This window comes from Romboutsia sp., assembly GCF_051659545.1.
GTDB lineage: Bacteria > Bacillota > Clostridia > Peptostreptococcales > Peptostreptococcaceae > JBOFOR01.
The window spans coordinates 1-50687 of the sequence record NZ_JBOFOR010000236.1 but is presented as its reverse complement, the minus strand read 5'-3'; the positions used below and the strand labels follow the sequence as shown (position 1 = coordinate 50687).

Annotated in this window: 51 protein-coding genes and 1 pseudogene; 13 read left to right on the top strand and 39 right to left on the bottom strand. The window is 27.9% G+C overall.

Annotation, left to right across the window (positions count from 1 at the left end; all coding sequences use genetic code 11):
• Positions 1–141: 141 nt before the first annotated feature.
• Both ACRC03_RS13435 and ACRC03_RS13430 read right to left on the bottom strand, forming a co-directional pair.
• Positions 142–462 carry a PadR family transcriptional regulator gene (locus ACRC03_RS13435; RefSeq protein ID WP_438653089.1) on the bottom strand — a complete coding sequence of 107 codons (321 nt, stop codon included), beginning with the start codon at positions 460–462 and terminating at the stop codon, positions 142–144.
• Positions 463–660: 198 nt separating this feature from the next.
• On the bottom strand, positions 661–1629 hold the full coding sequence (locus ACRC03_RS13430) for an SPFH domain-containing protein (RefSeq protein ID WP_438653088.1): 969 nt from the start codon (positions 1627–1629) through the stop codon (positions 661–663).
• A 237-nt stretch (positions 1630–1866) separates the two neighbouring features.
• Here ACRC03_RS13430 and ACRC03_RS13425 point away from each other — a divergent pair, with 237 nt between their 5' ends.
• Both ACRC03_RS13425 and ACRC03_RS13420 read left to right on the top strand, forming a co-directional pair.
• On the top strand, positions 1867–2121 hold the full coding sequence (locus ACRC03_RS13425; RefSeq protein WP_438653087.1) for a hypothetical protein: 255 nt from the start codon (positions 1867–1869) through the stop codon (positions 2119–2121).
• 282 nt (positions 2122–2403) lie between these two features.
• A complete protein-coding gene (locus tag ACRC03_RS13420) occupies positions 2404–2598 on the top strand; it encodes a hypothetical protein (RefSeq protein ID WP_438653086.1) in 195 nt (64 codons plus the stop codon).
• A 113-nt stretch (positions 2599–2711) separates the two neighbouring features.
• On the opposite strand, the gene ACRC03_RS13415 is transcribed toward ACRC03_RS13420, so the two are convergent.
• The 3 genes from ACRC03_RS13415 to ACRC03_RS13405 all read right to left on the bottom strand — a co-directional run bounded on the left by ACRC03_RS13415 (position 2712) and on the right by ACRC03_RS13405 (position 4616).
• The gene (locus ACRC03_RS13415) at positions 2712–3569 is read right to left on the bottom strand and encodes a tetrahydrofolate dehydrogenase/cyclohydrolase catalytic domain-containing protein (RefSeq protein WP_438653085.1); all 858 of its coding nucleotides are present in this window, start codon (positions 3567–3569) and stop codon (positions 2712–2714) included.
• Between the two features lie 239 nt (positions 3570–3808).
• Positions 3809–4087, bottom strand: a complete 279-nt coding sequence (locus tag ACRC03_RS13410) for a hypothetical protein (protein WP_438653084.1) — start codon at positions 4085–4087, stop codon at positions 3809–3811.
• Between the two features lie 67 nt (positions 4088–4154).
• Positions 4155–4616 (bottom strand): metal-dependent transcriptional regulator, encoded by a 462-nt coding sequence (locus tag ACRC03_RS13405; RefSeq protein WP_438653083.1) that lies wholly within the window; start codon positions 4614–4616, stop codon positions 4155–4157.
• Between the two features lie 128 nt (positions 4617–4744).
• On the opposite strand from ACRC03_RS13405, the gene ACRC03_RS13400 reads away from it, so the two are divergent.
• Positions 4745–4972, top strand: a complete 228-nt coding sequence (locus ACRC03_RS13400) for a FeoA family protein (protein ID WP_438653082.1) — start codon at positions 4745–4747, stop codon at positions 4970–4972.
• 21 nt (positions 4973–4993) lie between these two features.
• Positions 4994–7117, top strand: coding sequence for a ferrous iron transport protein B (gene feoB / locus ACRC03_RS13395; protein WP_438653081.1), 2124 nt, complete (start codon positions 4994–4996; stop codon positions 7115–7117).
• Positions 7118–7150: 33 nt separating this feature from the next.
• On the opposite strand, the gene ACRC03_RS13390 is transcribed toward feoB, so the two are convergent.
• Positions 7151–7759 (bottom strand): DUF3786 domain-containing protein, encoded by a 609-nt coding sequence (locus ACRC03_RS13390; RefSeq protein ID WP_438653080.1) that lies wholly within the window; start codon positions 7757–7759, stop codon positions 7151–7153.
• Between the two features lie 286 nt (positions 7760–8045).
• On the opposite strand from ACRC03_RS13390, the gene ACRC03_RS13385 reads away from it, so the two are divergent.
• Positions 8046–8741, top strand: coding sequence for a hypothetical protein (locus ACRC03_RS13385; RefSeq protein WP_438653079.1), 696 nt, complete (start codon positions 8046–8048; stop codon positions 8739–8741).
• A 141-nt stretch (positions 8742–8882) separates the two neighbouring features.
• On the opposite strand, the gene ACRC03_RS13380 is transcribed toward ACRC03_RS13385, so the two are convergent.
• The 7 genes and pseudogenes from ACRC03_RS13380 to ACRC03_RS13350 form a co-directional block, all read right to left on the bottom strand.
• Positions 8883–9938: an ABC transporter substrate-binding protein gene (locus ACRC03_RS13380; RefSeq protein WP_438653078.1), complete on the bottom strand. Its 1056-nt coding sequence runs from the start codon at positions 9936–9938 to the stop codon at positions 8883–8885.
• A gap of 181 nt (positions 9939–10119) precedes the next feature.
• On the bottom strand, positions 10120–11439 hold the full coding sequence (locus ACRC03_RS13375) for an MATE family efflux transporter (protein ID WP_438653077.1): 1320 nt from the start codon (positions 11437–11439) through the stop codon (positions 10120–10122).
• A 75-nt stretch (positions 11440–11514) separates the two neighbouring features.
• The gene (locus ACRC03_RS13370) at positions 11515–12354 is read right to left on the bottom strand and encodes a MerR family transcriptional regulator (protein WP_438653076.1); all 840 of its coding nucleotides are present in this window, start codon (positions 12352–12354) and stop codon (positions 11515–11517) included.
• 631 nt (positions 12355–12985) lie between these two features.
• Entirely contained in the window at positions 12986–13507 is a 522-nt protein-coding gene (locus tag ACRC03_RS13365; RefSeq protein WP_438653091.1) for a sodium ion-translocating decarboxylase subunit beta, read from the bottom strand.
• 136 nt (positions 13508–13643) lie between these two features.
• Positions 13644–14024, bottom strand: a complete 381-nt coding sequence (locus ACRC03_RS13360) for a biotin/lipoyl-containing protein (protein ID WP_438653075.1) — start codon at positions 14022–14024, stop codon at positions 13644–13646.
• 12 nt (positions 14025–14036) lie between these two features.
• Positions 14037–14405 carry an OadG family protein gene (locus ACRC03_RS13355; protein WP_438653074.1) on the bottom strand — a complete coding sequence of 123 codons (369 nt, stop codon included), beginning with the start codon at positions 14403–14405 and terminating at the stop codon, positions 14037–14039.
• 14 nt (positions 14406–14419) lie between these two features.
• Positions 14420–15316 (bottom strand): annotated as a pseudogene (locus ACRC03_RS13350) (acyl-CoA carboxylase subunit beta); the annotation flags it as partial.
• A 149-nt stretch (positions 15317–15465) separates the two neighbouring features.
• On the opposite strand from ACRC03_RS13350, the gene ACRC03_RS13345 reads away from it, so the two are divergent.
• A protein-coding gene (locus ACRC03_RS13345; RefSeq protein WP_438653073.1) for an IS630 family transposase occupies positions 15466–16525 on the top strand; the annotation gives its coding sequence in 2 pieces (ribosomal slippage) (positions 15466–15996 and positions 15998–16525; 1059 coding nt in all).
• Between the two features lie 37 nt (positions 16526–16562).
• On the opposite strand, the gene meaB is transcribed toward ACRC03_RS13345, so the two are convergent.
• From meaB to ACRC03_RS13300, 9 genes are all read right to left on the bottom strand, one after another.
• A complete protein-coding gene (gene meaB / locus ACRC03_RS13340) occupies positions 16563–17504 on the bottom strand; it encodes a methylmalonyl Co-A mutase-associated GTPase MeaB (RefSeq protein ID WP_438653072.1) in 942 nt (313 codons plus the stop codon).
• Between the two features lie 11 nt (positions 17505–17515).
• Positions 17516–17926 (bottom strand): cobalamin B12-binding domain-containing protein, encoded by a 411-nt coding sequence (locus ACRC03_RS13335; protein WP_438653071.1) that lies wholly within the window; start codon positions 17924–17926, stop codon positions 17516–17518.
• A 17-nt stretch (positions 17927–17943) separates the two neighbouring features.
• Entirely contained in the window at positions 17944–19197 is a 1254-nt protein-coding gene (locus tag ACRC03_RS13330) for an acyl-CoA mutase large subunit family protein (protein ID WP_438653090.1), read from the bottom strand.
• A 21-nt stretch (positions 19198–19218) separates the two neighbouring features.
• Positions 19219–19758 carry a 2-oxoacid:acceptor oxidoreductase family protein gene (locus ACRC03_RS13325; RefSeq protein ID WP_438653070.1) on the bottom strand — a complete coding sequence of 180 codons (540 nt, stop codon included), beginning with the start codon at positions 19756–19758 and terminating at the stop codon, positions 19219–19221.
• A 23-nt stretch (positions 19759–19781) separates the two neighbouring features.
• Positions 19782–20582: a 2-oxoacid:ferredoxin oxidoreductase subunit beta gene (locus ACRC03_RS13320; protein ID WP_438653069.1), complete on the bottom strand. Its 801-nt coding sequence runs from the start codon at positions 20580–20582 to the stop codon at positions 19782–19784.
• Entirely contained in the window at positions 20572–21717 is a 1146-nt protein-coding gene (locus tag ACRC03_RS13315; RefSeq protein ID WP_438653068.1) for a 2-oxoacid:acceptor oxidoreductase subunit alpha, read from the bottom strand. Before ACRC03_RS13315 ends, ACRC03_RS13320 begins: the two co-directional genes overlap by 11 nt.
• 17 nt (positions 21718–21734) lie before the next feature.
• On the bottom strand, positions 21735–21926 hold the full coding sequence (locus tag ACRC03_RS13310; protein ID WP_438653067.1) for a 4Fe-4S dicluster domain-containing protein: 192 nt from the start codon (positions 21924–21926) through the stop codon (positions 21735–21737).
• Positions 21927–22294: 368 nt separating this feature from the next.
• The gene (locus ACRC03_RS13305) at positions 22295–22471 is read right to left on the bottom strand and encodes a hypothetical protein (protein WP_438653066.1); all 177 of its coding nucleotides are present in this window, start codon (positions 22469–22471) and stop codon (positions 22295–22297) included.
• A 189-nt stretch (positions 22472–22660) separates the two neighbouring features.
• Entirely contained in the window at positions 22661–23974 is a 1314-nt protein-coding gene (locus ACRC03_RS13300) for a DEAD/DEAH box helicase (protein WP_438653065.1), read from the bottom strand.
• 298 nt (positions 23975–24272) lie between these two features.
• Here ACRC03_RS13300 and ACRC03_RS13295 point away from each other — a divergent pair, with 298 nt between their 5' ends.
• Together ACRC03_RS13295 and ACRC03_RS13290 are read left to right on the top strand one after the other, a co-directional pair.
• A complete protein-coding gene (locus ACRC03_RS13295; protein WP_438653064.1) occupies positions 24273–25106 on the top strand; it encodes a DegV family protein in 834 nt (277 codons plus the stop codon).
• 28 nt (positions 25107–25134) lie between these two features.
• Positions 25135–25968 (top strand): DegV family protein, encoded by an 834-nt coding sequence (locus ACRC03_RS13290; protein WP_438653063.1) that lies wholly within the window; start codon positions 25135–25137, stop codon positions 25966–25968.
• A 127-nt stretch (positions 25969–26095) separates the two neighbouring features.
• On the opposite strand, the gene ACRC03_RS13285 is transcribed toward ACRC03_RS13290, so the two are convergent.
• The 9 genes from ACRC03_RS13285 to ACRC03_RS13245 all read right to left on the bottom strand — a co-directional run bounded on the left by ACRC03_RS13285 (position 26096) and on the right by ACRC03_RS13245 (position 38837).
• Entirely contained in the window at positions 26096–27850 is a 1755-nt protein-coding gene (locus ACRC03_RS13285) for an HD domain-containing phosphohydrolase (RefSeq protein WP_438653062.1), read from the bottom strand.
• Positions 27851–28032: 182 nt separating this feature from the next.
• Entirely contained in the window at positions 28033–31401 is a 3369-nt protein-coding gene (locus tag ACRC03_RS13280) for an AAA family ATPase (protein WP_438653061.1), read from the bottom strand.
• A 71-nt stretch (positions 31402–31472) separates the two neighbouring features.
• Positions 31473–31949, bottom strand: coding sequence for a glutathione peroxidase (locus tag ACRC03_RS13275; RefSeq protein WP_438653060.1), 477 nt, complete (start codon positions 31947–31949; stop codon positions 31473–31475).
• A gap of 108 nt (positions 31950–32057) precedes the next feature.
• Complete coding sequence (locus tag ACRC03_RS13270; RefSeq protein WP_438653059.1) at positions 32058–32768, bottom strand: hypothetical protein; 711 nt, start codon at positions 32766–32768, stop codon at positions 32058–32060.
• An 89-nt stretch (positions 32769–32857) separates the two neighbouring features.
• Positions 32858–34300, bottom strand: a complete 1443-nt coding sequence (locus ACRC03_RS13265; RefSeq protein WP_438653058.1) for a DEAD/DEAH box helicase — start codon at positions 34298–34300, stop codon at positions 32858–32860.
• A gap of 37 nt (positions 34301–34337) precedes the next feature.
• Complete coding sequence (locus ACRC03_RS13260; protein WP_438653057.1) at positions 34338–34553, bottom strand: hypothetical protein; 216 nt, start codon at positions 34551–34553, stop codon at positions 34338–34340.
• 212 nt (positions 34554–34765) lie between these two features.
• Positions 34766–36685, bottom strand: a complete 1920-nt coding sequence (bilR, locus tag ACRC03_RS13255; protein ID WP_438653056.1) for a bilirubin reductase, long form — start codon at positions 36683–36685, stop codon at positions 34766–34768.
• A gap of 26 nt (positions 36686–36711) precedes the next feature.
• Positions 36712–37467, bottom strand: coding sequence for an alpha/beta hydrolase family protein (locus ACRC03_RS13250; protein ID WP_438653055.1), 756 nt, complete (start codon positions 37465–37467; stop codon positions 36712–36714).
• 8 nt (positions 37468–37475) lie between these two features.
• Positions 37476–38837 (bottom strand): MFS transporter, encoded by a 1362-nt coding sequence (locus ACRC03_RS13245; protein WP_438653054.1) that lies wholly within the window; start codon positions 38835–38837, stop codon positions 37476–37478.
• 187 nt (positions 38838–39024) lie between these two features.
• Here ACRC03_RS13245 and ACRC03_RS13240 point away from each other — a divergent pair, with 187 nt between their 5' ends.
• Both ACRC03_RS13240 and ACRC03_RS13235 read left to right on the top strand, forming a co-directional pair.
• A complete protein-coding gene (locus tag ACRC03_RS13240) occupies positions 39025–39864 on the top strand; it encodes a helix-turn-helix transcriptional regulator (RefSeq protein ID WP_438653053.1) in 840 nt (279 codons plus the stop codon).
• Between the two features lie 200 nt (positions 39865–40064).
• Positions 40065–40397, top strand: a complete 333-nt coding sequence (locus tag ACRC03_RS13235) for a helix-turn-helix domain-containing protein (RefSeq protein WP_438653052.1) — start codon at positions 40065–40067, stop codon at positions 40395–40397.
• Between the two features lie 82 nt (positions 40398–40479).
• Here the strand turns inward: ACRC03_RS13235 and ACRC03_RS13230 are convergent, their stop codons facing one another.
• Entirely contained in the window at positions 40480–41184 is a 705-nt protein-coding gene (locus tag ACRC03_RS13230) for a glucosaminidase domain-containing protein (protein ID WP_438653051.1), read from the bottom strand.
• 479 nt (positions 41185–41663) lie between these two features.
• Between ACRC03_RS13230 and ACRC03_RS13225 the strand changes: the two genes are divergently transcribed.
• Positions 41664–42335 carry a response regulator transcription factor gene (locus ACRC03_RS13225; RefSeq protein ID WP_438653050.1) on the top strand — a complete coding sequence of 224 codons (672 nt, stop codon included), beginning with the start codon at positions 41664–41666 and terminating at the stop codon, positions 42333–42335.
• Position 42336: 1 nt separating this feature from the next.
• Entirely contained in the window at positions 42337–43530 is a 1194-nt protein-coding gene (locus ACRC03_RS13220; RefSeq protein WP_438653049.1) for a sensor histidine kinase, read from the top strand.
• Between the two features lie 812 nt (positions 43531–44342).
• Here ACRC03_RS13220 and ACRC03_RS13215 read toward each other — a convergent pair.
• The 6 genes from ACRC03_RS13215 to ACRC03_RS13190 are packed head-to-tail and all read right to left on the bottom strand — an operon-like array spanning position 44343 to position 48752.
• Positions 44343–45182, bottom strand: a complete 840-nt coding sequence (locus tag ACRC03_RS13215; protein WP_438653048.1) for a 4-hydroxy-3-methylbut-2-enyl diphosphate reductase — start codon at positions 45180–45182, stop codon at positions 44343–44345.
• Between the two features lie 24 nt (positions 45183–45206).
• Positions 45207–45809, bottom strand: coding sequence for a lysophospholipid acyltransferase family protein (locus tag ACRC03_RS13210; protein ID WP_438653047.1), 603 nt, complete (start codon positions 45807–45809; stop codon positions 45207–45209).
• A gap of 33 nt (positions 45810–45842) precedes the next feature.
• Positions 45843–46493: a (d)CMP kinase gene (gene cmk, locus ACRC03_RS13205; protein WP_438653046.1), complete on the bottom strand. Its 651-nt coding sequence runs from the start codon at positions 46491–46493 to the stop codon at positions 45843–45845.
• Positions 46494–46512: 19 nt separating this feature from the next.
• Positions 46513–46878, bottom strand: a complete 366-nt coding sequence (gene aroH, locus ACRC03_RS13200) for a chorismate mutase (RefSeq protein ID WP_438653045.1) — start codon at positions 46876–46878, stop codon at positions 46513–46515.
• 9 nt (positions 46879–46887) lie between these two features.
• Positions 46888–48102, bottom strand: coding sequence for an NAD(P)/FAD-dependent oxidoreductase (locus tag ACRC03_RS13195; RefSeq protein ID WP_438653044.1), 1215 nt, complete (start codon positions 48100–48102; stop codon positions 46888–46890).
• 8 nt (positions 48103–48110) lie between these two features.
• Complete coding sequence (locus tag ACRC03_RS13190) at positions 48111–48752, bottom strand: histidine phosphatase family protein (protein WP_438653043.1); 642 nt, start codon at positions 48750–48752, stop codon at positions 48111–48113.
• Positions 48753–48900: 148 nt separating this feature from the next.
• Between ACRC03_RS13190 and ACRC03_RS13185 the strand changes: the two genes are divergently transcribed.
• A complete protein-coding gene (locus ACRC03_RS13185; protein WP_438653042.1) occupies positions 48901–49263 on the top strand; it encodes a hypothetical protein in 363 nt (120 codons plus the stop codon).
• A 70-nt stretch (positions 49264–49333) separates the two neighbouring features.
• Here the strand turns inward: ACRC03_RS13185 and ACRC03_RS13180 are convergent, their stop codons facing one another.
• On the bottom strand, positions 49334–50299 hold the full coding sequence (locus tag ACRC03_RS13180) for a S41 family peptidase (protein WP_438653041.1): 966 nt from the start codon (positions 50297–50299) through the stop codon (positions 49334–49336).
• Between the last annotated feature and the right edge of the window lie 388 nt (positions 50300–50687).

Genomic DNA, 50687 nt, shown 5'->3' with positions numbered 1-50687 from the left:
ATTACCAAGAAAAATATTAGGCTACAATACGCCTGAGAAACTATTTGAAGAACAATTAGATTCTATATATGCAGCCTAATATTTAGATTATTTTTCATATTTTAAAAAATAGTTCAATTTGATATTGCAATTAAGCAATTATTATATTAAGTTATCTATTAATTCTTTTGCCTCTTGCCAATCCTCTTTTTGCTTTTTATATGCTTTTTCTCCTTGAGGAGTAATTGAATAATACCGTCTTCTTGCTCCTTTGTTTTCACTTCCCCAATAAGACACTATCATTCCACCTTCCTCCAATCTTCTAAAAGCTGAATATAATGTCGCTTCCTTAAGCTCATACTCATTGTTAGTTTTTACTTTTATATATTTGTTTACTTCATAACCATAGCTGTCCCCTTGAGTAAGTCTTGATAGTATTATTGTATCTGTATGACCTCTTATTAAATCTGATGTTATAGACACCTTACTCACCTCCTTAATATATTTCATCTTAGTACTTATATATACCTCGCCTGGTGATGTATATATTTATATTATATACTAATACTTACATTTAATTCCATTTCTAACTATTTTTTATAAAAAAATAGTACTATGCATATGAATTTCACTATATGCTTAGTACTTATTTTATATATCATTTATCAAATATTCTATCTATCATTCATCAAATCCGCTATTTACAATAGGTTGAGTGTCTTTATTTGCACACAGTACTACTAATAAATTACTGACCATACTTGCTTTTCTTTCTTCTGTCAAATTAACAACATCATTTTCTTTTAAATTATTAAGAGCCATTTCCACCATACTAACAGCACCTTCTACGATTTTTTTACGTGCTGCTATTATTGCTTCTGCTTGTTGACGTTGTAACATTGCTGCTGCTATTTCTGGTGCATAAGAAAGATGAGTTATTCTAACTTCAGTTACTTCAATTCCAGCAATCTCAACTCTACTTTGAAGTTCTGTTCTTAGTCTGTCTGCTATTTCTTGACTGCTTCCTCTAAGAGATTTTTCATCTCCATGTTCCGATACATCATATGGATAAAGTCTTGCTATATTACGAATTGTTGTATCACATTGAATTGATATAAAAGTTTTATAGTTTTCTACATTAAAGACTGCCTTAGTTGGATCTACAACTTTCCAAATAGCTACAACTCCTATTATTATAGGATTTCCTAATTGATCATTTACTTTTTGCTTCTCGTTATTAAGAGTCATTGTTTTTAAAGATATTTTTTTATTATTAGCATGATATGTTATATTTACATCTTCTTGAGACTTTTTCGATGGTGCTATAGCTGAACCATAAGTTGGATTTACTGCAAAAGAAAATGGATTTACCCAGTAAAAACCTTCTCTTTTTATAGTTCCATAGTATTTACCAAATAAAACTAAAACCAATGCTTCTTGTGGATTTACTATTTTTAATCCTCCAAAGGATATAAAACTTACTACATTAAATAGTATTCCTAAAAATATCAATATTGCTGATTGCAAAAAACCTCCAGCTATTATCATCCCTATAGATATTACAATCCATACAAATATTAATATTATAGCCATCATCCCATTTAAAACCTTTGGTTCTCTTTCTTCATACTTACTCATATTATTTTCCATATTTTCACCTACTTTTAATTTTTATTATTACAGTATTATTCTACAGTATAAGTAAATATTCCTTTTATTTTGTAGAAAGGTCTATACCATTGTTTTTATTATTTATACCTAATCTATAAATTTATAAAACTTTTTTGAAAACTAAGTATAATAAATCCCATAAATTTTAATATTAATTGTAAGAAAGCTTTCTTATCTTAAAGCTTTATACTACATAATGTTAGAAAGGTGATTAATATGAATGAACTAATGAACAACGGATCTTTATTTCAATTAAACTGCCCTCACTGTGGAGAATTTATATTTTTTAATCCTCCTGAAACTGTAAGCGAGGCTACAATGGTAGATTCTAATATTGGAAGAGTTAAAATTCATAATCTTTACTCTAATAGAGGTACTAACAGGTGCTATGAAGCTATCGACGCTGAAATGATTTGCAATAGTTGCCACTATACTTTTAAAACTACTGCAAGACGTAATTTTGATATTTAACTAAATTAAAAAAGTCTTCTATCTTAATTAATTTTATATAGAAGACTTTTTTAAAATCTCGGGACAAATTATATAACTTTATATTTTGTCATATATTTAGTTTTTTTAAATCATAATTCGAATTGTAAATATATAAATTTTTTTATATTTTAAAAATTATTTTTACATATTCCGAATATTTAAAATTTTCAGAATTTTCAATTTTATTGTTGACAGATTTTATTTTTGAACATACAATATATATAAATTAATAAAAAAAAATAGAAAAGGTTGGTGCTACTTATGGAAAATAATTTAAAATTAATGAAACCTCATACTGATGATGTTGCTACTTCTTTTGAGAAAAGAACTGATAGTGTTTGTGAAGAAAGTAAAGCAAAACTTTGTTATCAAAGCGATTGTAGCTATAATTACTTTGGAACAAATAGTGGAATAAGCTATAACGACTGCGAACGTAATACATTTTGGGAATATTAAGAATGAATCGTAGACTGAACATATGATAAGCGATATTGTAATAATAATTAGAAGGCTGTAGATAATTTATTTTTAATAATAATTATCTACAGCCTATTAGTTGTTGTTAATTTTTACTTTATATTAAAGTTAATTTTGTATAATTCAATTACATTGTCTATTAATGAATTTATAGTTGATTTTCCTGTACAGTTTATTCTATTTGATACATATTTTGCTTTATCTAAATTTACTATTTGATCAACATCAAAATCTAATATTTGTTTCCCATTTACATAGGTAAACCCAACACCAATTACAATAGCATCTTCTTTTATATCTTCTGCAGCTATTAGATTTTGACTTCCTACGCATGATATTACTATATCTGCTTGTCTAACTAAATTTTCTAGATTTTTAGTTTTACTGTTAGCACAAATAGTTGTTGCTCCTCTATTTATAAGCATATTTACAAGAGGTTTACCGACATGATTAGATCTACCTATAACTAAAGCTAATTTGCCTTCCATTTCTACATTATAATATTCAAGAAGTGATATTACCCCTTTAGGAGTTGCAGGAGCTATTTTTTTATCATTTCCTAAGTTTACTTCACCTATCCACTCTCTTGCGAAACCATCAGCGTCTACATCGTAATCTATAGCCTTCATAAGTCCTTCAGTATCTAGGTGCTTAAAAGTTGGTAATTGAAGTATAACTGGTGTTTTATCTTCATTACATTTTTTTATTATATTTAGTACCTCATCATTATTACAGTTATCTTCAAATGTAATTACTTCTACTATTAAACCTGCTTTTTCTCCTGCTTTTATTTTTCCTTTTATGTATCTAGCATTTCCTTCATCATTAGAAGCATTTATTATTACAAACTTTGGTTGTTTATTTATTACTTCTTTTATTTTTTTAGATTCTTCTTGGTATTTAATAATATTTTCATCACACATTTTTATTGCATCTATTATTGTTGTCATTTTTTTCTCCTATTTGTATAATATTATTCCTAGGTAATTTTATCATATATGAAATGTAAAATATAGCCGTTTATTTTGTTATAATTGGGAAATAGTATCTAATGTAAATCTCCTAAATCACTAATTAATACTTGTAATTTTATAATTCTAGAAGGTTCTTGTTCTTTTATAAATTTAAATATTATTCAATTTTGTTATAGCTTTTTATATTTAGGTTTTAATTTTTGACCTTTAAATTTTTAATTACTTTCTACCTTTTTATGAAATTTATTATTCTTAACCGATTCCGTTCCATTATTAATTGCATCCTTCTCAAAGTCCTCAAGTTCCCATAGCTTATTAGTTTTTGCATCTACAACTATAAATGCTTCTTTATCAATAAAACATAAGGCTCTATGTTCTCCACTAATATTTCTGTATACCTTTACTCCACCACAATTATACCACTCACATCTTTTCTGCTCTGAGATTACAATTAAGTCCCATTTATGGTCGTAATATAAACTAACTTTCCACATACAAAACTCTCCCCCTTTTATATAGAAACAATAAGTATCCAAATAATACTTTTTATTTTTAATATGATTATATAATGCTTCTGTACTTTTGATAATGTTCTAAGACTATGGGATTCTCTTTAAAAAAATCAACTAGATTTATAATTTTATTTAAAGTATCTGAGTTTATTGTATGTTCAATTTTTTCGGTTTCCTCATGTAAATTATTTTCAACTCCTATAATTTTAAGAAACTGTTCTATAGTATTATGTCTTGCAAATAGAGTTTTACCTATTGTTTCACCTTTTATTGTTAAATCTATTGTTCCATAATTACTATGTATTACTATATCCTTTGTTTGAAGTTTTTTTACCATTTTGCTAACAGATGGATTTTTTATATTTAAAGCTTGTGCTAATTCAGATATCTTAATGGATTTGTTTTCTGTTTTTAGCCGATAAATCATTTCTATATAGTCTTCTTCATTTGGGCTTAGTTCATTATTCTTAATATACTCATTAAATGTATAGTATTCGTTATTTTCTATCAAAATTACTACCTCCATTAAATACGTCTGTATATTTTTCTCTGTAACAATTATATGCAACCACACATATTATTTATTATATAAAGTTAGCTTAAGCTAACTTTATTTACCATCTAGGAGGTGACTTTATTGTGCAAAAGCTTACAAGTATAGATATTGGGTCTACCGTCAAGGTTGAAGAACTTTTATCTACTGGTTATGTAAGAGAAAGAATGTTGGCACTAGGCCTTACTAAAGGTGCCTCAATTGCTGTAGTAAGAAGAGGTCCTAACAATAATTTGACTGTATATAATATTAGAGGTGCTATGATTGCTTTAAGAAAAGAAGAAAGTGAAAATATAATAGTTTCTCATATATAATTTTAATATTTGGGGGTTAAAATGGGATTAACACACAACTCTACTAAAATAAAAGTAATGAAAGATATTTTTGACATTGAAAGAAAAGAAAATCAATATATCATCGCTCTTGCCGGAAATCCTAATACAGGCAAAAGTACTGTTTTTAATACATTAACAGGTTTAAAACAACATACTGGAAATTGGCCTGGAAAAACAGTTTGTAGTGCAAGAGGAGATTTTAAATACAATAACAAAGATTTTGCATTAATTGATTTACCAGGAACCTATTCACTGTTTGCAGCTTCTCAAGAAGAAATTGTAGCTCGTGATTTTGTGTGTTTTGGAAAACCTGATGCTGTAATAGTAGTTGCTGATGCTACATCTTTAGAGCGAAATTTAAATTTAGTATTTCAGGTAATGGAATTAACTGATAAGGTAGTACTTTGCATTAACTTGATAGATGAAGCTAAGAAAAAAGGTATTTTCATAGATAAAAATAAACTTGAGAAAGAACTTGGAATACCTGTTGTACTAACATCTGCTAGAAATAATATTGGTATTGATGCACTTTTACAAACTCTTGATAAGGTAGTATCAAGCAATTACTTATATAATAATAAGGTAATAAAATACAATGATGAAATCGAAAATAACTTAGAAAAAATAGAATCTAGCCTAAAACTAGCTATTCCATATATTAAATCTAGGTGGCTAGGTCTAAGGCTTATTGATGGTGACAATAGTATTTTTCAATCAATGGATAATTATATTGAAGGTGATTATAGAAGCTTAATCTATGAAATTAAAGATGGTATACCACTATACTTAAATAGACAAGATATAAGAGATGAAATTAGTAAAATTAATTATGAATATGCGAATGAACTGTATAATTGTGTATTAACTATTGAAAACAACAATAAGTTTAAAAGAGATGAAAAAATAGATAAGATAATAACATCTAAAAGGTTCGGTATTCCTCTAATGATTTTGAGCCTTAGTGCTATCTTATGGATAACTATTCAAGGAGCAAATTATCCCTCTCACATTATATCTACTTTATTATTTTCAATAGAACCACATATCTACAATATCTTAAATTATATTCATGTGCCCTTATGGGTAAATGAAATGATTACTTATGGTATGTATAGAAGCTTAGCTTGGGTTATTTCTGTTATGTTACCCCCTATGGCTATATTTTTCCCTCTATTTACATTATTAGAAGATTTAGGCTACCTTCCAAGAGTTGCATTTAATTTAGATCATTTATTTAAAAAAGCATGTTGTCATGGAAAGCAATGCCTTACTATGTGCATGGGTCTAGGTTGTAATGCAGCAGGTGTTGTAGGGTGCAGAATAATAGAATCTCCAAGAGAAAGGTTAGTTGCTATACTTACTAACAACTTTGTACCTTGTAACGGGCGATTTCCTACATTGATAGCTATAGCTACAATATTCTTTTCTTCGACTATTTCATCTTCATTTTATTCTAATATAATAACTGCACTATCTATCACACTAGTAATAATCTTTGGAATAGTTGTTACTCTACTAGTGTCATATTTGTTATCTAAAACCTTACTAAAAGGTGTACCATCTACTTTTGCACTAGAGCTACCTCCTTACAGAACACCTAAAGTTGGAAGGGTTTTATATACTTCTATTATAGATAGAACTATATTTGTATTGTGGCGTGCAGTCTCAGTAGCTGCTCCAGCAGGAATTATAATATGGATTTTGGCAAATGTTTATATTGGTGATATTAGCTTATTATCTTACTTAGCTGGATTACTACAACCTATTGGTCATGCAATAGGTCTAGATGGTTATATATTACTTGCATTTATTCTTGGATTTCCAGCTAATGAAATAGTGATTCCAATTCTTTTAATGTCCTATTTAGCTACAGGTAATATGATAGATTTCGATAGTTTTTCTCAATTAGGTCAAATATTAAGAGATAATGGTTGGACATATTTAACTGCTTTAAATGTAATGTTATTTAGCTTACTTCATTGGCCTTGTACAACTACCTTACTAACTATAAAAAGAGAAACTATGAGTCTTAAATGGACTTTTGTAGGTTTTGCATTACCTACTTCTATAGCTTTTGTAGTCTGTTTTTTAACTACACTATGCTTTAAATTACTGGGAATTTGATAAAAATAACTTACCAATAAAGGTAAGTTATTTTTATGTTAACATAACTTTATTAGCTACACACATTCCTACTCCAATTACTGTTTCTATATGTACTAAATATTGTATAGCAGGATCATATAGTATACTTGCATTTGCAGATATTTCATCATCACCTTCCCATATAACCACACAGATACTTATCTTAGGAAGTACTTTAAATTCATATGATTTATCTCCAAATTTTATTTTTTTTCCTCCTATACTTAATGAATTAGCTTCGAAGTTTTTTATATTTTCTCCGAACTTTTCTATTAGTCCTACTATTGAGGAATTATAAAATGCGGGGTAAAACAATGCACCTCCATTTGGTATTTCTTTAAGACTTACCCATTTATTAGTATTAGTTATGTATTGGTTTGAATAAGTAAGATAATTCAATATAATGATAGCATCTCCAATTACAGGTTTGTGTCCATCTTCTTCCATATATATAGTTTCAGTATTAAAATCTAGAATATAATTTTTTTCAAAAAAAGGTACAATAAATTGTTTATTTTTTTCACAATATTTTATCTCTAATCTTTTAGATACCTCTAAGGGATCTAACTGTTTAAGCTTATCCCATTCTGCTTTATAAGCAACTTTATAATTACTCTCCATACTTACCCCCTGAATTTTAGGCATCCTCAAAATATTTATAATATTTCTCCTAAACCTTTTATTTTCTTCTTTTTTATAATTTAAAGTATCAATATCCCATTATTTTTTATAAAAATTTTATAAGTCAAGTTTTAATCACTTTTATAAGGTTAATATAATTATAACTTATATAGACTCCATTTTTTCAATATTTAATATATTTTGTATACATCTATATATTTACTTAAAGTATTGTTAATTAATTTATGATATAATATTTTACGATATATAGTATGGAGGTGAATGAATGAAAAAAGTTAAACATTATTTTGTAATATCTTTAATTTTAATATCATTATCAGGAATTATGTTTTTAACTCATTATATAGTATTTGGTCAAGGTGTCAACACCGCTTATTACTCTTTAATGAACTTATGTTTTATACCTATAAATAGCTTGGTAGTAACAATAATACTTGAAAGCTTAATAGATTATAAAGCCAAACAAGAAAGAATTGAAAAACTAAATATGCTTGTAGGCATTTTCTTTACAGAAGTAGGTTCAAAGCTAATGCGTTTAATTATAATAGCTGATAAAGATGCTCAAAACTCAATCATAGGATTTAATGATTTAAATAAAATAAAAAACGGACTTTTAACCTATGAGTATAAAATCGTTTTTGAAAAAATCGATATAGAATCTATAAAAGTTTTACTGGTGAGTAATAGTAATTTATTTATTAATTTAGTAAGTAATGAAAGCATACATCAACATGAAATTTTTACTGATTTACTCATGTCTGTAATACATTTAAGAGACGAAATTTTATTTTTAGAAAATGATAAATTTGAGGAACTAGATATAGGCCATTTAGAACAGGATATTATAAGAGTTTATAAGAATATTACTGTACAATGGATTGATTATCTAGAATACCTAAGTAATAATTATCCATTCTTGTATAATAACGCTATAAGATTAAATCCATTTAGATTCGAGTAACTTTTAAGATTGTTGAAATCTATTTTAGGTTTTCCTGATATTAAAATATACTCCCTTCATAATGACAGTTTTTATTATTTTAACTGCCTATAAAGGGAGTATATCTAAATAGATTTTCTTATTTTAATGGTATTATTGATGCTATTTATTTGATTTTATATTTATCCAAGCTTCATCATACATTTTTTTTACATCCATAGGAAAATCTGTATAGATTTCACATCGCTCCATTATTTCTTTAGGCATATATGCATTGGGATTATCTCTAACTTCTTCTGGCTGCAATAGTCTCGCTTCTTTATTTGGAGTTGTATATCCAATTTCATCAGCGATTCTTAAAGCACTTTCCTTATCACTTACAAAGTTTATGAACTTTTGAGCACCTTCAACATTTTTAGCATTATGAGGTATGCATAAGCTATCAATCCAGAAGTTTGCTCCTTCTTTAGGTACTACATATACTAAATTAGGATATTCATCTTGAAGATTCAATCCTTCTCCAGACCATATCATATTTATATCAGTTTCTCCTGCTGGAATCATTGTAGTTCCATTATCAACACCATAAATAGGATTTACTAGTTTTCTTTGTTCTAATAATAAATTTTTAGCTACTTCAATTTCTTTTGGATTAGTTGTGTTTAAAGAATATCCAAGCTTCTTTAAAGCTGCGCCTATTGTATCTCTATATGTATCAAACATAAAAATACTACCTTTATATTTTTCATTCCACAGTATGTCCCAACTATCTACATTTTCTTTTACTACATCTTTATTATAAATAAGTCCTACTGTTCCAAACATATAAGGAACTGAATACTTATTTCCAGGATCTATTTCTAGATTTAAGTAATCTTCATCCATTTGAGATATATTAGGTATCTTGTCCTTATTTAATTCTTTTAAAATGTTTTTTTCAATCATTCTTGGCATTAAAGTATCTGATACTAAAATAACATCGTACTTTACACCCTCACTACTAACCTTTTGATACATTGTTTCCATATCATCAAAAGTATCAACATTAACTTTTATACCATATTCTTTCTCAAATTCTTTTACCGTTTTACTGTCTATGTTTTCTCCATAGTTAAAAAAGTTTATTACTCCAGTAGAGTCTTTGCTACAACCTATAACTACTATACTTACAATTGCAATACAAATTGATAAACTTAAAAGCTTAATTAATTTTTTCATATATCCTTCCCTTTCTATACAATTCTTCTAATGATACATTTATCAACATTTAAATCACTTTCTATTATTTTAAAAGTAGATTTTTATTCTACTATCTAAAACAAGCTAGATAAAGTTTTTATTACTTTATCTAGCTATATTATATGTTTAAATTAAAATTTAATTTATTATTAACTTTTTATTATGCCGCTTCACTAACTTCAGCAATTGATTTATTTGTTGATTTCTTTATATTAGTTATTAAGTTTATTGCTATAAATGTTAATGTTTCAGATACAAGAGTTCCTGCCCATATACCATTAGAACCAAATATACTGTATAGTACAATTAATGCTAATGGTAAGAATATAATCGCTCTAAAGAAGCACATTAAAGTTGAAAACTTTGGCATTTCTATAGCTTGATAGTACACTATAGTCCCTATATTTAATCCCACAAAGAAATAACTTAAACTTCCTAATCTTACCGCTAAATATGCTATTTCTATTACTTTAACATCATTAGTAAATATAGATATTATTTGTTTTCCAAATAGGAAACAAATTAATACGAAAAATACTGTGGTTACTAATTGAGATATAGAATTTATTTTATGATACTTTAGTACCTTTTCTATATCACACTTTCCAAAATTATAACTTATCAGAGGTTGCACCCCTAGTGTTAGTCCAAATAATATCATATATATATTAGTTCCTATATAGTTTAATATACTATACGCTGAAACTCCCACTTCTCCCATAATCTTAACAATAGCTATATTGTGCATAAGTACTATGATTGAGAAGCTTATTTGAGATAAGAAAGATGGAAACCCTATATTTAATAAATCTCTTATAATTTCTTTTTCTAATCTTACATTTTTTAAACTTAAATTTCCTTTTTTATTTATAAAGTGTGGTAAAAGTATTGCTACCGTTACAATTTGACCAAGACCAGTTGCTATAGCTGCTCCTTTTATTCCCAGACCAAATTCAAATATAAATATATAGTCTAATACTACATTTGTAATTGCTCCAGCTATTGTAGATATCATAGCAAGTTTTGGTCTATTATCATTTCTTACAAAACTATTTAATGCTATCCCTACTAAGTTAGGTATACAGAATAATGCATAATATCTCAAATAGTCTACAGCTAATGACTGTAATGATTCTGTCGCACCTAATGCTTTAACTATAGGCTCTGTGAAAATTACGCACATAATACTTAGTACTACTGATATAATTAATAAAAACTTCATTACCTGTCTAAAAATATTTACTGCTTTTTCTATATTTTTTGCACCTATATTTTTAGATACTAATGCCCCTCCACCTACAGCCATCATATTTGCAATTCCAACCAGCATTACTGTAAATGGTAGTACTATATTTACTGCCGCAAGAGCATTGTCTCCTACACCCTGTCCTACAAACATTCCATCTATTATTGTATACAATGCTGATATTAACATCGCAAAAGCAGACGGTATTGCATATTTTAAATATTCCTTTAACATAAAATCACCTCTTCTATTATTAGTCCATATGTGATTATAAAGTCTTGTGTAACAAAAGAGTCAATATGTTTTCATTTATTTTTTTAATAATATTTCAATTTGAGCAAGAGCCATTATTTCTCCATCAGGGTTTGCTCTTGTCATTATATATATTTCATGAAAATCCCCTTCAACTTTTATATTATTCTCTTTTATATATTTTATCATTTCGTTGTAGTATTTCTTAGTATTATAAAAATTATCTTCAAAGTACATTGTCAAGTATTCTCCATTTGGTAAAGTTACAATTTCTTTATCTAGATTAGGTATATAATCTAAACTTATCATAGTTTTTATGTAAGTCAGTTTACCTTCGTCTATTAAATCTTCATATGATGCAGAAAATACTATCTTATGATTATAATTATTTTGAATTTTTTCTACTTCTAACAATGTCTTCCTCAGCTTTAGTTCAAACTCTTTAGTATATCTTCCTGAATAGTCATATTTTATCATCGATCTTTTTTCATTTTGTTTAATAAATAATTTATTTATGCCTACTTCTAACGACTCATTAATATCATTTTGCATATTACTTATACTTTTTTTTATTTTTTTTAATTCATCCACTTTTTTATTTACTATTTCTTTTTGTTTTTCTAGTGTATCTAATATTGATTCTAGTGAATCATAATTTTTCATCGTCTCTTTTATTTCATCTAATGCTAGGCCTATTGCCTTACATTTTTTTATTATATCCATTTTTATAAAACTTTTCATTGAGTAATATCTATATCCTGTATTTTCATTTATATAATCTGGTTTTAACAAATCATATCTATCGTAATGCCTTAAAGTTTCTATAGATACATTGTGTAATTTTGCCATTTCACCTATTGAAAAATAATTCTCTATTTTTGAATCTATTTTTTTCATTATTTTGCTCCTATATATTTTTCATTATTTTTTACTATTTACTATTCATTAAACCATTTTTTTTTACTTAATTTCAATTAAACTTATCTACCTTTAAATACTATTGAAATAAAAGTAACAAAAACTGCATATAAAAAGGCCCTAACCTTATATTTCATTTGGTTACGGCTCTTCATTCTAATAATTTCATTATTACACTCCTGTACTTTTCACTAAAATGATTTTTTATTTTAATTTTAATCATTTTGTTATTTTATATGAATATTTTTTTTTAAAAAAATCATTTATTCTTCATCATGTTCTGGATTAAATAAATAATCTATTTCCTTTTCATACCCAAAGTATATTATTTCAAAGTTTTCGTTCATTTTTTTACCTCCTTTTATTTCTTTATCTATTTACATTATAGTATACACCTGTCTGTATTGCAAGTTTTTAATTACCAACTTTCATTCTCTTCTATTGTATGCAAGTAGTAAAAAAAATGATTCTATTTTTACTACTATAAAATAAAATTTTAAAAAGTAAAATATATACTCGCGTAAATAAAACCATCACATACATTATACTTTAGTTAATTATGATATTTAAACTCAAAAATGCCAAGAAATTTATCTCGGCATTAATTCAACTATCCTAGCAAACTTAATAATATTCCTGCAGCAACTGCTGAACCTATAACACCTGCAACGTTGGGTCCCATAGCATGCATTAAAATAAAATTTCCTGGATTTTCTTCTTGTGCTATTTTATGCGCTACTCTTGCAGCCATTGGAACTGCAGATACTCCTGCTCCACCTATAAGTGGATTTATTTTTTCCTTTGTAAATTTATTCATAATTTTAGCACATATTACTCCAGCAGCAGTTCCTACTCCAAATGCAACAACTCCAAGAGCAAATATTTTCAGAGTTTCTACGCTTGAAAATATTAAGGGAGGGAATATACCAAACTCATCCCCTAAAAACAAATAATATAGTAATCCTCCAGGAGTCCCTGTGTGAATACTAGCTTCAATAGCACCCTTTGTACCAAGTCCTAATGGCTCTATAACCGAAATAGGACCACTCATTACTCCTGATAATGGAAGATTAGAAAGTAACATACCAAAAGCTATAGGCACCAATAATAAAGGTTCAAATCCTTTCGCAATTGCTAAGTACTATAAAATACATGCAATTAGTATCATTACTAATTGCCTCCAGTCTAAGTTTACAATACCCATTGACTGTATAAAATTAAGTATAACTTCTCCCACGGGTAAGTCCCCCTTTGTATTTTAAAATTATTTATCCTATAGTAACTAGTATATCTCCAACACTTACAGATGTCCCTTTTGACACATTAATAGCTAAAATGCTACCATCACAACTAGCCATTATTTCATTTTCCATTTTCATAGCCTCAAGTATTAATAAAACTTGCCCCTTTTTTATAGCATCTCCAATATTAACACGTACATCATTTATAGTACCAGGCATCGGAGCACTAACACTACCACTTCCTTGTACTGATGTTGCTTGTCGTTTTGAAATTTGTTGAGATTGGGGCTTAATATTTATATCATTTGAAATTTGCGATCTATGTAGTGAACTACTTTGTGCTCCTAACTCTTCTACTTCAACATCATAAGTATTTCCATTAACTGTTATGCTATATTTTTTTATCATTGAATAGTCCCCCTATTTTTTATTCATACTTTCCCAACTTGTTTTAGAATTATTGCTTCTTACTATCTTTTTAACTACTATGTTATTGCTACTATTTCCAGTAGCTGTACATATACCTGCTGTTATTACAGCTACTAACTCTGCTATATCTTCATTTTTAGTTTTAAGAATAGATTGATTTAATGATTCAGTTTCAACATTTTTATCTACTGCTTTTTCTTCTATTTGTAATAAACTAATTATTCCTGCTATCATTACTAGCACTATAAATACTACCACCATAGAAAGAATCATTACTGAAAAACCTGTTAATAATTTTTCACCTATATTTAAGTTTACTTGAGTATTTTTCAAAGCCTCTAATAATTGACTGATATTCATAATTTATCACCTTCCTATAATGGCATATTGCCATGTTTTTTAAGTGGTCTTTCTTCTCTTTTGGAAGATAAGGTGTCAAGCGCATCGCACAGTCTTATTCTTGTATAAGCTGGTTCAATTACATCATCAACATAACCTCTTTCAGCAGCTTTGTATGGAGTTGCAAATTCATCTGTATATTCTTTTATTTTTATGTCTTTCATTACTTTTGCATCCTCTGCATTTTTTATATCACTTTTAAATATAATATTAGCTGCTCCACTTGGTCCCATTACTGCAACTTCTGCTGTAGGCCAAGCTAAAACCATATCTGCACCTAAATCTTTTGAACACATTGCTAAGTAAGAACCACCATAAGCTTTTCTAGTTATTATAGTAATTTTGGGTACTGTTGCTTCACTATAAGCATAAAGCATTTTTGCACCATGTCGTATAATTCCACCGTATTCCTGACTTGCCCCAGGTAAGAAACCTGGTACGTCAACCAATGTTACTATCGGAATGTTATATGCATCACATGTTCTTATAAATCTTGAACTTTTATCTGAAGCATTTATATCTAATGCCCCTGCCATATCTTTAGGTTGATTGGCAATTATACCTATACTCTCACCATTTACTCTTGCGAATCCAGTTATAATGTTTTGTGCAAAGAACGGTTGCACTTCATAAAAGTCACCATCATCTATTATTTCATATATAATTGCTTTCATATCATATGGTTTATTTGAGCCATCAGGTATTATGTCATTTAAAATATCATTTAATCGATTTGGATTGTCTCTACCTTCTAACATAGGTGCTTTCTCTGCATTATTTGAAGGTAAGTAACTTAATAATTTTCTAATTTGATTTATACAATCCTCATCATTATCTGCTATAAAATGTGCAACCCCTGAAGTTGTATTATGAGTTAATGCCCCTCATTGTAGTACTTTTTAGAAATTATATATTTTCTAAGTGAAAAAATTCATCATCCATAAATTTCATATATATAAATTTCTCATATAGCAAAAACTAAACTACTAAATTATATAGAAATGAGAAAGGAAATGTATAGATGATACGATTTGAGAATGATGTAGATATAAATGATAAAATAAAAGAGGTAAAAGTAGCACTAAAAAACGAAAAAAATCTTAGGATGTATAAAAGATATTCAGTTTTACTTAAGCACCTTCAAGGTATTAATAATAAAGAAATAGGTAAAATGGAATTATTAGAGCCTCATACCGTAGGTTTGTATATAAAGAAATATGCTGCCGGAGGACTAGATGCTTTAAAGATGAATTATAATAATTGTGGTCAAAAAAGAAAATTATCACCAGAGCAAGAGGAAAATATAAAGAAAGTAATAACCGAAAAAATACCGGAAGAGGTAGGATTTGAAAATAGATGCAATTGGACAATTGCTCTTGTTAAAGAGTATATAAAAGATAAGTTTAATATTGATATGGCATTAAGTAGTGTTCATGTAGTGATGATTCGCTTAGGTCTTAGCCATACTAGACCAACGTATGTACTAGCAAAAGTAGATAAGGCAAAACAGGAAAAATTTAAAGAAGATTTCGAAGTGCTAAAAAAAATACTCTGATGGAGAAGTTCAACATATTGTATTTGAAGATGAATCAATGATTAGAGATTATCAAGCAATGCAAAAGACTTGGTTTCCAAAGGGTAAACAAAGAAAGATTCGCACATATGGTAAAAATCCAGGTGTTAAAATAATTGGAATATTAGATTATAATTCAGGTAGCGTGTATTGTGAAGAACATAAAAATTACGATGCTGAAGTATTTTTAGGATTTCTAAAAAAGGTACTAGAGAAATACCCTACGGGTAAAACTATAATGATTTTAGATAATGCAAGAATTCATCATGCAAAGCTAATTCAGCCATTCTTATCTGATAATAAACATAAACTAGAGTTAATGTTTTTACCACCATATAGTCTAGAGTTAAATCTGATAGAAGGATTGTGGGGATGGTTAAAGTCAAACGTTATAAATAACAAATTCTTTGCAAGTCTTGAAGAAGTAAGAGTGTCTATAGATAAGTTTATAGAATCAATAAATAAAGTTCCTATAAATACATTAGCTAGACTATGTACTAAACTGTAGGAACTTTATTAGAAAATATATATTTACTAAATAAGTATCATTTATTATTTCTAATTTTTTCAAACAATATTTCACTTATGGAATAAATATCTATTTCTTTAGTAATTGTTTTTGCCAATAACTCATCTAGTTCATCACTATATTCTAAATTTTTTACTAATTTAGAAACTTTTCTTTGAACTAGTTCTTTTATTTCTATCTTATTTCTGCAAAGTCTTTTCTCTTGTAATTTATTACTGCTTTCTAAGAAGGCTCTATGTTTATAAATATTTTCATATGTAGTTTCTAGTCCATCCCCCGTTTGGGCGATTGCTAAATTTACTAGTGGCCTGAATTCCCAATCTTTTTTAAAATCTAGCATCATTTCTATTTCTATAGATGTTCTTTTAGCTCCCTCTTTGTCAGCTTTGTTCACTACAAATATGTCGCCAATTTCCATAACTCCTGCTTTTATAGCTTGTATATCATCACCTAATCCCGGTACCATTACCATTAAAGTAGTGTCTGCTGTTTTTACTATATCAATTTCTGATTGGCCTACACCAACAGTTTCTATAAATATGTAATCACAGCCATAAGCATCTAATATTTTTACAGCTGATTGAGTTGCACTTGAAAGACCACCTAAACTTCCCCTAGTTCCCATTGATCTTATAAATACATTTTTATCCGTACTTAAATCATTCATTCTTATTCTATCCCCAAGTATAGCTCCCTTTGTAAAAGGGCTTGTTGGATCTATTGCTATGACACCCACCTTTTTATCTTCTTTTCTCATTAATTTAACTAGCTTATCTGTAACTGTTGATTTCCCCGCTCCTGGTGGTCCAGTTATTCCTATTACATATGCTCTACCAGTATGTTTGTATATTATTTTTAAAACGTTCTCATATCCTTCAGCTTCATTTTCTACTATAGTAATGAGTTTGGCACAAGCTCTTTTATTTCCATCTAAAAGAGCTTTAATTAGATTTTCCATTAAAGTATCTCCTAAATATTCATTGACTTGTCTTTTACATTTTCTTTTATAAAATCAATCGTTACTGAAGTGGGTGTTCCCGGTGTAAATATTTCTGCAACTCCACTTTCTTTTAAGAATGGTATATCTTCTTTTGGTATAACTCCTCCTGCTATAACTAACATATCATCGTATGCCCCTTCAGCTTTTAATAATTCTACAACTTTAGGAAGTAGGTGGTTGTGAGCACCTGATAATATGCTCATTGAAACTACATCTACATCTTCTTGTATTGCGGCCCCCACTATTTGCTCTGGTGTTTGGCGAAGTCCTGTATATATTACTTCCATTCCTGCATCTCTAAGGGCACGTGCAATAACTTTTGCACCTCTATCATGTCCATCTAGCCCAGGTTTAGCAATTAAAACTCTTATCCTTTTCATTGTTTATCCTCCTTAATTTATATCATAACTGCCTGCTTGTATTCTCCAAATTCCTCTCTCATTACGCCGCATATTTCTCCTAATGTTGCATAAGCTTCTACTGATTCTAGTATGTACGGCATTAAGTTTTCATCACTATTGCAAGCACTTCTTAAAGCTTGAAGAGTTTCTTTTACTCTTTCATTGTTTCTGTTTTCTTTTAACTCTTTTATTTTTTCTTTTTGTCTTTCTCCTACTATTGGATCTACTCTTAATAATCCTTTTGGATCTTCTTCTTCTATTTGGAACTTATTTACTCCAACTATTGTCTTTTCATTGTTTTCAATTTCTTTTTGGTATTTATAAGCACTATCCATTATTTCTTGTTGTATATATCCTTTTTCTATTGCAGCTGGTGCTCCACCTAATTCTTCTATTTTATTTATAAGATTCATCGCTTCCTCTTCTATCTGATTAGTTAGACTTTCTACATAGTATGAACCAGCTAATGGGTCAATTGTATCTGCTACTCCACTTTCATGTGCTACTATTTGTTGAGTTCTTAGAGCTACCATTACAGATTCTTCTGTAGGAAGTGCTAGTGCTTCATCCTTAGAGTTTGTGTGTAGTGACTGAGTTCCACCAAGTACTGCTGCTAAAGTTTGTATAGCCACTCTTACTATGTTATTTTCTGGTTGTTGAGCTGTAAGCGTACAGCCCGCTGTTTGAGTATGGAATTTAAGTGCCATTGACTTTGGATTCGTTGCTTTAAATTTATCCTTCATTATTCTAGCCCATATTCTTCTTGCTGCTCTAAATTTAGCAACTTCTTCAAATAAGTTATTGTGTGCATTAAAGAAAAATGAAAGTCTAGGTGCAAAATCATCTACATTAAGACCTGCTTTTATAGCTGCGTTAACATAAGCTATACCATCAGCTAAAGTAAATGCTACTTCTTGTACTGCATTAGCTCCTGCTTCTCTTATGTGGTATCCAGATATACTTATTGTGTTCCATTTCGGAACTTCTTTTGAACAATAATCAAATGTATCTGTAATTAATCTCATTGATGGTTTTACTGGGAATATATATGTTCCCCTTACTACATATTCTTTCAATATATCATTTTGTATAGTTCCTCTTAATTTATCTGCACTAATTCCTCGTTTTTTAGCAACAGCTATATACATTGCTAAAAGTACCGCTGCAGGTGCATTTATAGTCATTGATGTAGATACTTTATCTAGTTCTATTCCATCAAATAATATTTCCATATCGGCTAGAGAATCTATTGCAACTCGCTTTATTATAATTTAGTTTACTTTAAAAAAATTTAAAAGCTTTTTTCCCTCTTCAAAGGCTTTTATATTTAATTCTTCACTTCCTCTTGGAACTCTATTTGAAATAGCAAGTTTTATATGTTCTGAATTTATTTGTGGTATTAAATTGCTAAGCACTCCTAGGGTTACTATATTTGCTGTCATAGATTTTTTTACTACTTCCTTAGCAGTTTGTAGAATAGGTGCTTTATAAATTGTTACTTCTTTTAAGTCTCCAACTTCTATTGATGAGTCTACAATTACTACACTTCCTTTTTTAATGTGAGAACAATACTCATTAAAAGATTTTTGAGTTAATGAAATTAATATATCTGAATTTATTATTTTGGGAAAGTTTATACTTTTTTCACTTATTATTACTTCTGATTTACTTGCTCCACCTCTAGCCTCTGGTCCATATGATTGTGATTGAACTGCATTTAAGTTTGATATTATAGCACCTTCTGCTAAAATTATACCTGCAAGTATAAGTCCTTGACCTCCAGATCCACTTAGCCTAATCTCTATTTTCATGTAAAATACATCTCCTAATAATATTAAATTTTATCTATTATCTTTTTATACTCTTCAGTGTATTCTGGCAAAATTACATTTTTAAAAATACCTATTGCCATTTTTTCATCTTCTTTAGCCTTATTATTATCATTAGTTATTGTGCTACTTTCTTTTATTAGATTTATTAAATCTACGGCAGAGCCCTTCTTATTCTTTCTTCCATAATATGTCGGACAAACACTAACAGCCTCAACTATTGAAAAACCCTTATGAGTCAATGCTTTCTTAGTGTATGATAACATCTGATTTACATGATAGGCACTTGCTCTTGCTACAAATGTAGCCCCTGCTGCTGCTGATAAATCACATATATCAAAAGGCTTATCTATATTTCCATAAGGTGCGGTAGTCGCCTTATCATTTGTTGGAGTTGTCGGTGAGTATTGTCCACCTGTCATTCCGTATATATTGTTATTGAATACTATTGTTGTTATATCTATATTTCTTCTACATGAATGTATTAAATGATTTCCTCCTATAGCTGTTGCATCACCATCTCCAGTTATAACTATAACTTTAAGCTCTGGGTTAGCTAACTTCACACCTGTTGCAAATGTAAGTGCTCTACCATGAGTAGTGTGTATCGTATTGTAATCGAAATATCCACTTGCTCTTGATGAACATCCTATACCTGAAACTATACATATTTTATCTTTATCTAAGTTTAGTTCTTCTATTGCTCTTGCTATTGAGTGCATTAATATTCCATGTCCGCATCCTGGACACCATATATGAGGAAGCCTATCAGTTCTAAAATTATTTTCTATAATTTTACTTGGCATATTCAATTACCCCCTCTATACTAGCGCTTATTTCTTCTGGAGTTATTATTTCTCCATTGTACTTATTGATTCCAATTACAGGACAGTTATTTTTAACTATTCTTTCTATCTCTAATATCATTTGACCCATATTCATTTCTGGAACAAATATATAATTTACTTTTTTACTAAATTCCTCTACTATCTTTTCTGGGAAAGGCCATACAGTTTTTATTGCTAATAATCCTATTTTAATTCCTCTTTCTCTCATACTCTCTACTACTTCCTTGCTAGTTCTTACCATACATCCAAATGTTATAATTAATAGCTCACAATCATCTGTAAAGTAATTTTCATATATAAGAATATCTTCTAAATTATTTACTATTTTATCATTTAATCTTGTTAATAGCTTATGAGCTTCTTTTGTACTATTTGTTGGGAATCCTGTCTCATCATGAACTAGGCCCGTTACATGGAACTTATATCCATCGCCTATTCCCTCCATATTTGGAACTAAATCCTCTGTATATTCATATGCTTTAAAATCTTCTTTTGGACAGTTAGCTCTTTTTCTATCTACAATTTCTAATTTTTCTAACTCTGTTAAATCAACTTTTTCTCTCATATGACCTATTACTTCATCTAATAATAAAATCACAGGTGCTCTATATTTTTCTGCTAAGTTAAATGCTTTTACTGTTAGTTCATATGTTTCTGGTACTGTTGTAGGTGATAAAACAATTAAAGTATGATCTCCATGAGTTCCCCATCTTGCTTGCATCAAATCACCTTGTGATGGACTTGTTGGAAGTCCGGTACTAGGTCCACTTCTTTGAACATTTACTATTACACAAGGTGTTTCTGTAATACAAGCATACCCTATAGCTTCTTGCTTTAGTGAGAATCCTGGTCCACTTGTTGCTGTCATAGATTTTTTGCCAGTAATTGATGCCCCTATTACTGCTGACATAGATGCTATTTCGTCTTCCATTTGTATAAAAGCCCCTTTAACTCTAGGTAGCATTAATGACGATATTTCTGCTACTTCCGTTGATGGAGTTATAGGATATCCCGCAAAAAATTTCATTCCTGCATGAATTGCACCATGAACACAGGCTTCATTTCCTTGTAATAACTTTATCTTTCTAGCCATATTATCCCCCACTCTAACTAATCATTTTTTTCAATATAAATTGCATAATCAGGACATCTTAACTCACATAATCCACATAGTATACATTCTGATGAATTTTTCATGTATACGCTTTCACTATTAATTTCTAAAACCTTTTTAGGACAAAATTCTTTACATATACCACATCTTTTACACCAAGACTTTTCAATTACTAATTTTTTCTCCAATTTAATCTCCCCTAAGAAATAATAAACAATATTTTTATAAATTTTATAATTTCACTTGCTAGCATTGTAATTACTAGCTTTTAGTTATTTAACCTTCATTATAGCTACCAAATTTTATATATTCAATAATATTTTTATGGCTTGCATGTTTTTTTATGTTTACTTCATTCTATCTAATTTAAATTAGGAAAACGTTATAAATGTAGTGTGAATTTTTTTGATTTCTGCACTATTTTGAGAACTACTTGTAAATCAATTTTTAATTATATATCTTTTTTTATATTCTAATAAATTAAATAAGGCATAAATTTAGCTAAAACCAAATTTATACCGTACTCAAATACATTTAAACATTTTCTAACATTAACTTACTTAATTTCTTCATTCTTCGTTTTTTTATTTATCTTCTTCTTTATTATGTACCATATATAATTTGTATCGATATCTAATTCACTTACAAGTACTGATATAAGAATTATAATAGCACCTATAATCATTAAATGATAGCAAATATCTCCCAATCTTATTTTAAATTCAGATTTCATAGTTCTTATTATATATATTACTTCATGTTCAATATATATTCTTTAAATATAAAAATGAAAGTGCCTTAAAGTAAATTTTACAGGTTACTTTAAGGCACTTTTTAAATAAACTTCACTATATATAACAATCTCTATAATTTATTAATATAGTTGCATACATACATCGTATTCTACAGTTATCAATATATTTTATTTATTGTCAGTCTTATTATTAGTTGTTTTTCTTTTTGAATCAGAATTCCATTTTCTTACATTAGTTCTATTTCTATTACAGCTTTTATTTTTTCCATCTTTATTTGTACTAGCATTATTCCTATTTCTATTTCTTCTATTATCTTTTTTTACGGTTTCTAAAATATCATTTGAATTTCCTATAAATGGATGATTATCTATAACTTCAATTTCTTTATTTATAAGTTTTTCTATAGACTTATGAAGATCTCTTTCTTCCATAGAACAGAATGCTATTGCAACTCCACTTCTACCAGCTCTTCCTGTTCTTCCTATCCTATGAACATAAGTTTCTGCAACTTCTGGTAAATCATAGTTTATTACATGAGATAACTCATCTATATCAATTCCTCTTGCTGCTATGTCTGTAGCTACTAATACTCTAAGCTTACCATCCTTAAAATTCTTCAGTGCAAGTTGCCTTGCATTTTGTGACTTATTACCATGTATAGCTGCAGCTTTTATTGATGATGCCATAAGGTCATCAGTAATCTTATTTGCACCATGTTTTGTTCTAGAAAATACAAGTACAGATTCCATAGACTTATCCTTTAATAAATCTATAAGTAAACTTTTCTTTTCCTTTTTACTTACAAAATAAATACTTTGTTTAATAGTCTCCGTAGTAGATGATACAGGAGCAACCTCTACTTTTACTGGATTTCTAAAAATAGAATCTGCTAGTTTTGATATTTCTTTTGGCATAGTAGCTGAGAAAAATATATTTTGTCTTTCCTTTGGAAGGAAGCTTATAATTTTTTTTACATCATGAATCATACCCATATCTAGCATACTATCTGCTTCATCTAGTACAAAGTATTTTACATTATTTAATTTAAGGAATTTTTGATTATATAAATCTAGCATCCTTCCTGGAGTTGCTATTAATATATCTACCCCTTCTTTTAGTGCTTTTGTTTGAGGATGTTGAGATACTCCCCCAAATATAACTAAACTTTTTATATTTGTATACTTTGAGTAAGCTTTAAAGTTTTCTTCTATTTGAATAGCTAACTCTCTTGTAGGTGCTAATATTACTGCCTTTATAATTTTAGGTCCCTTTGAATTTTTCTTTTCATTATATATTTGTTGTAATATAGGGATTGCAAAAGATGCAGTTTTTCCAGTACCTGTTTGTGCACACCCTAGCAAATCTCTTCCTTCTAATAAAGGTGTTATAGATTTTGCTTGTATTTGAGTTGGCTTTGAATATCCTTCTTCTTTTAATGCCTTTTGTATAGGTTGTATTATATCTAAGTCTTTAAATAACATTCTTTTCTCCTTCTTTGTTGCATAATATATTAATGTCGTTTTTTCAAATGTAAGAATAAAAATAAACACTTCTTATGTGCAGTTATAATCCTAAACATAAAAAGTGTTTATTTATTGTATTATACATTATATTTACAAAAATAGCGAATTATTTTATATGAGTATTTTTGCCTAATAATCATCCTCTTTAATTTATTAAATAATGGTACTATATGGTATTTTTTGACATATTATCGTATAATAACACTAGTATATAATAAAAAAATATATATATTTAAAAAATGGAGGATATTTAATCTTGATAAAATTAATTTGTGACACTATGTCTGATGTACCTAAAGAAGTGATTGAAAAGTACGATATACATGTAGTTCCAACTACAATTATAATAGACGGGAAAGAATATTTAGATCGCGTAGAAATGTCTCCTGAAGAGGTATACAATGTCTTAAGAAGTAGTGATGAGTTACCTAAAACTTCTCAAGCAACATATGCTCAATTTAAAGAAGTATTTGATACATATGCAAATAAATATGATGAGATATTATATATAGGTGGCTCCTCTGTGGCTTCTGGAACTTATCAAAGTGCAGTTATGGCTAGCAGAGATATTGAAGGAAGTTCAAAAATAACTACCTTTGATACTTATAACTTCTCTGCAGGTGGGGGAGTATTTGTAGTAAAAGCGTGTCAATTAGTAGCCGAAGGAAAGTCTGCTTCAGAGGTAGTGCAAATACTAGAATCATTAAAAGGAACCCAGAGAGTATTTTTATCATTAGGAACTTTAGATTATTTATACAAAGGTGGAAGAGTTTCTGGAGTTAAAGCAAAATTAGGTAAAATACTTAATATAAAACCAATACTTGCACTAGAGGATGGATTAATAGCTCCTAAATCACAAGTAAGAGGTAAAAAACAAATGGTATCTACTATATTTAATAAATCTATTGAAGGAATAGATGATTTAGAAAATAGAATTATTGTATATGGATGTGGAGACAATCTAGACGATGGAGAATTATTAAAACAAAAAATTCTAGAAACTAATTGTAAGAATACTTATGAAGTAAAAGCTGGAACTTGCATAAGTGCACATTCAGGGCCAGAGATAGTAGGAATGGCTGTTTTATAAAAAATATTATAATAAAGGTGAATTAAATATGAAAATAATATGCGATACTATGTCCGATGTACCCAAGGAAATTATAGATAAATTTAAAGTAGATGTTGTTCCTCTTACTATCATCATAAATGAAAAAGAATATTTAGATGGTGTTGATATAACACATGATGAGTTTTATAAAGTATTGAGAGAAAGTAATGAATTACCTAAAACCTCTCAAATCACATATATAAGATTTAAAGAAGCTTTTGAAAAGTTTACATCAAAAGGAGAAGATGTATTATACATAGGTGGTTCATCTGCTGCTTCTGGAACTTATCAAAGTGCAGTTATGGCTAGTAGAGATGTTGAAGGTAGTGGATGCGTACACACATTTGATACTTATAGTTTATCTGTATGTGCTGGAACATTTGTTGTAAAAGCGTGCTTATTAAAAGAGGAAGGTAAGAATATTGAAGAAATAATTCAAACTCTAGAAAAATCAAAAGGTAGTGAAACAGCATTTTTCTTTGTAGATGAATTAACTTACTTACAAAAAGGAGGAAGAATATCATCTACTAAAGCAGCAATTGGAACGATGTTAAATGTTAAGCCTATATTAACTATAAAAGATGGTATTGTTGGTCCAAAGTCTCAGATTAGAGGAAAAAAACACGTAGTAAATACTCTTATGAAGCATACTAAAGAACTAATAGAAACTTTTGATGATAAAATTATAATTTTAGCATGTTGTGATAATGAAAGTTGTGTAGAACAATTAAAAGAAGCTATACTAGAAGATGCCTCTCCTAAAGGTATCTATAAGGTAAATATTGGAGCTTGTATATCATCTCATTCAGGTCCAAGTATAGTTGGAATTGCTACTATATAGTATATCTAAAAATAAATAAAGGGCTAACATAGCCCTTTATTTATTTATGTTTATTCAATATCATATTAATTCAATTTAAGAGTCTCCATGTTTTGTATACATTTAAGCATCTATTAAATTTAATTGTTTAATCTCTTTGAACACTTTCTATAAATACTTTGACTATCTCTGGATCAAACTGACTTCCTGAACATCTTTTTAACTCAAAAATAGCTTCTTCTTTTGTCATCGCTTTTTTATAAACTCTATCATTTGTCATAACATCGTAAGCATCTATGACAGCTACAATTCTTGCGGTTTTGGGTATGTCTTCACCTCTAATACCTAAAGGATAACCTGTTCCATCCCATCTTTCATGATGTGTTAAAACACCTCTAGCTACATTGCTCAATTCACTTGATGCTTGTACAATTCTAAAACCTTTTTCAGTATGCGTCTTTATTATTTCATACTCCTCATCTGTTAATTTACCTGGTTTTAAAAGTACCTCTTCACTTATTCCTATCTTACCAATATCATGTAGTGTTGTTACTAAAATTAGTTCATCCATTTCTCCCATTGATAAATTTAAATTTTTACCAATAACTGTCGCATTTTTTATCATACGCTCAGTGTGTTCTTCTGTTTCCATACTTTTTGTTTGTAATCCTGTTTTTAAGGAGTACATTATAGAACTTCTTATACTTTTTTCTTGCAATAGTTTTTTTCTATAAACTATATCCTCCGCTTCTTTTAACGTTTGGTAGATATCAATTTCTTTATTTTTTTTGATAGAATATCCTAATGCTATACTCATCTTAATTAGGTTATGTTTGTATCTTTTACATTTACTTAAAATTTCTTTTATTATACTTTCACATTCATTTTCATTTGCATTAGGAACTAAAATAACAAATTCGTCGCCACCAATTCTACATACATCACCTTTATCATTGCAAACTAGTTTTATAATATTTGCTATGTTTTTTAATAATTTATCTCCTTCTTCATGTCCAAATGTATCATTAATAATTTTAAGACCATTAGCATCTCCCATTATAACTCCTACTTGCATATCTTCTTTATTGTACCTTTCCATTTGTTCTTCAAAATAAGTACGATTATTTAGCCCGGTTAAAATATCTGTATAACTTAAATATTTTAATCTCTCTCTTCCTTTTATTTTACTAGTTATATCTCTTGAAAACCCTACTATACCTCTTACTTTTCCATACTCGTCTATGGCAGGAGATTTAATTACTTCTCTATATCCTACTTTACCATTTTTGTCTTTAAAGCTTGTTTCATTGTGTATGCTTTCTTTTTTAGTTATTATATACTTATCATCTTGTATAAATTTTTTACACTGTTTCTTATTTTGATTGATATCAAAATCATTTTTTCCTATTATATTATCGATTCCTCTTTCCTTATAAAAATCAGAACATTCTTTGTTACAATATACATATTCATATTTTTTATTTTTATAAAAGATAACTCCTGGCAATGCATCAATTATGGCTTTTAATATTATACTTTGGTCTTTAATCTGTTCATCTTTTAGTTTTAAATCTTGTTTGTTTAATATAATGCCTGCTATTGCTATTATATTATTATCATCTTCTTTTATTGGAAATATTGTACATTCTAAATATACTTTATTTACAATGGCTGTTACTATTTTAGATTCCCCAGTCTTCATAACAAATTTACAATTACTATTATATTGGTCTACTATTTCTTTTTTAAACGAGTCTTCATATTTTCTTCCTATAAAATCCTCTACTTTTTTATTGTATATATTAGCATAAGCTTCATTTACAAATACGTTGGTCAAACTTAAATCTTTAATCCACAATGGAAAAGGTAAACTTTTTAATGTTACTCTAATTATATCTATCATATATCTCTCCTATTACCCTGTTTGTAATATACTTTTAGTAATCTTACTAAATATATTTATTAAATTTGAGGTTTATTTTTGTAAACACTATTAGAATATACAATAAATATATATAACAAAGACACTATCTCTATTAATATTTAGAGACAATGCCTTTGTTTATTATTTTAGTATTAATATATCTATATTCTTAATAATAATTCTTCTTTACTTTCTATAATATCTTCCTTCGATATAACATTTATATTTTTAGATTCTATATTTTCATCATAAATTCTTATGCTCTGCGCCCTTATTAATTGGTCTAAGAAGTTCTTAATTAATAATCCATTTTTTAAAGTAGGGTTTTTCTTATAAATTTCAGTTATTGTTTCGCTAAGCACTTTTTTGTTACAATTATCTATTTCAAAACCTTTATCTATTAATATATTTACACAAATGTTATATAATTCTTCTGAAGTGTAATCTTCAAAATTAAAATATATAGGAAATCTATAATTTAAAGGTGGATTTAATGATAATAATTTTCGAATTCCTTCTTGTTGTCCAACTAAAGCTAGATATAATCTATTTTTATTTTTATCTATAAATTTTATTAGTGAAGATACTATCTCTTCATAATTTTCTTTTTCTATTAATAAATGTGCTTTATCTATTAGTATCACTTTTTCTAAAGATTTATTTAATACATCTTCTATCTTTTCACCTTTATTAATCATAGAAGAAATCTCATTTATATCAAATTCTACTATACTTTTAGCTTTTATCAACCCTCTACTATAGTACATTTCAGATAGTAAGCTCAGTATATTTTTCTTACCTGATCCTGCATTTCCGGTAAAAATTATATTATTATATTTATTTATTTCATTTTTTATGCCCGCTTTTGCTCTTCTCTCTTCTATTTTTATGAACTTGTATTGATTATTTAAGAAGTTCTTAGCTTTTTCATTATAAATTAATTTTTCTAATTTTTCTTCTAAATTAAATTCATTTTCATATTCAGATACATCTACTTTTTCTATGTCCTTAACTGTTATTAGATTCATTTCATAAACACTTATATCTTCCTCAGATATTCTTATACTTTGATTTCTTATTAAGTTTTCTACATAATTTCTAACCATTCTACCATTTCCTGATTGTGAATCTGATTCCTCATAAATATCTACAAATCTCTTTTTAAGTGCTACATTAGCATTTTTTGATAATTTAAAGCCTTTTGATTCTATTAATTTTATAGACATTTCTAAAAGTTCATTTGGATTATAGTCAGCAAAATTTGTCCACAGTGGAAATCTTGATTTTAATCCTATATTTACATCGAAAAATTCTTCCATCTCTTCAGTGTATCCTGCAAGTATTACTATTACTTCTTTAGAGTAATCTTCTATAAGTTTCAGTAAAGTTTCTACAGCTTCTCTACCTAAAGAATCATTAGCTAAAGTATAAGCTTCATCTATAAACAGTACTCCACCTAGTGCTTCTTTAAATTTTGTCTCTGTTTTTTTTGAAGTTTCTCCTGGTATTTCTGATATAAAACTTGACCTATCCGTTTCTATAAGTTGACCAGTCTTTAGTAATCCCATACTATTTAACATTTCTGCTACTAATCTTGCTATACTTGTTTTACCTGTACCTGGATTTCCCGTAAATACCATGTTTAAATTTTGGTCTATTTTAGTATTTACTCCTACAGATTTTCTTTTTTCCTGTGCTACTATTAGCTTATACTGACTTCTAAGTAGTTTTTTAACTTCCAAAAGTCCTACTATTTCACTTAATTTTTCTTCTAAATCAAACTTTGCCTTTACCTTAAAGTTGAAATTATCTTTTTCCAATAAATCTATTTGTTTATTCTTATCAGTTAAATATTTTTTCGAAGCATCTAGTATAGCATTTTCTATTATATTTCTAACAAATCTAGCATTTCCTAAATCATTTTTCCCGCTTATTTGATTTTTGGTAAATAAATCAATAAGATCATTCTCCACATTTTTAGCTATTCTATATCCCTTAGCTTTAGCAATATTTACAGCTATTTCGTACATTTCTACAGGAGTATAGTCATTAAAATGTATTATATTTGGAAATCTTGATTTAAGACCTTGGTTAAAAGATAAAAATTCTTCCATATCTTTTTCATATCCTGCTAGTATTACTACTACATCATCTCTATTATCTTCAATCCCTTTAAGTAGGGCATCTACTATTTCTTTTCCTACCTTGTCTTCATCACTTTCACATAGGGAATATGCTTCATCTACAAAAAGAACTCCTCCCTTTGCTGAATTTATTATATCTATTGTTCTTTTTGCTACATCATTAGTATTTTCAGTGACAAAGTCAGCTTTGCTTACCTCTTTATACACCCCATTTGATAATACTCCTAATGCATTTAAGTATTCATAAGTTACTCTTGCTGCATTAGTTTTTCCAGTACCTGCGTTTCCTACAAATATCATGTTCATAGATATTTTTGAAGTTTTAAGACCGAGTCTTTCTCTAATCTGTTGAACTCTATAATTATTTTTAACATTTTCTATAAATTCTTTTAGTTCATTTATACCTATTATAGAATTTAGCTTGTACTTAGCTTCTTGTAATGTTGGTATTGAGTATTCTCCTAAGTTATAGCTTCCTTTTTCACATTTACAGTATAAATCATCATGTTCTGCATAAATCATTATTGTACTTTGTGGGTTTACTTCTTCTTCTCTTATTAAATTAGTTAAAGGTTTACAAAATTTATATGATACATATTCATAAATCCCAAAGTTAGAGTCTTTTTTATAGCTTTCTTGTAAAAATTTATAGATGCCGGTGTGCTCACCTGTTTCTTGGTCTTCTTTTGTGTCTAGGATTATTTTTATTTTCAAATTACTTTCTACTCTTTTTACAGTTTCAAGTACTTCTTTTTTTAATATTAAATTTCTTTCATGCTTATTTAACTTTTTTGTATGTAATACTATATCTACTTTGTCTTCAAATTCTTTACTAAATACTTTTTCTATGTTGAAGCTATCATTGTATGAAGTAAATACCAAAAATTTATTATGACATACTATTTCATTTATAGTCTTCTCTTCATTTCCATCATATTCTACTAAAAATCTATTTTTTATAATATAGTCATTTTTCAATGCTATGCAACTATTTGGAGCTATTTCTTTTATAGTACTTATTATTTCTTCACTTGCATCTTCTATATTTTTGAATATTATACATTCTGAAGAATTATTTAATTTTTCATATAAATCTGTTAAAAATGCATTGTATCCCAGATTAAAGTTATAGGATGCTAGATCTATTTGCTCTACTTCTCTAGTTTTTAATAGATTGTATTCTTTTATGTTTTCAAACATCAATTTTATACTTGTCTTTTTTGAAGTTTCTTTTTCTCCTATTAAGAAGATTATCCCCTTTTCCTCTTTTGATATTTTATTTTCAAAGTAATTACATAATTTGTTCAAATATTTATCTTGACCTATGAGTTCTTTATTTAAGTTTTCTTCTATTTTAGAAAATATAGATTTAATATTTTGATTCATTAGCATTGTCCCCTTTTTCTCTATTGTTCTTTACTCTTATTTTGTATAATGTTGCGAATTTAATACAATAATTATTTTAATAGCTGTTCTATATCATCCTTTATGCTTTCGGGAGATGATGAAGGTGCATATCTTTTTATTACATTGCCTTCTTTACCTATAAGAAATTTTGTAAAATTCCACTTTATTTCTTTTGTTAGTAATCCATGCGCTTCTTCTTTTAAATACTTGTATAAAGGATGGGCATTTTCTCCGTTTACTTTTATCTTTTCAAATATTGTGAACGTTACACCGAAGTTTACTTTACAAAACTCTTGGATTTCTTCATTCGTTCCATTTTCTTGGTTGGCAAATTGGTTACAAGGAAATCCTAAGATTTCTAGTCCTTTATCTTTGTAACTTTGATATAGTTCTTCTAATCCTTTAAATTGTGGCGTAAAACCACATTTACTTGCTGTATTTACTATCAGTAATACTTTACCTTTGTAGTTTTCCATTTTTATTTCTTCACCATTTATTTTTTTTACTGAGTAATCATAAAATTCCATATTAAAAACTCCTTTTGTTTATTTTGTATTTTTTACCCATTTTTTCTAGTTTTAATCTTAATAATTTTAAAAAGAGCTATTTTCTCATTTCGAGATAGCTCTTAATATTTATTTTAATTTATTTATTAAATTGTCTATTGGCATTAATTTATCTAAATAATACCATTTACAATCATTATTTAATATATTTGCATATGGATTTTTAGCTTCATAATCAGTTGCTTTTTTATTATAGAACTTGAATTCTTTTTTACCCATTTTATTTTTAACAGTTTCATATCTTAATTCATTTACAAATTTATAGTCTAAGTATCCAAATATCTGCATTGTTTTTATATTGTATAAATTTTTTACTAAATGTCTTTTTATTTTGTCTTTCTTATCTTCCATTTCTAGGTTTAAATGAATTCCAACATAGTAGTTTTTCTTAAGCTTTTCAAACTCACTTTTTTCTATTATAAGTCTTGTGTGTATTTCTTTTGCTACTGCTACTTTTATACCTATTTTATGCTTGTTTATTACTTCTTCACTTATGTTTTTACTCATAAGATAATTTACAAAGCCACATTCACCTATTTTTTGTATAAATATGTTCTGCATAACTACTTCTTTTTGCAATTCTAAATCTTTTATTTCACTTGGAACTAAGTGTTTAAAGTTGTTTAATTTATTTACTTCGTTATTAGCATACTCTATACACTCCTCTACCTGATTTGGAGTAACATTTACTGATTTGGTCATAAGTTTATCAAATCTTTGTTTTACCGGTCTATTTTTAACAAGTATCTCACTTTTATTTTTAGCTTTTGTATAATTCATTTTTGTCTCCTTAAATTTTTGTATATTGTATTATAATACCACAAAAATTAATTTTACTTACTTATAAAATATAACTATTTCTAAAATTATTATTGCATCTCAGCTTTAGTAACTTTACGAGGCCTACCTTTTATATTCTTTGTTTGCAATTTTTTTAATACCATTTCGCCTTTGTTATTTAGTATTTCAACAAAAGTAGATACATCTAGTACACTTATAACACCAATATCATCTGCACTCATTCCATCTATACTACAAAGTGTTCCTACTATATCAACAGGTCTCATCTTAGTCTTTTTACCTGCATTTATATGAAGTTTAATTATATCTTTACTAAGATTTACGCCTTTATCTATTTTGATTTCAGGTCTTTGGGCTAATTTTTTTTCAAATTCCGGTTTTAATTCTATAACAAGTCTTTTGCTTGGCTTTTTCTTAAATGTAAGTTCTTTACCTGTATATGAATTTATTTCAAAAATACGTCTTTCATCAGATTTCATTGCAAAAGTTATTGCTCTACCTTCTTTTCCTGCACGACCTGTTCTACCTATTCTATGAACATAGTTTTCTCTTAAAACAGGTACGTCGTAATTTATTACGTGAGTTATATTATCTATATCTATACCTCTAGCAGCTACGTCTGTAGCTATTAGATATCTAAAGTATCCTTTTTTAAAGTTTGTCATTACCTTTATTCTATCATCTTGTTCCATACCTCCATGTATTTTGTCACATGGATATTTTAATTTTACTAGTTCATTATAAAGTGACTCTACTTTCACTTGAGTGTTGCAAAATATTACGCAACTATCTGGATTTTCTACTGTGATTACATCTTTTAATAAATTCAATTTTCCATTTTCTTCTATATAATATCCATCTTGTTGTATTTTATCTACGGTTAAAGTTTTTGATTTTATTTCTATTTTTACTGGTTCTTTCATGTGTTTTTCAACTAAGACATCTATATCCTCTGGCATTGTTGCAGAGAATAGCATAGTTACACGGTCAATTGGTAATGCTTCTATTATTTCTTCTACTTGTTCTAAAAAACCCATGCTAAGCATTTCATCTGCTTCATCTATCACAAGGTATTTTATATTATCAGTAATAAAGTTTCCTTCTTTAATATGATCTATTGTTCTACCTGGAGTTCCAACTACTATATGAGTTTTTTGCTTAAGCTCTTTTTCTTGCATAGCAAATGATGACTTTCCATAAAGTGCTGGTACTTTTATTCTTTTAAATCTTCCTATGTTAAATACATCTTCCTTAACTTGTATTGCAAGTTCTCTAGTTGGTGTAAGTATTAATGCTTGTGGCTTGTTTTCATCCCAATCTACTAGTTCACATAGTGGTATTGCGAAGGTTGCAGTTTTACCACTTCCAGTTTGTGATTTTACTAGTATGTCTTTATTTTCTAAGGCAACAGGTATTACTTCTTGTTGTACCTTTGTCGGGTTTTTGTAGTTTAACATATCAAGTGATTTGAGTATTGCCTTGCTTAATTTATAATCTTTAAAATTTGTCATTTATGTCATCTTCCTTTTTGTCATTATAGTATATTTATTATTGCGCATCTATTAGTCTCCATACTCCTATTTTAGGGCTTATGAATAAATCTTTTTTGTATTTAAGTGTTTTTTCTACTTCATGACTTGTTTGTACTAAACCTTGATGTATAAGTACCTTTGCTATTTTACCAGTTCTCATTTCCTCTTTTTCTTTTAGCAATTCTACTATTTTTTCTACTATTTCATTAATTTGTTCTTCGCTATATTTCATATTTTCTCCTTTTGAAAGTTGCCATTAGTTTTATCCTAATTTATTATAATTCAGCTTTAACCTTTATTATTTACTATGTTGCATTATATACATTATAACAAATCATGTAATTATCTCAAAGAAAATAAATTTTAACTTTCTAATAATTTACTATGCCCTTTTGTTGTAATTAAAAATAAATGGGACGTAAATCCCATTTATCTTCATACAAATTAAATTTCATTTGCAGCATCATAACCAGTTTTTATAGCATTTTCAATATCAAGTGCTCTTTCCTTACAGTCACCAACTTTGATAACCTTAATATTAGCATCAACTAATCTATTTATTTCAAACTCATTAGGCTTTGCTCCAACTGCCATAATTACATAGTCACAAGGTATCTCTAATTCTTCATCATTTCGATTACAAATCACACTATTTTTAGTAATCTCTATTAACTTGTTACCTGTATGAATCCTAACGTTATGTTTTTTAAAGTTGTCCATTAATGTAGGTAATATAGTATTACTTTCTCCTTTTCCTATAGTGTCTCCAAGTTCTATAATAGAAACACGATTTCCTTGCTCGCATAAATATTCTGCAACCTCGCAACCTACCATTCCCCCACCAATAATCGCTATATTACCAAATGCTTGTTGTTCATCATTTAATATCTTCCAAGAGTCGCAAACATTTAAATTATCTATTCCTTTTATTGAAGGCTTTGCATTATTAGCTCCAACTGCAACTATAACTGCATCCGGTTTTAACGTTAATATATCATCTTGACTAACTTTTTTTCCTAGTCTTAATTCTACATTTGAATTTATTACACTATGAGTCAAAAATTTTATAGCTCTTTTTAACTCATTTTTTCTAGGAGGTATACATGCTAAGTTTAATTGCCCTCCCAAGAAAGTGTTTTTATCAAATAATATTACTTTATGACCTTTTAAAGATAACACTCTAGAAGCTTCTAGTCCAGCAGGTCCTCCACCAACAACTACTACAATTTTTTCTTTATTAGCTTTAGCTATTTTTCTGATTTCTTCATATCCATTCTCCGCATTTAATACGCAACTTAAAAATTTTCTATTTTGTATATTATCTGTACACCCTTTGTTACAAGATATACATTCACGAATATCTTCAATCCTATTTTCTATAGTTTTATTTACCCAATCTGGATCAGCAAGTAATATCCTTCCAAGTCCTATTATATCAACCTTATTTCCTTGTAAAATACTTTCAGCCATTTTAGGGTTTAATATTCTTCCAACTGTACTAACTGGTATATTTACAGACTCTTTTATAGTTTTGGCAATATCAACAAAGAATCCATATGGTTGAATTCCCATTGGTGGTATTGTATCAGCCATATTTCCTGTATGATTTGCTTGTGCTACATGAAGCATATCTACCCCAGCTTCTTCTAACATCTTTGCAAATAATGGTGCTTCATCTAAGTTTATTCCACCTTTTCCTCTCTCAGGTGTAACAACTGAAAATTTATAATCTAGTGCCATATCAGGTAAAGCTTTTTTCAATGATTTGACTAATTTTAATGCAAATCTTGTTCTATTTTCTAAACTTCCTCCAAATTTATCAGTTCTTTTATTTAATATAGTACTACAAAGTGATCCTACTAATCTATCTCCATGAATTTGTATTATATCAACTCCAGCTTTTTGAGCACGAACTGCACAGGCACACATTTTATTTATTATTTCATCTAAAGCTTCTTCACTTACTTCATTTACAAAGTGATTCATATCATGGTGAAGCTTCTCACGTACTGCTTTTATATCTCCAGTGGCTAAAATATTATTTATAGCTTCACAATCGTATTCTGGATAAAATATTTGTGCCGATATTTTAGCATCATACTTATGCACTGCATCACATAATTTTTTAAAATCATCTATCTGGCTATCATCAAATAATTTTGGTGTTGGAGAAAATCCATTTATCGGCGAAACATCCCCTACTACTATATATGAAGCTCCTCCTTTAGCTAGTCGTTCATAAAATGCTATACTTTGAGAAGTTATACTTCCATTTTTTCCTTCATAGCCTGTTGTAAGTGGTGAAAACATCACCCTGTTTTTCAATGTTATATTTCCCACTTTTATCGGTTCTAATAATTTCATCTTATCCCCCATGAATTATGTTATATTTATATAAATTTATTACAGAAATTAATAATAGCTTCTTCACACATAGCTTTTGCTTTTATGCTCGCAAAGTTGTGGTCTCCACCTTCTATTTCTATATAGCTACTTTTCTCTTTATTATAACAACTTAAATATGTTCTACAAGTTTTATCATCTACCAGTTTATCATTGCTACCCCTAATAATTATTGCATCATTATCATAACCCTTACAGCTAGAGAATGGCTCATAATTATACAAATCATAATTGAAATCAATACTAAACTTTAATCCTTCCATATCTGCATATTGAATAGACTTTTCTTTTAAAGAATCAGAACGTTCTCTACATCCATACCACATTCCGGCTCCTGGGCACATTAATATTAAACCTACTGGGTTAACTTTTGGTGCTACACATGCTGCTACATATCCTCCCATACTCTGTCCCGATAAAATTATATGATCTTTAGTTGTAATATTGTTTTCTATTATCCAATCATATAAATCTATGCTATCTTCTATAAGTCCTGTAAAAGTCATTTCTTCATATTCCCCATCACTTTCACCACACCCATAAAAGTCAAACCTTGCACATCCAAAGTTATTTTTTTCTAACTCTCTTGATAAATGAGTATGTGAATACTTATAACCAGACTTACTTCCTCCAAACCCATGTAAATTAAGTACCAAATAAGGATTAACTATATTATCTGGAAGTGTTAATACACCTCTTAAGGTTTTATTTTTTCTATTTTTTATCTCAACTAATTTAACCATTTTTCCCCCTAGTTTACTGCTTTATTACGTTTTTCAGCTAGTTTATTTAGCATATCTTCTGTTTTTTTCTTAGTTAATGGATAAATGTATATAAGTGCTAATATAGCTAATAAATAACCTATAGCATAAACCCCCGTATACGTTTTCCAAAGTTTTTGAGTTACCTGTACTGTTTGAACACTTACATTAACATTGTATCCCACAAAAACTAATATAAAACTACTTAAACTCGCGCTTAATGCAGATGATATTTTTCTAAAAAAAGAATATGTAGAATAAACTATACTTTCATTACGAGTTCCAGTTTGTAACTCTTGATAATCTATAGCATCATTAACCATCGCCCAAATAAGTATTTGAAGTCCAGATGCTCCTATATAACAGATTCCATTTATAGCTATAAAAACTATTGGATTCTTAACTGGAAATAAAAATAAAAATACATAAACTATAACAGCAAATGAACAACCATATATACACCATTCTTTCTTACCAAATTTCTTAGCTACAAATTTAGTCAAAATAAATGTTATTATTGCATAAACCGTACTGAGCATCCCTGATACTGCCATTAACTTTACATTACCAAAGTAATCTTTAAATAAGTAAGTATTCAATCCATTTACTACACTTGCAGATATCATACCAACTAAGCTTGCTACTATAACCCCTACTAAAGCTTTATTTTTAGCTATATTTTTTAATACTTCTATATAATTAAATTTCTCTCTTTCAACATTAACTATTTCTACACGTTCCTTACACCAAACACAAGTAATTTGTAAACAAAGTACACCTACGCAAGCACATATTATAGCTAGTATTAAGAAATTCTCAGGAACTGGCATGTTGTCTTTGTATAAAAATAATGGCCCAGTTATAACTATCACAGTCATGAATATTGTACCACCTAAACTTCTATAACGAGATAAATCGGTACGATGATTAATATCATCAGTCATTACACTTGATAGTGAACCAAATGGAACATTTACACAAGTATATATTGCTTCATATGTAACATATGTAACTAAAATATACACAAGTCTTAATCCATAATCTAGGTTTGATACATTTAAGAATCCAATACACATAAGTACTGCACATGGAATTGAAAATGCTCTAATCCAAGGAATAAATTTTTTACCAGTTTTAGCTTTTCTCGTATCAATAATTGCACCAATTATAGGATCATTTACTGCATCCCATATTTTTGTAACCAACATTATTGTACCAACATGAATAGGATTAACTTTTAAGACTAATACGTAGAATACAGTTAAAAACATCCCTCTATATTGTTCTGTACAACAACATCCCAAATCACCTAAAGTATAACCAAGCTTGTCTTTCATTGAAAAATCTCTCATAAGAATCCCCCCTTTTATATTTTTAACTTATCAATAAATAATTACAATTAATTAATTAATTAATTAAAACGTTATAATATTTATTTGTAATTTGATTATCTCATATTGTAAAATGTAATTATATTCATATATTGATGTAATACTATCTAAAGTTGATATTTTACAAAAATGGGGGGGAGATATACTTATGTTAAAAAATGATGAATTTTATATCAATGAAATTAAATTTAATAATATAAAATCTAGAAAAATTAATTCAAGTAAATACTACAAAATTTTATTTATATTCAGCGGAGATTGTTTAGTGTCTTTTAATGAGAGTACATATACATGTACAATCGATAATATTCTACTTATTAGTCCTAACAATTCTGTAAATATAAGTATGAATTCTAAAAAACAACTTTTAATATACGAATTATCTTTAACTACTAATTTGCTAAATACTTTGTCTAATGAAGAAGTTGATTTATTATATTCTTTTAATGTAGTACCTTACCACTGCGCTATAGTAGATGCAAATTTAGAAACAACTATGCTTATAAAAAATATTTTGAGAAAGCTATTAATTGTTAAAGATAAGAAGGATGACTTTGCCAATGATTTATATAACAAAAATATGCTTAGCATGATAGTTATCCTTATACTAAGGTCATGTATACACTCTGAACCAAGACATAGATCTAATCGAAATAGACAATTATTAGTTGATGATGTATTCTTATTTATTAATTCCCATATAACTGAAGAAATAACATTAGAAAGATTAGAAAGAGAATTTTTCGTTAGCAAGTTTCATATTTCAAGAGAATTTAAAAAAGCTACTGGTATGACTATTCATTCATACATAACTAAGTCAAAGTTAAAATTATGTAAGAAACTAATCGAGGAAGGTAAATCTATTTCAAATGTTGCTCATCTATGCGGTCTAGGTGGCTATAATAATTTATTTAGGGTATTTAAAAAAGAGTTTGGAATGACACCTAAGCAATATTATAATGATATAAGAAAATATAAAAATATATAATGTTCACCTCCTTCATTCAACCACATGTCTCTTTAAATTTTAAAATAATTCATGTTCATTATAATAAACTTTTTTACTATACTTATTAAAATCATGTTTACTATTTGTCACATTTGATGCTACTATTATATAAAAGTACAACTATTAGTCACAAATATTACAAGTAAAGTAATATTAAATAATCATTTGGAGGAATCGATATGTCATTTGGTGATAAATTAAAACAATTAAGAAATGAAAGAATGGTTACTCAACAAGAATTAGCAGACTTTATTGGTATTGGAAGAGCTTCTATTGCGGGATATGAAACTAGAGAGAAACATCCTGATTTCGAAAAATTAAAACGAATTGCAACTTATTTTAATGTTACTACTGACTATTTATTAGACTATGAGAGAGACTCTTCAAATGATGATGAAACTACAGTAATAAATAATAAAATCGATATTTATGAGGGTTTACCTGAAGAAGCCAAATACGAACTACATGAGTATATTAATTACCTTAAATTTAAATATAAAGATAATTTTTAATAAAATATATTAATATTTAGCTAGATTTATTTATTAAAGAACAGAAGTGTAAGATTAGTTCCTATACTTCTGTTCTTTAACTCTATTTTTTTACGTACAACTCATTATAGATTTTTAAAAAAACACTTGCCAAATCATTCACTTGTCCTTCCCAATTTTTATCTGTACCTTCATCAGGGCAGTAATTAACTTGTACAGCATCTACTGAAACCCCTTTATAATAAGTACCTCCTTTAGTTAAATAATTTAATGCTAAGTGTCTAGCAGTTTGCATGATAGATTCATATTGACTTGAAAATAATCTCCCCTCAGAATCGTCACTATAAACTTCATAACCCGTAAGATTATTATCTTCTACAGCTCTTCTAGAAGTTGCAAATCCACTTTCAAGGGCAACTATCCCTGCCATAGTAAAAGCATTTACCCCATATTTTTTTTCTGCATCTACAAATGCACCACTTAAATGTGCCATTGTAGAAGCTCCATGGTAGTTCATTAGTACATTGTGCATCTCTTCTTTTGTTATATTGCTTGGTATTGTTATATTGTCTCTTTCGTAGGTTACAATTTGACTTGGTATGTAATCTTTATCTTGATTGGATTTTAATTGAATAGTTTTAGTATCTTGATTATTAGAAATTGTTTCAACTTTATTTTCATTTATAGTAATACTTTTCATTGAGTTTACTCTGGTATTGTCCTCTATGCTACTATATGATGTTGAGGAAAAACCTACCATCAAAATTGGTAAACACATTAAACTAACTACTTCTTTACTCAATCCCATATTATTTACTCCTTGTATTTAGTATCTATATGTCTATATAATTCACTATTTTCCCTAACCATACCTTTTATAAATTTCTAGTGTATATTTATGCATGACACATACTCTTAGTAAATACTTTTTTATGACCTTTATTTTTTTAAAATTTGAGTAAATCTAATATTATTTTTAAAAGTGTAACATTTTTTTAATTCTTTTTTGTCTATTTTTCGTGTACGATTTTTAATCAACATTATGAAGCTACTGAGCAATTAAATATATTTAAGATTTATTTAAGGTTTAAATTTTAAAATAAAGTTACAAAGATGAAATTGAGTACTATTTAAATAAAAACCAAACTATGTAACTTAAAATTATTATTCCAGAAGACTTAAATTGTTACCCTTAAATTCAATTAATGAGATTTATTTTTAGTATTAACATGCGAAATTTGGTATTATAATATAGAAATCCTAATTTAATAGAAAGGAGTGATTTTAATGAAATTGTTACTTGTTGAAGATGAAAAACAACTTTCTGAAGCTTTGACACAAATTCTTATAAAAAATAATTATTCTGTAGATGCAGTTTTTAACGGAGAGGATGGTCTAGAATATGCCTTAACTGATATTTACGATGCAATAATTTTAGATATAATGCTTCCAAAATTAAATGGACTTAAGATTTTAAATTTTTTAAGAAAAGAAGGTATTTCAACTCCAGTAATACTACTTACTGCAAAAGGAAGTATAGAAGATAAAATAACAGGTCTAGACTGTGGAGCAGATGATTACCTTCCAAAGCCTTTTGCTCCACCAGAATTATTAGCAAGGCTTAGAGCTATTACAAGAAGAAAGGGAGAGGTTATAAATGACAATATTTTAGAATTTGGTGATATTAAATTAAATTTATCTTCTTATAACCTTGAAGTAAATCAAATCAGCATCTCCTTAACTTTAAAAGAATTTGAAATTCTAAAATATTTTATACAAAGACCTAATAATATTGTAAGTAAAGATGACTTAATAACAAAATTATGGGGCTTCGATTCAGAGGTTGAACATAATAATATTGAGGTATACATATCTTTCCTTAGAAAAAAATTAACATATGCTGAATCTAAAGTTCAAATAACTACAATCAGGCGTGTGGGTTATAAATTGGAGGCATAATATGTTTGATAAATTGAGGCTAAAATTTATTTTAATAAATATGAGTTTGTTGACTGTGGTTTTTGTGGCTATTTTCGGAACTATTTTTACTATTACCAACATGAATATTGAAAATGACATAAATCGAGAGTTAGAAGGTTTAATGCGTGATGGTCGTAGACCTAAACCTTTTTACACTTATATGGTAATCGATGTGGACAAAAGTAAAAATTTAATAAATGTTATGACACCTTTCCAAAATACTATTAGTAAAGATGTTTTAAAAGAAGGAATATTAAAAATAACAGAAAATGAAAAGCCTTCTAGCAAAATTGAAATTGGTGGAACAAAATATTCCTATCTAAAGCAATCTATTTTTTCGGGTCAAAGGATAGTGTTACTAGATAGAACCTATCAACAAAATACCGTTCTTCAACTTTTAAAAAGTTTTATTGTTGTAGGTGCTATAAGTTTAATTATTTTACTTATTATTAGTATTTACTTAACTAATAAGACATTAAACCCAGTAAAGGAAACCTTTAAAAAGCAAAAACAATTTATTGATGATGCTTCTCATGAATTAAAAACACCTTTAACAATAATTAAAACTAATACGTCTTTAGTCCTTAGCAACCCTGAAGACACTGTTCAAAATCAATCTAAATGGATAAATTATATTAATTTACAAGTTGATAGAATGTCAGAACTTATTAATGAAATGTTAACCCTAGCTAAACTTGATACTGCTGAAAATAATATTGAGTTTCATTCCATTAATATTAGTAAAACTATTCAAGGAATGATGCTTGCATTTGATGCTATAATCTTTGAAAATAAAATAAATTTAGAAGATAATGTAGAGAAAGATATAGTTATTAACGGAAATGAAGAAGGTATAAAAAATCTATTTAGTATTCTAATGGATAATGCCATAAAGCATACAAATAAGAATGGTACAATTTCTGTTTCCTTATTTAACGATAGAAATAAAATCAAAGTGATTGTGAAAAATACTGGTGACGGGATTGCCCATGAGCATCTAGAAAAAATATTTGAACGTTTTTATAGAGTTGATGATTCTAGAATAAGGGAAACAGGTGGCTATGGGTTAGGTCTATCTATTGCTCGATCTATAGTCGAGCAATATAATGGAAAAATATATGCTAAAAGTATTTTAGGTGAAGATACAAGCTTCATTGTTGAGCTTCCATACTAAACTCTTTACATCACCAAATACTATTTTTTGTTTTAATTTTTCACTATTTTAGTTATAATTAATAATATACATGATAATTGTCAAAACTTATTTTAAAAAAATATAGACAATTCGATTGGAGAATATATTTTGGAAAATACTAATAACTTGTCAAAGGTTATCCATCTTAATTTTTTATCACTTTTACTAAATAGTAAATTGTATATCTTTTTATTACAATTTACTATGTGTCAAAAACTTAAGAAAAATATTACAAGATGGTTTAGTGAAATAAATACTTTAACAGTTGCTGAGAGAGTTAATCTCATAATAAGTAATAAATACGAAGAAGGCATATTTAGAATATGGTTTTCTATTAGTAATATATTTGTGTTTTTCAAAAGTAGGTTTAATAATAAATGCAATTATTTAATTAAAAGAGATGAAAAAAATCAATATTTAAAAAGTAGAATAGTATTATCTATTACATTTAGTGAAGTTAATAATTTTTATCAATTTGATTTTTCTAAGTTGTTTTTTAAGCACTTATTAACACGATTTATTTTTTTTATATTTAAAGTTTTTTTATATACTTTCTTTATGTTTGCAATTATTTTTAATATTTGGACTAGGGTAATATTTATTATAATGGTTATCTTAGTTTTATGTAAGGCATTATACAAATTTGATATAGTATTAAACTTTAAAAATACATTATATATAACTATCATTTTGTTGCTTATAATTCACAGTACCACTAATTTTAATTTATTTCATGGTGTAAAAATAAAAACTCGGATGTAAGAATTTTCTTTCAACCGAGTTTTTATAATTTATATTTTTTTTGCAAAATTTACCACATCTTCTATTATCCAATCTGGCGTAGAGGCTCCTGCAGTAATACCTACTGTATTATAGGTTTTCAATAAATTTACATCTAAGTCTTCTTTAGTTTCTATTGCAAAAGTGTTTACAAACTCACTACAAATTTGAACTAACTTTTGAGTATTCGAGCTATGAGTCCCTCCGATTACTATCATGCAATCAACTTCTTGTGATAATTCTTTAGCACTTTCTTGTCTTACCTTAGTTGCTGAGCATATAGTATTATTAAATATAACATGATTTAATTCATTAGATAGTTGATTTTTAATTTCACGATATAAGTCTAAGTTAATGGTTGTCTGTGCTACAACACAGTATTTTTTAGATTTATCGAAACTTGTATTTTTTAAATCCTCTAAAGTCTTAATAATTGTAGCAGTATTTTCACACCATCCATTAATACCTATAACTTCTGGGTGTTTTCTATCTCCTATTACTATTATTTCACGTCCCTTGTCATGCTCTCTTTTTACAATTTTATGAATTTTTTTCACAAAAGGACAAGTTGTATCTATTATATGTAAATCTCTTTCCTTGACATCTTTGTATACTTTTTCAGTGACACCATGACTTCTTATTACTATCTTTTTATTTTGGGGTACATTTTCAACTTTCTCTACTGTTACTAAACCTTTTTCTTCATACTTAGAAACTGCTTGTTTATTGTGAATAAGTGGCCCAAGGGCATATATTTCATCACTATTTACTTCTAGTTCATCCCAAGCCATTTTCATAGCTCTTTTAACTCCAAAACAAAACCCTGCTTCTTTAGCTATTTTAACTATCATATGCAATCTCCCTAAACTTTTGTATTATTTGTTGCCTGAGTAAATATAGTAATTCTCTTTTATTACTTCTAATACATTTTGAGATAGTCTTTCATAGTCTTGCGATGTTAGCTTTTCTTTGTAGTATTCTTCAAAAGTTATAGGCTTGTCTATATATATAGTAACTTTATTTAGCAATTTGTAGTTAGTTATTATAGATATAGGAACTACCATTGCTTTTGATTTTATTGCAAACATTGCAAGTCCAGCCTTTGCATCTCCAAAACCAGGTTCTTTTATTCTAGTTCCTTCTGGGAATATACCTACAACATAGCCATCTTTTACTGCTCTTAGGATATTTTTTATAGTTGATACATCTGGCTTTTCTCTGTTAATAGATATTCCATTTAATTTTTTTAGTATATATCCTATCGGCTTTATATTAAAAAGCTCTTTTTTTCCTATTGGTGCAAGTTTTCTGTTTTTTATGGCTGCTCCTATAAATATTGGGTCTATATTTGATTTATGATTAGCTGCTATTATTAAGTTCCCCTCATCCGGAATATTTTCTGCTCCTATTACTTCGTATTTGTAAAATACTTTTGAAATAACTCTAAATAAACCCATTACAAAATTATAAAAACTCACAAGCTTCTCCCTCCAAAATCACATTTGTAATTTCTATAAATTTATCTTGCCTAATACGCTTTCTACTACATCCTCTATAGTTTTTCCAGTAGTATCAACTTCAATTGCATCTTCAGCTTTAACAAGTGGAGCAAATTCTCTATTTGAGTCTATTTCATCTCTTTTTATTATGTCGTTTATTATTTCTTCAATGCTGACTTCGTATCCTTTTTCTGTAAGTTCTTTATGACGTCTAGCTCCTCTTTCATGTGGAGTTGCTACTAAATAAAACTTATAGTCTGCGTTTGGGAATACATAAGACCCGATATCTCTACCGTCTAATATAACTGAGCTTTTTTTCCCTATTTCTCTTTGTACATCTACCATTAAATATCTTACTTCTTTTATTTTTGCTACATTAGATACGTTATTGCTAACATCTATAGTTCTTATTTCATCATTTATTATAGCTCCATCTAAATATATGTTGTTATCTCTAAAATCTATGTCGGTATCTTTAGCTACTTTCTTTACTTCTTCTTCATTATCAACGTCTATATCATTTTTTAGACACTTGTAAGTTATTGCTCTATACATTGCGCCTGTATCTATATAGTTTATATTTAATTTTTTTGCTACTATTTTAGCTATTGTACTTTTCCCAGCTCCTGCTGGTCCATCTACTGCTATTACTAAGTTTTTCATATTTGTCTCCTACTTACAATTAATTTAATAAATCTTTTCTAAGGTCTTTTGCTTTATTTAAATAAACGTGTTTTATTTCACTTTTTGGTTTATCGCTGTTAATATGCATCATTACTCTTATACAATTACAAAGACTTCCTTCAATATATTTTTCCTCATAATTAAGCATTGGAATATCACATATATTTAGTATTTCTCTTACTGATACTGATGGATATACTGCATCTAAATCTTTTGTCATAGTAAAACACATACTTATTATGTCGTCTTTATCTAAAGAATTTTTTTCTATTATAGTTTTTACTAATATAGCACTTTCTTTTAGTATTTCTTCTTTGTTGTTAGATTCTGCTGTTGTAGCACCTCTAATTGCTAATACTTTCATATTTATCACCTATACGCTTATTCCAGCAAGATACCCCGTTGAGAAAGCTATTTGTAGATTATATCCACCTGTTTCTGCATCTATATCTATTACTTCCCCTGTAAAGAATAGATTATTTATTAATTTAGACTCTAAAGTTGATGAATTTATTTCTTTTACACTAATTCCACCACTAGTAACTTGAGCCGTTTTTAAGCCTTTACTTCCATTACATGTTAGCTTCATATTTTTTATATTTTCTATTATTTTATTTTCATCACCTTTTGATAATTCATTAGCCTTTTTATCAGTTAAATGTAATAAATTAAATACCTCTTTTAAAAAATTTTGAGGTAGTAATCCTTTTAAGTTATTTAATACATTTTTATTTGGATTTTCTCTAATAGTCTTAGAGATTTCTTCACCACTTATATTTGGTAAAAAGTCTATATTTAACTCGATCTCATTTTCTGCTATATATTTATTAATGTGAGATGAAAACTTCAACACTCCTGGTCCTGTTAAACCAAAGTGAGCAAATAGCATATCTCCAATTATTGATACTTTTTTCTTTTTAATTTTGCAAGAAATTTCTACATTTTGCATAGATATACCTTGTAAATTTTTAATAAAGCTTTCCTTTACAGTAAGTGGTGTTAATGCTGGATAGATTTTATTTAAAGTATGATTATATTTTTGAAGTACATCAAACATCATACCATCAGAACCTGTATGTGGATAACTTTTACCACCAGTAGCTATTATAACCTTGTCTCCTAATATGTTTGTGTTATCTTCACATCTAACTCCTACTACAGTATCTTTTTCTACTATAAGGTCTACTACTTTCTTATTGTATAGTATTTTCACTTTATTCTTTATTAAGTCATTTTTTAATGTTTCTATAACTTCTTCTGATTTATCTGATTTAGTGTATATTTTGTGGTCATTCTCTGTTTCTATTTTGTATTCTAGATTATTCTCCGATAAATAATTTAGTAAATCAGTATTTGTAAAAGTATAAAAACTGCTATATAAAAACTTTCTATTAGTAACTACTTTTTCAAAAAAATCTTCGATATCTCTGTTGTTGGTGATATTACATCTTCCTCCACCAGTAATTTTAAGCTTTTTTCCAAGTTCTTCATTACGTTCTATTAATATCACTTGTTTACCATTTTTTGAAGCTGTAAGTGCTGCCATCATTCCCGAAGGCCCTGCCCCAACTACTATTACTTTAGACATACGTCCTCCTATTCTAATGCTGAATTGTTTAATTTAACATTATTTTTTATGTGGCTAGTATCGTTCATCTTTTGAACTACTGGTCCATAATTTTTAAATTCAACTACATTTAAGGCAGTGTTGTCTTGCTTTATTCTGTAGATATTTTCCATTCCACTATTTAAGAATGAAAGTAACATAACTCTAACTGTTACGGAGTGACTTACAAGTAGTATATGCTTATTGTCGTATTTTTTATTTAATTCTTCTATAAAGTTATCTACTCTATCTTTTATAATATGTAAAGTTTCTCCACCTGGTATAGATACTAGATGTGGTTCATTTCTCCAAGTGTCATAAGTTGTAGAATGGTCTTTTTTTATTTCTTCTATTAATAGACCTTCCCATACACCGAAGCCCATTTCTCTAAGTCCTTCAGTTTTTTCAACTTCAACGCCTATCTTTTCACCTACTATTTGTGCAGTTTGAACTGCTCTTCCTAAATCACTACTGTATATTAAATCTATCGGATAATTTACCATCGCTTCTGCTAATTCTTTTGCTTGTTCTTCACCTTTTGCTGTTAAATCTGAGTTTCCATGACCTTGAGTTTTACCTAATATATTCCAATTAGTTTGTCCATGTCTTACTATATAAAATGTATTTGCCACTTTTTGTCCCTCCTAAAATGTATATTATTATTTTTTACTTTCATCAAAATTTTATTATACCATAAATATACAGTAGCAAAAAGACATATATTAATTTGGTTATTTTTGTTAAAATTTAGTTAAATGAAATTTACTAAGGGAAATTAGTATGAATAAAAATATTAAAGCATGTTATGACTTTGTTCCCCCTCCTCCAAGTATTAACTATGGTGAAAATGTAGTAAATGGTGAAGATAATGACTTTAGTCCTAAAAAAGAAGATATGAAAAAAGTTGATATGATTCTTGGCATTAATGGAAAGGCTAAAACCTATCCTTGTGAGTTCTACAGTGATCCTTTTGATGATGGTAATGGAGTTACTAGAAATGATGAGGGATATAGAGTATATATTCCTAAATACGACTATAAAAAATCTGGTTTAGATTATATAAAAATGAAAATAACTTATTCTAATGGTTTTGTAGATACTAAAGACATTACTAATGAAATTGAAACTGAGTTTATAAATTAATATCTCTATAAAAAATAACTGTATCTAGTAGCTTAAATACAGTTATTTTTATTTAAATTTTATTTAAATTTTATTTATATTGTGTATTTATATAATTAACAAGATTATCTAACTCATCAATTTTTACGTCTGGAGTAGTCCCAGTTTCTGAATTATTACTTCCATCCTTATTTAATCCTTTCTGTGTAGTAAACCTAACAAGTAGTTTACTATTTGGTAATTTTAAAAGTACAGGGTCAATGCCTATTCCATCACCTCCAGTATTAGATCCTGCTACAGTTGCCCATCCACTATTTTTAGCAAATAAAGTTAATGATTCAGCAGATGAAAAAACTCCCTTATCTACAAATAAATATATATTCCCTTTGAATACTTTTGGTTTATATTTTAATTTATTGTCATATGGTGATACGCCATATTCAGTCTCCTCAAAATACTTAAACTGCTCTATGCCTTTTATGTTATGGAGGAATTCTTCTTGAGGAAATTCATATATAGGTTCTAGGTCACTCAACGTACCTCTTGATTTATAATACTCTTTAGTTAAACTACCACCTTTATGTAAAGAATAGCTAGTCCAACTATAATATTTATCAATTATAGGTGAAACAATGTAATTCATCCATTGGTACGAATCACCTCCACCATTCCCCCTAATGTCTACTATAAAATCTTTGTAAGAGTTAAGATTTTTATAAAAATCACTTATGGTATTTATATCTTCTTGTTTAAAAGTTGAAAAGCTGTTTATTTTCATATATGCTATATTTTCGTTAATGATTTTAACACTAATATTTTTATTTGCCACATTTTGTTCTGCTTCCTTATTTACATTTTCAAATAACAAATCAATATTTGGTGTATGACCAAGTAAATTTGACCAATATACATACTTTTCTTTTACTTCATTATTATTTAATATTTTATTAAAGTAAGGCATTTTCATTATAGGTTTTATGTCTAAATAAGCCCTGTACTCATAGGGGTCAAGAATACCAACATGACCATCATTCAGTGTTTGTAAGTAGTATTGCATTACATTGAAAAATTCAATATCATTATCTGTATTTTCTATTGCACCCCTAAATTTTTTTTTCTAGACTTTTAAACTCAATTCCATTTTTATTATAAAATACATCATAGTTACAATAATTCTCGTCTAATTGTTTAATCAGAAAATCAAAATCTTCTAGTTTTTCTTCTTTTGTCAGATTCTTTGACTTTAGACTAATATTAAGAAAATTTGGTACTACTAATATTAATATAATTGAAATTATTAATATTAGTATATATATATTCTAATAGAGTTTCTACATTCTTACACATAGTCTATCTATTGTATTTGTAGGAACTTTATTTATTTCGTCGATAAATTTATTTATTGCTGTTTTTACTACAGCGATACTAGAAAAAAATCTGTTATT

Bases quoted from the DNA above. Each gene is read 5' to 3' on its own strand.
- ACRC03_RS13430 (WP_438653088.1), bottom strand. From the start codon at position 1,629: ATGGAAAATAATATGAGTAAGTATGAAGAAAGAGAACCAAAGGTTTTA.
- ACRC03_RS13425 (WP_438653087.1), top strand. From the start codon at position 1,867: ATGAATGAACTAATGAACAACGGATCTTTATTTCAATTAAACTGCCCT.
- ACRC03_RS13420 (WP_438653086.1), top strand. From the start codon at position 2,404: ATGGAAAATAATTTAAAATTAATGAAACCTCATACTGATGATGTTGCT.
- ACRC03_RS13415 (WP_438653085.1), bottom strand. From the start codon at position 3,569: ATGACAACAATAATAGATGCAATAAAAATGTGTGATGAAAATATTATT.
- ACRC03_RS13410 (WP_438653084.1), bottom strand. From the start codon at position 4,087: ATGTGGAAAGTTAGTTTATATTACGACCATAAATGGGACTTAATTGTA.
- feoB (WP_438653081.1), top strand. From the start codon at position 4,994: ATGGGATTAACACACAACTCTACTAAAATAAAAGTAATGAAAGATATT.
- ACRC03_RS13390 (WP_438653080.1), bottom strand. From the start codon at position 7,759: ATGGAGAGTAATTATAAAGTTGCTTATAAAGCAGAATGGGATAAGCTT.
- ACRC03_RS13385 (WP_438653079.1), top strand. From the start codon at position 8,046: ATGAAAAAAGTTAAACATTATTTTGTAATATCTTTAATTTTAATATCA.
- ACRC03_RS13380 (WP_438653078.1), bottom strand. From the start codon at position 9,938: ATGAAAAAATTAATTAAGCTTTTAAGTTTATCAATTTGTATTGCAATT.
- ACRC03_RS13375 (WP_438653077.1), bottom strand. From the start codon at position 11,439: ATGTTAAAGGAATATTTAAAATATGCAATACCGTCTGCTTTTGCGATG.
- ACRC03_RS13370 (WP_438653076.1), bottom strand. From the start codon at position 12,354: ATGAAAAAAATAGATTCAAAAATAGAGAATTATTTTTCAATAGGTGAA.
- ACRC03_RS13360 (WP_438653075.1), bottom strand. From the start codon at position 14,024: ATGATAAAAAAATATAGCATAACAGTTAATGGAAATACTTATGATGTT.
- ACRC03_RS13355 (WP_438653074.1), bottom strand. From the start codon at position 14,405: ATGAATATCAGTCAATTATTAGAGGCTTTGAAAAATACTCAAGTAAAC.
- meaB (WP_438653072.1), bottom strand. From the start codon at position 17,504: ATGGAAAATCTAATTAAAGCTCTTTTAGATGGAAATAAAAGAGCTTGT.
- ACRC03_RS13335 (WP_438653071.1), bottom strand. From the start codon at position 17,926: ATGAAAAGGATAAGAGTTTTAATTGCTAAACCTGGGCTAGATGGACAT.
- ACRC03_RS13325 (WP_438653070.1), bottom strand. From the start codon at position 19,758: ATGAAAATAGAGATTAGGCTAAGTGGATCTGGAGGTCAAGGACTTATA.
- ACRC03_RS13320 (WP_438653069.1), bottom strand. From the start codon at position 20,582: ATGCCAAGTAAAATTATAGAAAATAATTTTAGAACTGATAGGCTTCCT.
- ACRC03_RS13315 (WP_438653068.1), bottom strand. From the start codon at position 21,717: ATGGCTAGAAAGATAAAGTTATTACAAGGAAATGAAGCCTGTGTTCAT.
- ACRC03_RS13305 (WP_438653066.1), bottom strand. From the start codon at position 22,471: ATGAAATCTGAATTTAAAATAAGATTGGGAGATATTTGCTATCATTTA.
- ACRC03_RS13300 (WP_438653065.1), bottom strand. From the start codon at position 23,974: ATGTTATTTAAAGACTTAGATATAATACAACCTATACAAAAGGCATTA.
- ACRC03_RS13290 (WP_438653063.1), top strand. From the start codon at position 25,135: ATGAAAATAATATGCGATACTATGTCCGATGTACCCAAGGAAATTATA.
- ACRC03_RS13285 (WP_438653062.1), bottom strand. From the start codon at position 27,850: ATGATAGATATAATTAGAGTAACATTAAAAAGTTTACCTTTTCCATTG.
- ACRC03_RS13280 (WP_438653061.1), bottom strand. From the start codon at position 31,401: ATGAATCAAAATATTAAATCTATATTTTCTAAAATAGAAGAAAACTTA.
- ACRC03_RS13275 (WP_438653060.1), bottom strand. From the start codon at position 31,949: ATGGAATTTTATGATTACTCAGTAAAAAAAATAAATGGTGAAGAAATA.
- ACRC03_RS13270 (WP_438653059.1), bottom strand. From the start codon at position 32,768: ATGAATTATACAAAAGCTAAAAATAAAAGTGAGATACTTGTTAAAAAT.
- ACRC03_RS13265 (WP_438653058.1), bottom strand. From the start codon at position 34,300: ATGACAAATTTTAAAGATTATAAATTAAGCAAGGCAATACTCAAATCA.
- ACRC03_RS13260 (WP_438653057.1), bottom strand. From the start codon at position 34,553: ATGAAATATAGCGAAGAACAAATTAATGAAATAGTAGAAAAAATAGTA.
- bilR (WP_438653056.1), bottom strand. From the start codon at position 36,685: ATGAAATTATTAGAACCGATAAAAGTGGGAAATATAACATTGAAAAAC.
- ACRC03_RS13250 (WP_438653055.1), bottom strand. From the start codon at position 37,467: ATGGTTAAATTAGTTGAGATAAAAAATAGAAAAAATAAAACCTTAAGA.
- ACRC03_RS13245 (WP_438653054.1), bottom strand. From the start codon at position 38,837: ATGAGAGATTTTTCAATGAAAGACAAGCTTGGTTATACTTTAGGTGAT.
- ACRC03_RS13240 (WP_438653053.1), top strand. From the start codon at position 39,025: ATGTTAAAAAATGATGAATTTTATATCAATGAAATTAAATTTAATAAT.
- ACRC03_RS13235 (WP_438653052.1), top strand. From the start codon at position 40,065: ATGTCATTTGGTGATAAATTAAAACAATTAAGAAATGAAAGAATGGTT.
- ACRC03_RS13230 (WP_438653051.1), bottom strand. From the start codon at position 41,184: ATGGGATTGAGTAAAGAAGTAGTTAGTTTAATGTGTTTACCAATTTTG.
- ACRC03_RS13225 (WP_438653050.1), top strand. From the start codon at position 41,664: ATGAAATTGTTACTTGTTGAAGATGAAAAACAACTTTCTGAAGCTTTG.
- ACRC03_RS13220 (WP_438653049.1), top strand. From the start codon at position 42,337: ATGTTTGATAAATTGAGGCTAAAATTTATTTTAATAAATATGAGTTTG.
- ACRC03_RS13215 (WP_438653048.1), bottom strand. From the start codon at position 45,182: ATGATAGTTAAAATAGCTAAAGAAGCAGGGTTTTGTTTTGGAGTTAAA.
- cmk (WP_438653046.1), bottom strand. From the start codon at position 46,493: ATGAAAAACTTAGTAATAGCAGTAGATGGACCAGCAGGAGCTGGGAAA.
- aroH (WP_438653045.1), bottom strand. From the start codon at position 46,878: ATGAAAGTATTAGCAATTAGAGGTGCTACAACAGCAGAATCTAACAAC.
- ACRC03_RS13195 (WP_438653044.1), bottom strand. From the start codon at position 48,102: ATGTCTAAAGTAATAGTAGTTGGGGCAGGGCCTTCGGGAATGATGGCA.
- ACRC03_RS13185 (WP_438653042.1), top strand. From the start codon at position 48,901: ATGAATAAAAATATTAAAGCATGTTATGACTTTGTTCCCCCTCCTCCA.
- ACRC03_RS13180 (WP_438653041.1), bottom strand. From the start codon at position 50,299: ATGCAATACTACTTACAAACACTGAATGATGGTCATGTTGGTATTCTT.